This window comes from Halobacillus seohaensis (assembly GCF_042663045.1).
Lineage (GTDB): Bacteria > Bacillota > Bacilli > Bacillales > Halobacillaceae > Halobacillus_A > Halobacillus_A seohaensis.
This window is the reverse complement of the sequence record NZ_JBHSZV010000047.1, coordinates 115343-173013: the sequence shown is the minus strand read 5'-3', so window position 1 is coordinate 173013 and position 57671 is coordinate 115343. Positions and strand designations below refer to the sequence as shown.

47 protein-coding genes, 1 pseudogene and 5 riboswitches are annotated in these 57671 nt (G+C 37.1%); of the genes and pseudogenes, 36 read left to right on the top strand and 12 right to left on the bottom strand.

Annotation, left to right across the window (positions count from 1 at the left end; all coding sequences use genetic code 11):
• Window positions 1–410: 410 nt before the first annotated feature.
• The gene (locus ACFQIC_RS17065) at window positions 411–542 is read right to left on the bottom strand and encodes a YjcZ family sporulation protein (protein ID WP_204708616.1); all 132 of its coding nucleotides are present in this window, start codon (window positions 540–542) and stop codon (window positions 411–413) included.
• Window positions 543–887: 345 nt separating this feature from the next.
• Here ACFQIC_RS17065 and ACFQIC_RS17060 point away from each other — a divergent pair, with 345 nt between their 5' ends.
• The 4 genes from ACFQIC_RS17060 to ACFQIC_RS17045 all read left to right on the top strand — a co-directional run bounded on the left by ACFQIC_RS17060 (window position 888) and on the right by ACFQIC_RS17045 (window position 5749).
• Entirely contained in the window at window positions 888–2678 is a 1791-nt protein-coding gene (locus ACFQIC_RS17060; protein WP_390217492.1) for a LytS/YhcK type 5TM receptor domain-containing protein, read from the top strand.
• Window positions 2653–3381 (top strand): LytR/AlgR family response regulator transcription factor, encoded by a 729-nt coding sequence (locus tag ACFQIC_RS17055; protein ID WP_204708615.1) that lies wholly within the window; start codon window positions 2653–2655, stop codon window positions 3379–3381. Before ACFQIC_RS17060 ends, ACFQIC_RS17055 begins: the two co-directional genes overlap by 26 nt.
• Window positions 3382–3607: 226 nt before the next feature.
• Window positions 3608–5065 (top strand): carbon starvation CstA family protein, encoded by a 1458-nt coding sequence (locus ACFQIC_RS17050; protein WP_204708614.1) that lies wholly within the window; start codon window positions 3608–3610, stop codon window positions 5063–5065.
• A 390-nt stretch (window positions 5066–5455) separates the two neighbouring features.
• Window positions 5456–5749: a hypothetical protein gene (locus tag ACFQIC_RS17045; protein ID WP_204708613.1), complete on the top strand. Its 294-nt coding sequence runs from the start codon at window positions 5456–5458 to the stop codon at window positions 5747–5749.
• Window positions 5750–6026: 277 nt separating this feature from the next.
• Here ACFQIC_RS17045 and ACFQIC_RS17040 read toward each other — a convergent pair whose 3' ends face one another.
• Together ACFQIC_RS17040 and ACFQIC_RS21095 are read right to left on the bottom strand one after the other, a co-directional pair.
• Entirely contained in the window at window positions 6027–6464 is a 438-nt protein-coding gene (locus ACFQIC_RS17040; RefSeq protein WP_390217489.1) for a CHRD domain-containing protein, read from the bottom strand.
• Window positions 6465–7208: 744 nt separating this feature from the next.
• Complete coding sequence (locus ACFQIC_RS21095; RefSeq protein ID WP_465260874.1) at window positions 7209–7373, bottom strand: DUF2798 domain-containing protein; 165 nt, start codon at window positions 7371–7373, stop codon at window positions 7209–7211.
• A 497-nt stretch (window positions 7374–7870) separates the two neighbouring features.
• On the opposite strand from ACFQIC_RS21095, the gene ACFQIC_RS17035 reads away from it, so the two are divergent.
• The 6 genes from ACFQIC_RS17035 to ACFQIC_RS17010 all read left to right on the top strand — a co-directional run bounded on the left by ACFQIC_RS17035 (window position 7871) and on the right by ACFQIC_RS17010 (window position 12492).
• Window positions 7871–9121 carry a hypothetical protein gene (locus tag ACFQIC_RS17035; protein WP_204708612.1) on the top strand — a complete coding sequence of 417 codons (1251 nt, stop codon included), beginning with the start codon at window positions 7871–7873 and terminating at the stop codon, window positions 9119–9121.
• A gap of 202 nt (window positions 9122–9323) precedes the next feature.
• Complete coding sequence (gene xerA / locus ACFQIC_RS17030) at window positions 9324–10313, top strand: site-specific tyrosine recombinase/integron integrase (protein ID WP_204708611.1); 990 nt, start codon at window positions 9324–9326, stop codon at window positions 10311–10313.
• A 267-nt stretch (window positions 10314–10580) separates the two neighbouring features.
• Complete coding sequence (locus ACFQIC_RS17025; protein WP_204708610.1) at window positions 10581–11063, top strand: MarR family winged helix-turn-helix transcriptional regulator; 483 nt, start codon at window positions 10581–10583, stop codon at window positions 11061–11063.
• Window positions 11064–11108: 45 nt separating this feature from the next.
• Entirely contained in the window at window positions 11109–11594 is a 486-nt protein-coding gene (locus ACFQIC_RS17020) for a hypothetical protein (RefSeq protein ID WP_204708609.1), read from the top strand.
• On the top strand, window positions 11578–12063 hold the full coding sequence (locus ACFQIC_RS17015; RefSeq protein ID WP_204708608.1) for a hypothetical protein: 486 nt from the start codon (window positions 11578–11580) through the stop codon (window positions 12061–12063). Before ACFQIC_RS17020 ends, ACFQIC_RS17015 begins: the two co-directional genes overlap by 17 nt.
• 75 nt (window positions 12064–12138) lie before the next feature.
• The gene (locus tag ACFQIC_RS17010) at window positions 12139–12492 is read left to right on the top strand and encodes a hypothetical protein (RefSeq protein ID WP_204708607.1); all 354 of its coding nucleotides are present in this window, start codon (window positions 12139–12141) and stop codon (window positions 12490–12492) included.
• A gap of 513 nt (window positions 12493–13005) precedes the next feature.
• Here ACFQIC_RS17010 and ACFQIC_RS17005 read toward each other — a convergent pair.
• Window positions 13006–13353, bottom strand: coding sequence for a winged helix-turn-helix transcriptional regulator (locus ACFQIC_RS17005; protein ID WP_204708606.1), 348 nt, complete (start codon window positions 13351–13353; stop codon window positions 13006–13008).
• Window positions 13354–14395: 1042 nt separating this feature from the next.
• Between ACFQIC_RS17005 and ACFQIC_RS17000 the strand changes: the two genes are divergently transcribed.
• Together ACFQIC_RS17000 and ACFQIC_RS16995 are read left to right on the top strand one after the other, a co-directional pair.
• The gene (locus ACFQIC_RS17000) at window positions 14396–15454 is read left to right on the top strand and encodes an LLM class flavin-dependent oxidoreductase (protein WP_204708605.1); all 1059 of its coding nucleotides are present in this window, start codon (window positions 14396–14398) and stop codon (window positions 15452–15454) included.
• Window positions 15455–15466: 12 nt separating this feature from the next.
• A complete protein-coding gene (locus ACFQIC_RS16995) occupies window positions 15467–16033 on the top strand; it encodes an NADPH-dependent FMN reductase (protein ID WP_204708604.1) in 567 nt (188 codons plus the stop codon).
• Between the two features lie 265 nt (window positions 16034–16298).
• On the opposite strand, the gene ACFQIC_RS16990 is transcribed toward ACFQIC_RS16995, so the two are convergent.
• On the bottom strand, window positions 16299–18035 hold the full coding sequence (locus tag ACFQIC_RS16990; RefSeq protein WP_204708603.1) for a PAS domain S-box protein: 1737 nt from the start codon (window positions 18033–18035) through the stop codon (window positions 16299–16301).
• A 706-nt stretch (window positions 18036–18741) separates the two neighbouring features.
• Between ACFQIC_RS16990 and ACFQIC_RS16985 the strand changes: the two genes are divergently transcribed.
• Both ACFQIC_RS16985 and ACFQIC_RS16980 read left to right on the top strand, forming a co-directional pair.
• The gene (locus ACFQIC_RS16985) at window positions 18742–19005 is read left to right on the top strand and encodes a hypothetical protein (protein WP_204708602.1); all 264 of its coding nucleotides are present in this window, start codon (window positions 18742–18744) and stop codon (window positions 19003–19005) included.
• Between the two features lie 360 nt (window positions 19006–19365).
• On the top strand, window positions 19366–20538 hold the full coding sequence (locus tag ACFQIC_RS16980) for an MFS transporter (RefSeq protein WP_204708643.1): 1173 nt from the start codon (window positions 19366–19368) through the stop codon (window positions 20536–20538).
• 141 nt (window positions 20539–20679) lie between these two features.
• Here the strand turns inward: ACFQIC_RS16980 and metA are convergent, their stop codons facing one another.
• Window positions 20680–21588 carry a homoserine O-acetyltransferase MetA gene (metA, locus tag ACFQIC_RS16975; RefSeq protein WP_204708601.1) on the bottom strand — a complete coding sequence of 303 codons (909 nt, stop codon included), beginning with the start codon at window positions 21586–21588 and terminating at the stop codon, window positions 20680–20682.
• Between the two features lie 283 nt (window positions 21589–21871).
• A riboswitch (cobalamin riboswitch) is annotated at window positions 21872–22080 on the top strand.
• A gap of 198 nt (window positions 22081–22278) precedes the next feature.
• Between metA and ACFQIC_RS16970 the strand changes: the two genes are divergently transcribed.
• The 4 genes from ACFQIC_RS16970 (at window position 22279) to ACFQIC_RS16955 (ending at window position 25780) form a co-directional block, all read left to right on the top strand.
• Window positions 22279–22491: a hypothetical protein gene (locus ACFQIC_RS16970; protein ID WP_204708600.1), complete on the top strand. Its 213-nt coding sequence runs from the start codon at window positions 22279–22281 to the stop codon at window positions 22489–22491.
• A gap of 103 nt (window positions 22492–22594) precedes the next feature.
• A riboswitch (TPP riboswitch) is annotated at window positions 22595–22754 on the top strand.
• A gap of 147 nt (window positions 22755–22901) precedes the next feature.
• The gene (locus ACFQIC_RS16965; RefSeq protein WP_204708599.1) at window positions 22902–23480 is read left to right on the top strand and encodes an ECF transporter S component; all 579 of its coding nucleotides are present in this window, start codon (window positions 22902–22904) and stop codon (window positions 23478–23480) included.
• Window positions 23481–23497: 17 nt separating this feature from the next.
• On the top strand, window positions 23498–24964 hold the full coding sequence (locus ACFQIC_RS16960) for an ABC transporter ATP-binding protein (protein WP_204708598.1): 1467 nt from the start codon (window positions 23498–23500) through the stop codon (window positions 24962–24964).
• A 15-nt stretch (window positions 24965–24979) separates the two neighbouring features.
• Window positions 24980–25780, top strand: a complete 801-nt coding sequence (locus ACFQIC_RS16955) for an energy-coupling factor transporter transmembrane component T family protein (protein WP_204708597.1) — start codon at window positions 24980–24982, stop codon at window positions 25778–25780.
• Window positions 25781–26124: 344 nt separating this feature from the next.
• Here the strand turns inward: ACFQIC_RS16955 and ACFQIC_RS16950 are convergent, their stop codons facing one another.
• The gene (locus ACFQIC_RS16950) at window positions 26125–26508 is read right to left on the bottom strand and encodes a hypothetical protein (protein ID WP_390217483.1); all 384 of its coding nucleotides are present in this window, start codon (window positions 26506–26508) and stop codon (window positions 26125–26127) included.
• A gap of 232 nt (window positions 26509–26740) precedes the next feature.
• Window positions 26741–26859, top strand: a riboswitch (SAM riboswitch).
• A gap of 85 nt (window positions 26860–26944) precedes the next feature.
• Here ACFQIC_RS16950 and ACFQIC_RS16945 point away from each other — a divergent pair.
• From ACFQIC_RS16945 to ACFQIC_RS16925, 5 genes and pseudogenes are all read left to right on the top strand, one after another.
• The gene (locus ACFQIC_RS16945; protein WP_204708596.1) at window positions 26945–27973 is read left to right on the top strand and encodes a methionine ABC transporter ATP-binding protein; all 1029 of its coding nucleotides are present in this window, start codon (window positions 26945–26947) and stop codon (window positions 27971–27973) included.
• Entirely contained in the window at window positions 27963–28625 is a 663-nt protein-coding gene (locus tag ACFQIC_RS16940; RefSeq protein ID WP_204708595.1) for a methionine ABC transporter permease, read from the top strand. Before ACFQIC_RS16945 ends, ACFQIC_RS16940 begins: the two co-directional genes overlap by 11 nt.
• 16 nt (window positions 28626–28641) lie before the next feature.
• Window positions 28642–29475: a MetQ/NlpA family ABC transporter substrate-binding protein gene (locus ACFQIC_RS16935; RefSeq protein ID WP_204708594.1), complete on the top strand. Its 834-nt coding sequence runs from the start codon at window positions 28642–28644 to the stop codon at window positions 29473–29475.
• A 13-nt stretch (window positions 29476–29488) separates the two neighbouring features.
• A pseudogene (locus ACFQIC_RS16930) lies at window positions 29489–30677 on the top strand (M20 family metallopeptidase).
• A 193-nt stretch (window positions 30678–30870) separates the two neighbouring features.
• Window positions 30871–31035: a hypothetical protein gene (locus ACFQIC_RS16925; RefSeq protein WP_204708593.1), complete on the top strand. Its 165-nt coding sequence runs from the start codon at window positions 30871–30873 to the stop codon at window positions 31033–31035.
• Window positions 31036–32236: 1201 nt separating this feature from the next.
• Here the strand turns inward: ACFQIC_RS16925 and ACFQIC_RS16920 are convergent.
• Entirely contained in the window at window positions 32237–33100 is an 864-nt protein-coding gene (locus tag ACFQIC_RS16920) for an SDR family oxidoreductase (RefSeq protein ID WP_204708592.1), read from the bottom strand.
• A 219-nt stretch (window positions 33101–33319) separates the two neighbouring features.
• On the opposite strand from ACFQIC_RS16920, the gene ACFQIC_RS16915 reads away from it, so the two are divergent.
• The 9 genes from ACFQIC_RS16915 to ACFQIC_RS16875 all read left to right on the top strand — a co-directional run bounded on the left by ACFQIC_RS16915 (window position 33320) and on the right by ACFQIC_RS16875 (window position 45528).
• Entirely contained in the window at window positions 33320–34795 is a 1476-nt protein-coding gene (locus ACFQIC_RS16915; RefSeq protein WP_204708591.1) for a CoA-acylating methylmalonate-semialdehyde dehydrogenase, read from the top strand.
• Between the two features lie 472 nt (window positions 34796–35267).
• Window positions 35268–36158 (top strand): nitrilase-related carbon-nitrogen hydrolase, encoded by an 891-nt coding sequence (locus ACFQIC_RS16910; RefSeq protein ID WP_204708590.1) that lies wholly within the window; start codon window positions 35268–35270, stop codon window positions 36156–36158.
• 151 nt (window positions 36159–36309) lie between these two features.
• A complete protein-coding gene (locus tag ACFQIC_RS16905; protein WP_204708589.1) occupies window positions 36310–37683 on the top strand; it encodes an NAD(P)-dependent oxidoreductase in 1374 nt (457 codons plus the stop codon).
• 31 nt (window positions 37684–37714) lie between these two features.
• Window positions 37715–39001, top strand: coding sequence for an NAD-dependent dihydropyrimidine dehydrogenase subunit PreA (gene preA / locus ACFQIC_RS16900; RefSeq protein WP_204708588.1), 1287 nt, complete (start codon window positions 37715–37717; stop codon window positions 38999–39001).
• A gap of 25 nt (window positions 39002–39026) precedes the next feature.
• Window positions 39027–40445, top strand: a complete 1419-nt coding sequence (hydA, locus tag ACFQIC_RS16895) for a dihydropyrimidinase (RefSeq protein ID WP_204708587.1) — start codon at window positions 39027–39029, stop codon at window positions 40443–40445.
• Between the two features lie 115 nt (window positions 40446–40560).
• Window positions 40561–42054 carry an NCS1 family transporter gene (locus ACFQIC_RS16890; RefSeq protein ID WP_204708586.1) on the top strand — a complete coding sequence of 498 codons (1494 nt, stop codon included), beginning with the start codon at window positions 40561–40563 and terminating at the stop codon, window positions 42052–42054.
• Between the two features lie 23 nt (window positions 42055–42077).
• Window positions 42078–42314, top strand: a complete 237-nt coding sequence (locus ACFQIC_RS16885; protein WP_204708585.1) for a hypothetical protein — start codon at window positions 42078–42080, stop codon at window positions 42312–42314.
• A 354-nt stretch (window positions 42315–42668) separates the two neighbouring features.
• Window positions 42669–43871 carry an NAD(P)-dependent malic enzyme gene (locus ACFQIC_RS16880; protein ID WP_204708584.1) on the top strand — a complete coding sequence of 401 codons (1203 nt, stop codon included), beginning with the start codon at window positions 42669–42671 and terminating at the stop codon, window positions 43869–43871.
• 64 nt (window positions 43872–43935) lie between these two features.
• Window positions 43936–45528, top strand: coding sequence for a PucR family transcriptional regulator (locus ACFQIC_RS16875; protein ID WP_204708583.1), 1593 nt, complete (start codon window positions 43936–43938; stop codon window positions 45526–45528).
• Window positions 45529–45904: 376 nt separating this feature from the next.
• Here ACFQIC_RS16875 and metE read toward each other — a convergent pair whose 3' ends face one another.
• The 4 genes from metE to ACFQIC_RS16855 form a co-directional block, all read right to left on the bottom strand.
• Window positions 45905–48226 carry a 5-methyltetrahydropteroyltriglutamate--homocysteine S-methyltransferase gene (gene metE, locus ACFQIC_RS16870; protein WP_204708582.1) on the bottom strand — a complete coding sequence of 774 codons (2322 nt, stop codon included), beginning with the start codon at window positions 48224–48226 and terminating at the stop codon, window positions 45905–45907.
• Between the two features lie 144 nt (window positions 48227–48370).
• Window positions 48371–48572: riboswitch (cobalamin riboswitch) on the bottom strand.
• 62 nt (window positions 48573–48634) lie between these two features.
• Window positions 48635–48747: riboswitch (SAM riboswitch) on the bottom strand.
• A 142-nt stretch (window positions 48748–48889) separates the two neighbouring features.
• Window positions 48890–49780 (bottom strand): peptidylprolyl isomerase, encoded by an 891-nt coding sequence (locus tag ACFQIC_RS16865; protein ID WP_204708581.1) that lies wholly within the window; start codon window positions 49778–49780, stop codon window positions 48890–48892.
• 101 nt (window positions 49781–49881) lie between these two features.
• Window positions 49882–51102, bottom strand: coding sequence for a S1C family serine protease (locus ACFQIC_RS16860; RefSeq protein WP_204708580.1), 1221 nt, complete (start codon window positions 51100–51102; stop codon window positions 49882–49884).
• Between the two features lie 226 nt (window positions 51103–51328).
• Window positions 51329–53218 (bottom strand): LTA synthase family protein, encoded by a 1890-nt coding sequence (locus ACFQIC_RS16855; protein WP_204708579.1) that lies wholly within the window; start codon window positions 53216–53218, stop codon window positions 51329–51331.
• A gap of 326 nt (window positions 53219–53544) precedes the next feature.
• On the opposite strand from ACFQIC_RS16855, the gene ACFQIC_RS16850 reads away from it, so the two are divergent.
• The 4 genes from ACFQIC_RS16850 to ACFQIC_RS16835 all read left to right on the top strand — a co-directional run bounded on the left by ACFQIC_RS16850 (window position 53545) and on the right by ACFQIC_RS16835 (window position 57263).
• Window positions 53545–54225, top strand: coding sequence for a serine/threonine protein kinase (locus tag ACFQIC_RS16850; protein WP_204708578.1), 681 nt, complete (start codon window positions 53545–53547; stop codon window positions 54223–54225).
• A 356-nt stretch (window positions 54226–54581) separates the two neighbouring features.
• Window positions 54582–55631 carry a serine hydrolase domain-containing protein gene (locus ACFQIC_RS16845; RefSeq protein WP_204708577.1) on the top strand — a complete coding sequence of 350 codons (1050 nt, stop codon included), beginning with the start codon at window positions 54582–54584 and terminating at the stop codon, window positions 55629–55631.
• 42 nt (window positions 55632–55673) lie between these two features.
• On the top strand, window positions 55674–56213 hold the full coding sequence (locus tag ACFQIC_RS16840) for a 2'-5' RNA ligase family protein (RefSeq protein ID WP_204708576.1): 540 nt from the start codon (window positions 55674–55676) through the stop codon (window positions 56211–56213).
• A 132-nt stretch (window positions 56214–56345) separates the two neighbouring features.
• Complete coding sequence (locus ACFQIC_RS16835; RefSeq protein WP_204708575.1) at window positions 56346–57263, top strand: aldo/keto reductase; 918 nt, start codon at window positions 56346–56348, stop codon at window positions 57261–57263.
• The last annotated feature ends 408 nt before the right edge of the window (window positions 57264–57671 follow it).

The following is a 57671-nucleotide window of genomic DNA, read 5'->3' as shown; positions in this document are numbered from 1 at the left end:
AAGAAGAACCTTCACCGTATGAATCAGGACAATGATTAACAGATGTTTTGTTATTAGAGGCTGCAATTCACTATAAAATGGGGATGATAATTTCCAGTAAAGTGTGTCAGTTATTTTAGCAGAAACTGTTTCATTTTAAATGACGGTCACAATTTGATGATATTAATATGATAACAGTTGTTTGAGCTCTCATTTGGAGGACATTTTTTTATTTACCACAAATAAATTTTAAAAAGATGAAAGCAAACTCTCTAGTTGAGATGAATGAAATTTAGTTATGGTTTTCAGCAAGGACAGGGCCCTTTCATACATAAATACGAAAAATAACTATATATTCACAAAAAGCCAAGGTATCGACCTTGGCTTTTCTTGGTGAAAGCTATACGATTGGATATTGGCGATGGTAGTCTTTAGTATTTAACAAATGCTGTCCCCACAATGATCAAAAGAATAAACAATACGACGATTAAAGCAAAACCACCGCCGCCTTTATAGCCGCCATAGCCACCGTAACCGCCGTAGCCACCTAATCCATAACTCATAAACTCACCACCTTTTTCTCCTTAATGCTATAGCTTATTCTTAGAATGATGTAACGGAAAGGCGTGTACCTTGGTAACATAAAAAAACTGATTTCGTCGTAAAATTCCGAGGAGTCCCTACCTCTTTGTTGTCTCAAAAACCTCAAAACCACTATATTGCGGTATCATATGTTTTCAGTATGTTTTATTGGTATAGATATATGACGTTATATGTATTAAGAGATAAATTTAAAAGTGTGCTCAGACATATTAATATCGTGGAAAAGGATGCTGCGACAATTACAATAATTGATGATATGATGATAGCGTTAACAATTAGGACTAACTCGTAAAAGAGGTGAAAACTTGCTTATTCTAGCAATGATAGAGCGGTTGGGTGTTATTGTTATGGTTGCTTTTGTTCTAACACGCCTTCCTTTTTTCCGTCGTTTATTTGACCAGCAGCATTCTTCGATTAACCAACGCCAAAGAATGTTACTTGTTATCATATTTGGGTGCTTTGGTATTATTGGTACCTACACTGGAATTATTATCAATCCAATGGAGAATTCTATTGATCATTGGACTTTTGTGTTAAATGAAGACGAAGCGCTTGCAAATTCACGTGTGCTCGGAGTGGTAGTAGCAGGTCTTTTGGGCGGGTGGAGAATTGGTGTTGGAGCAGGGGTTATTGCAGGTGTCCATCGTTTTTTCCTTGGGGGATTTACCAGTATTGCTTGCGGTATTGCGGCGATTGTAGCTGGAGTTATATCTGGTATAGTGTCCTCCAAGTACAAAAAGAGCCGTATCGTAACTCCTAAAGTTGCACTTATTGTAGGAGGTTTGGCTGAAGCAGTACAAATGCTTATTATTTTAGGAGTAGCAAAACCGTTTGATCATGCACTTGCACTTGTGCAAAGCATTGGCATCCCTATGATCATCGCTAACGGAATTGGAACAGCTATTTTTGTATTGATTATTCGTAGTGTTATCCAAGAAGAAGAGCGTATAGGTGCTTTTCAATCACAAAAAGCACTTCGTATTGCTAACCTAACGCTAACTCATATGCGGAAAGGTTTGACGACTAGCTCTACAGCAGAGGTTTGTTCGATTTTGCATAAAGAAATTCCTTCATTAGCTGTTGCGATGACTAATCGAAATCAAATTCTTTCTCATATCGGGAACGGGAGCGACCACCATAGACATGGTTATGATATACGCACGGAAGCGACGCGACAGGTCATTGAAACTGGAGAAGGTATAAATGTTAATAAAGAGTCCATTCAGTGCAATCATCCGACATGTCGGTTTCAGGCTGCAATTATAGCTCCACTTAAGCAAAAAGATAAAACGATTGGAACTTTAAAGGTTTATTTTTCATCGGAAAAGATGATTTCACCAATCATGCTCGAACTTATTCAGGGATTATCTACGTTACTCAGCCATCAGCTTGAAATCGCAGAAGTAGAAAAACATCGTGCCATTGCACAAGAATCAGAAATAAAAGCACTTCAAGCGCAAGTCAGTCCTCATTTTCTTTTTAATGCCATGAATACCATTGTGTCGTTAATTCGAACGAACCCTGATCGAGCAAGAAAACTGTTAATTGCTCTTTCCTCTTTTTTTCGACAAAACCTTGCAGGTACAACGAAAAACTTTTCGACTTTGCAAGAGGAAGTTGACCATGTGAAAGCATATTTAGCTATTGAGGAAGCCAGATTTTTTGACCGATTAGATGTATCATATGATTTAGATGAAGAAGTTCTAAGTGCCAGAGTACCATCTATGACACTCCAACCACTTATCGAAAATGCGATCAAACACGGATTAAAGATTAAACAAGCGGACGGAAAAATAAGAATAGAAATCCGGAAAAACGGTGCAAGCGCTCGGGTGCGTATTGAAGATAATGGTGTAGGCATTCAAAGTGATCGGTTACTGCAACTTCTAAATGAATCTGTTACCTCAGAGAATGGAACGGGGATTGGACTTTATAATGTAAATGCAAGACTTATAAAAATGATAAGTGAACATTCAAATTTACTCATTGAGTCAACGATTGATAAAGGCACAATAATTACCTTTTCCGTTCCGATTAAAGAACAAGAAGTTGAAAGGAGTGATGTAAAGGATGGAGCTAAGAACTATTATAATTGATGATGAACCCTTTAGCAGGGAGGAATTACTGTATTTACTCAAAAATCATAAAGAAATAACGATAGTCGGTGAAGCAAGTTCTGCAGAGAAAGGCTTGGAAGTAATATTACGTGAAGAACCAAACGTGGTATTCCTTGATATTGAAATGACAGGGATGAATGGTGTTGAATTGGTTGAGACGTTACAAAAATTAAAACGTCCACCATCAGTGGTTTTTGCAACTGCCTATCCTGACTACGCAGTAAAAGCCTTTCGATTGGAAGAAGCAGTTGATTATTTGCTTAAACCTTTTGATGAATTGCAAGTATCTCAAGCCGTCAATCGGTTGTTACAAAAACATACTAAGTCAACTCAACAACCGATAACTGGTGGAACGGGAAAACTTGCGGTGCAACTTGAAGATCGAATTTCTTATCTTGATCCTAAAAAAGTTCTTTATATTTACAAAGAAGGAAGAGATACCTTTATTGTGGCTGAAAGTGGTACGTTTTCATCAAAAACAGCATTAAAAGAATTGGAAACAAAGCTAAAAGGCTTTTCTTTCTTTCGTGTGCATAAAGGATATTTAGTTAATATGGACAAAGTGGAAGAGTTAGTGTCCTGGAGTACTAGCGTTTTTCAATTAAAGTTGAAAAATAACAAAGATCATATTCCTGTAAGTAGAAACTATGTAAAGGAATTACGGGAAACACTAGAGCTTTGAAAAAGCTACACACCAAATGTGTAGCTTTTTTTGGTTATGTAGTAAATGTCGAAGAAAATTTGAGAGATCTTCTAAAGAAATCCCATAATCTTAGATATTTCAAACAAGAATTTCGACCTTTCCGCATGATATAGTACACGTTACCCACAAATATGTATAAGCTGTGATAAAAAACGTTATGATGTAAGCGGATTCATTAAGTATAAACCAAGAGGAGGAAAAATAAATGATTACCTTTCTCATAGCAATTGTTATTCTAATTATAGGGTATTTTACGTACGGTAAATTTGTTGAAAAAGTTTTCGGAGTGAAGGATGAACGAGTTACACCAGCTTATGCAAATACTGATGGTGTAGATTATATTCCGATGAATACAAAGCGGAATTCCTTAATTCAACTTTTAAATATAGCCGGTGTTGGTCCAATTTTCGGCCCAATTATGGGAGCGCTTTACGGACCAGTTGCGTTTATATGGATCGTATTTGGTTGTATATTTGCAGGTGCGGTTCATGATTATTTAACAGGTATGATTTCCATTCGAAATCGGGGAGCTCATTTACCAGAGTTAGCTGGAAAATTCTTAGGAAAAGCGTTTAAACATGTTGTAAATGCTTTCTCTATTCTCCTGTTATTGCTAGTAGGTACAGTGTTTGTGACAGCTCCTGCTGCACTTATTGCTGATTTAACACCTGCTTGGATTTCGATGAGTGTAATTATCGCAGCAATTTTCGTTTACTATATTGTAGCAACATTGCTGCCTATTGATAAAATTATTGGGCGTTTGTATCCAATTTTTGGGGCTATGTTACTAATTAGTGCAATAGGTATTGGAGGAGCATTAGTAATCCAAGGACATCCTATTCCAGAAATTACACTCCAAAACATGCACCCAGGTGGTTTAGCAATATTTCCGTTATTATTCTTAACAATATCTTGCGGAGCTTTATCAGGTTTCCATGCTACTCAAACACCGATGATTTCGCGAACAACGCAAAACGAGAATCAAGGTCGGAAGATCTTTTACGGTATGATGATACTTGAAGGAATTATTGCGATGATTTGGGCTGCGGCCGGAATGGCGTTATTTAGTGGACAAGGATTAAACGAAATCTTGGCTGCAGGTGGACCTGCAGCGATTGTAAGTGAAGTATCAATTGTCACGCTGGGAGCAATTGGTGGTACGCTTGCGATTATCGGAGTTATTGTTCTTCCCATTACATCAGGTGATACGGCATTTAGAAGTGCCCGTATGATCATTGCTGATTACATTAAAGTAGGACAAAAGAAAATCATGAGCCGTCTGTGGATTGCTCTTCCATTGTTTGTGGCATCTATCGCCCTTACTCAAATTGATTTTAATATTCTATGGCGTTATTTCTCATGGGCAAATCAATCTACAGCCATGATCGCTCTTTGGGTAGGTGCTATGTATCTTGCACTTCAACGTAAAAACTACTGGATTGCTATTATACCCGCAACCTTTATAACCATGGCAACCTTTACGTATATCTTAAATGCGGATATAGGTTTGAGAATGCCAATTGGAGTTGCATACTTTGGAGCCACTCTTGTGACTGTTGGTTCGGTTATTGCCTTTTTCTTAACTGTACGATCCCGTCTTGCAGCAAATGATTCAGGTATTCGTCCTATTAAAGTTGATGAAGAACTAGAAAAATCAGCTTAATTATGAATGAGAAAAATAAATCTATCTAGGTGCTTGTACTATTCAAATGTTCGATAAAAGAACTAGAAGAAAAGAAATACAGGAAAAGAACAAATTAGTAAGATGCAGATGCGAATTTGAGCAAAATATGTAATATTAACAAAAAAATAAATTTACAAAAGGAACCTCAGTCACAGTATACTGAGGTTCCTTTTAATGTCTTGCTCCTTATCCTATTCGTTAAGGTTGCTTTTGTTAATAGATCTGGAAAATAAATGTGGTTGATTATTAAAACGAAGATGTTTTATCATCTTTTTTTATCTATCACCTTGAAAATTATCGCATTCCATTTTCTTGTGTATGACTTTCTATTGAAGAGGGCATAACGGATTATAAAAGGAGTCGATGATAATGGATTTGTCAGATGGTGAAGAATACTTTTTCTTGCACTTGATGTATGCGCGTCGTGCAGCCGTTTTAGGGATCGTAGAAGCAAAGTATTATCACGAAGTTGCGGATCGAATGTATAGTGAAATGGTTTTGGTGAAGGAAGCGAAAAAGGGTGATAGGTTCCTGGAAATGATCCGTTTTATGAAAAATGAAGAAAAAAAAGCGGTACAAACCCTTGTGGAATTGAGAAAAGACCCAAAAAACAGGTTCCCTTATACAAAAGATTGGGATTTAAAATTATCTGAAGTGATCTAATTCGGTTTTATTAGGTGAAGGGGTAATGAACAACAGATGATTATAGGTATAATAATATCTGCTCATTCTAATATTAACATCTTTGCTAATTCAGGAAAGCGGCTTATATCTAGAACTTTACACGAATATACATAAATTGGAAAATCAGCAATTTTATTAAAGGAAACAAATGAAATTCTTAAATAGTAGATGTGCTAAACCTAAATAATAGTGCTAGATTATAAGGTTAATTATAATCTAGCAAATTTGTAGCGACTATAGGTGTCATAAGAAATGGCTAGTATTTTTTGTGAAGAGGGATGATTTGTCCCCTAATTTCTCCACCAGGGTTTTGCTCCGTGTGAGCATTCACATACGTAAGTTCTTTTCGCATATATTTTAGTAAGTCACTGACATCATCTACACCTACGTTATTATCGACGATGTCTTTATCTGTAATAATTCCAGTAATTACACCTCGACGTGTGCTTATTCCGTTTTGCTCCTCTAACGTCATTAGGTCAGCCCCAAAAAGGAAAGCAAGGACGGGACCATTTTCATCGCGGGAACCAAAATGAATATGCGCTTGAATGAAGTTTTTAATATCTTGGACTTCTAGATAAAACTTAATTTTTGTGCAATTTTTATTAGCGACGAATTCAGCGACTCCAAAAGCCTCTGTTTTTACTGGAGGTACTTCATTTTTACCTTTTAATTTCGCGGAAAATTTCTCCATAATTTTCACCTCCTATATAACTACTTTATTATATGTGAATCTATATAAATTTGAATGGGTGGTAGAATTAGAGAAAGAGTAGAAAGGGATTTGTTAATAAAATCAATGCAATTAGCAAAGGAATCGTCCCTCCTTTTAGACAACTTATTGTCATCAATTGAATTCTTGTGTTAAAACGAGTGCTAATATCATGGTTAAAATTCAGGTTTTAAGAAGGTATTGTGGATATCCTAACGGGCAGGATTGTTGAAAACTCAATTCCGAGATGATGGAGGTTCGTTACCGTATAAGGGATAGGGGTGGCTTTGAAACAACTAGCTGTGGCAAAAGCCTCCTCGGTCGTTGTCACTCCCTGTGGGGTCTTGCCTAGCTCCTTCTCCCGCGGGATTCTCGTCGTTTCAAAGCCACCCCATTCGATATGGAAATGAACGAACCCTCGTCATAGGAGATTGTGTCTTACCTCCTGCAAACGCCATCTTTGTAACGGAAATCACAGGAATGTCTTGAAGCTAAGTCTCCATAATCTAGGGCTTTAGTTTAATAAGAAAATATAAAACAAAACGCTTAGATATTTAATATCCAAGCGTTTTTGATTGCTCTTTTTACTGTTATGTGACGCGCTAAATTTGCTGTATTTTTGTATGAAAAATAATGCATATATATATTACATTCTCCGTAGTATCGGAAACTACTTACTATTTGGTAACTTGCTTATTTTTCACACGTTTACTTTTTGTTTTTGTGTCATGGTTTAATGTATTTAGTTAATAGTTCACGTGAGATTGGTCCGACAATTAGCAACTGCGATGTAAGTGCCACGATAAAGTTTAGACTAACTGTTTTAAGGTAAACTGTGAGAATCGAACCTCCTGTGGTTACGGCCGTTAAAATCAATCCGTATACTGACATAATAAAAACCATTAAAGGGGGACCATACATAAAGCAAGCGCTACAACAAAGTTTATTTCATTCGATTGATCATTAGTTAATGTTATACAAATTTGACTGATTTTCAATAAGATCAGTCTTCCGCAAACGGGACAAATTGTGGAGTAACTCGTATATTACGCAGTAGACAATTACTGCGCAATAAATTAACTTCTATTACTGATGACTTTGTGAAAGAATGTAATTAAATAACGGTCAATTTAGTAAGAAAAAATTATATTAGGTTTACAAAAGTAATTATAGAATCTTATTTCAAAAATAATATGAATACTGGGTTCCTGCCCTCGATGCGATAATCGTTAGCGCATTAGGGGTAGGATCCTTTTTTTTACTAAGCCATTAACAACGGTGCTTACGAATAATTCCAGAAAAAAGGTAAATACTAGTAAAAGTGATTTTGGTGGTTTTATAGGGCTGGCAATAACTTTACACAATCTGTTGAATAGGGGACGAAAGGAATGAATGAAACAACAGAAAATAAAAAACGTTATTTAAAAGGTGTTATTTCTCCAATAAACATTGGACTTATTACATTCAGAAACCCTTACATAGCAATGTGGTGGGCGGCAGCCTTTCCAGGATTACCTCACATTTCTATGTGTAAATATCTTACTGGATCGATATTAATTTTATGGGAATTCTTCGTAAATGTTAATGCGAATTTTAATTTAGCTATTGTATATTCTTTTATTGGGGAATTTGATAAGGCAGCAGAAATTTTGGATACACGGTGGATTCTTGTCTATATCCCTGTATATATTTATGGAATTTGGGATAGCAGGCGTTTAGTGCTTAGCACTAACAAATTTTCTATTTTAGCAGATAGTTATGGTTCAGTTGACCTAATGAGTCCTACAAACGTCGCATGGTTTGATCATAACTTGTTAGACAAAATGAGACCAGGGCTCGCAGCATTTTGGTCTTTTATTTTACCGGGACTTGGACATCTTTACATTCAAAGATTACCTACTGCCTTTTACGTAATGATCTGGATAGTGATAACTTTCTACTTTTCTAATATGCTTCCAGCAATACACTTTACGGTTTTAGGAAAATTTGAAGAAGCCACATCGGTTGTTAATCCTCAATGGCTCTTATTTTTTCCTTCCATGTATGGGTTCGCTATTTTTGATTCCTATTTGTTTTGTAAAAAGTCTAACGAACTATACAAAGAGCAGCAGTCCAGATATTTAGAGAAAAACTTTCAACCGAAGGGATCTAGAACAAGGTTATTATTGAAAAGAGTTGGTAATATGAATATTGTCGCTTCCTTTGCATCTTCCATTTATGTGGAATTAGCGATTAATGAGTTAATAGAAAATGGAATTTCACAAGATAATATTTATGCCATTCCTTTGAAGGATCAACCTAAGAAAAGGAATATTGATGCCATTTCTGGAGAAGGGTTTAATTTATTTGAAGTAACGATTTCAACGGCAACTGCTTTCACTGTATTGGGAACAATTTATGGATTTATATGGTATGGTGGTCCAGTTATTTGGGGGCTGATTGGTTTTTTTGCAGGTGCAGTAGTCGGCTTAATTATTGACATTATCATAGAAAGAAAAGAAGTAATTAAAAAGATAAAAAGAGGTGAAGGTGGAGAGGTGGTGCTGATGATCAATTGTACGGAAGAAAATGCAAAGATGGTGAAGGATATCTTATTTAATCACTTTACTCTTGGTGTATCAGAGACACTTAGAGAGTAATTACATATTATTTTCCCAAGCCAGAAACGATACTAGCTATGCACAGCCATTAAGATCCGATTACCCCAAAAGTAATCGGATCTTTCTTATACAAAGAATAAAATCAAAGACAAAAAGCAGACCATACTCACTCAGTTGGTATTCTTGTTCTATGTATAGGTAATCCTTAGTTACTAATAAGAGCTAAGGAGAGTTGATTATTATGAATCTAGGAGAGCAATTATTATCCGATTTAGTGGGTGCCTTAAAAGATTTGTATCCTACTATTGATGTAGAAAATACAAAAAATAAATTATCTACTGTTCTATCAGAGTATTATATTCAAAGAGTTGAGTTAGGTGAGGTACATCCTGACCTTGAGGATAAAATACAATTGTTCATCTCTGCAAAAAAACTAGAAGGTTTAAGTCCTTTTACTCTAGACAACTATCTCATGGAATTAAGTATGTTTGCTGATATCGTAAAAAGGAAGGCTGAGGACATAACTACAGCAGATGTCCGAATGTATTTAAGTCAAGATGGTACCATAAGAATGAGCACAATTAGAAAGAAATTATCTGTTTTAAAGAGTTTTTTTAGTTGGTTAGCCTCAGAAGAATATATTAAACGTGATCCAACCACCAATATAAAAGCTCCAAAAGATGAATACCGACTTCCTAAATCATTATCAATCGAAGAACTAGAATTGTTAAGAGAATCCTGCGGTACAGTCAGGCAGCGTGCTTTTCTAGAAATACTGTATGCAACGGGTTGTAGGTTGTCTGAAGTTCATGGATTAGATAAAGCGGATATTAATCTACAAAATATGAGCACATTAGTTATTGGTAAAGGTGATAAACAAAGAGAAGTCTATTTTTCGATTAGAGCAATGTATCATTTAGGTAAATATATGAAAGGAAGAAATGACAATTGTGAAGCCTTGATGGTTACAGAGAGAAAGCCTTATAGAAGATTATCTAAACGAGGAATACAAAGAGAAATAGAAATAATCGCTCGAAAAGCAGGTTTACAAGACAAAGTAAGTCCCCATGTTTTAAGACACACTTTTGCAACATTAACATTAAATAATGGAGCTGAACTCGTAGCTATTCAAGAATTATTAGGTCACAGTTCGCCAGATACCACACTTAGGTATGCAAAAATAACTTACGAAAGAAAACGCGAGCAGCATAAAAAGTTTTTGATTCAGTAAATTGCTGTCCATTTGACCTATACTGCGCAATAAGGGTCTTCTATTCAGCTTAATTTGTAAAAGTTTTACTAGCTAATGGAGATGATTAATTAGAATATTACACCTTATAGAAATAAATGGGGGAAATGTATTCTAAAGGTAGACCGTTTAAGTTGAGCGGTCTTTTTTGTGTTAAAAAATTATTGATTCACTGTATAAAACTAAATTTAAAGCTAAATAATGATATTAGTTGTATTTGCAATTGTATTTACAAGTGAGGTATGGAAAATGAATATTAAACTAAAGCAAAATTCCCTTCTTATGATAAGAGCATTGTATTTTAGTATGGAAGAGCAATGGAGTAATCTTGGGAGAATTCATGATATTACTCCAGCGCAGCAGCATATTTTATTTTTACTGATGACTAATCAAAAAACTTTAACCCCTAGTGAAATCAGTGAATTTGGCTGTTGGCATCCATCGACTGTTACAAGGCTACTTAAACCGATGCAAAACAAAGGTTATATAACGATATCACCAGATGAAGAACGACCAAAATTTAAAAAGGTGAGAGTTACGATCATGAGGGAGGATATGTTCCAAAAGTTAGTTGTATCTGTTGAAAAAACGGAAGATTTCCCATTGGATATGAGTAATTTGAAGGAGGAGGAAATATTACAATTTATAGAATATGGGGAAAGAATACTTGGAAATCATAAAGGCGACTTGTTCATGGAAAAAGTAATACACGGAAAGTTTAATCGAACCTAAGTATAAAACTAGGATATTTTCCATTAAGTAGGAGGGAAAGTAAGTATGGCATTACCACTTTCTATTACAATAACACTGTTAATTACGTACATAAGCTTTTTTATTAGGAAAAAATTATCATTTCTACACAATGCTATTGTATTCATGGTTATAACAATCATTACAACGAATTATATGACAATTATGTCTATGAACTTGAAATTACTTAAGCAAACTGAAGATCCCTTTTTAAATCTTTACTTAATAATGGATAGAGAAATAATTGTTCCTTTAGTAATTGTTATTTATATCAATTTAAATGTAAAAATGAAAACGTTGTTGAAAAAAATATATCTTTTTCTTACTATCTTAGGTTTTATACAACTACTGGTTTTCTTTCAAAAGTACTTTGGTGTAGTTGAATTTCTTAACTGGAATATGTATAGTTCATTACTCATGAATTCGATTATTATCCTAATTGGCTTAGGGATTAGTAAATTATTATCGGTTATTTCAGAATCGAAAGGACAGAAGTATGACAGTTATTTATGAAGAATCTTTTAATTGGAATGAGTTGTTTGTAATTGGGAGCCTTGTTCTTACGGTGATTGTTATTTGGATCACACCAAAGATATTTACGATCTTGGAAGGAATTGCTTATTTTATTTATGGTATTGTTTATGGAATGTTTTACGATCATACAATTAGTGTAAAACCATGGGACTTTTATGATGTCAATGATACGTCAGCATATCAAGTAATAGATTTCTTAAGCTATGTTATGTATGGGGGTTACAGTTATTTCTTTTTGTATTTTTATGAAAAAATAAAAATCAAAGGGCTTTGGCATATGATCTATGTGTTGATATGGAGTTGTGTTTCGCTGCTTTTCGAGTGGATAGGAGTAAAGGTTGGGGTGTTTCATTTTGATAAGGGCTATAAAATGTATTGGTCATTTCCTATATATATTATCGCTCAAAGTATGCTCATCATTTTTTATCAAATTACGAAAAGGAAATGAATGAATAGGACCTTCAAAGGAACATCTAATTTATAGATAATATCGGATTACTTTTCTTGAGGGAGGCTTACTAATTTGAAAAAAATATTAATGTTAAGTTTATTAGTCGGTTACATATTTATTTTACTTAGCGGTTGTGCACAGAATACAATCCAAAAACATTATTATGTTTTAGTTGTAGAAGGAGAAGAAGATTTAATTAAGGAATTTGATAAATATGCTAGCGTTAAAAATCCAGTCATTGAAATTGATTATTATAAAAATATGAAAGATGCTAAAAAGAAGTTTCCTAGCTATAGTATAGAGGACTCTCCTGTTGTTTTTATATTTTCTATCAGTAAAGAAAAAGATAAGAATTTGGAACTTAGAACCAACGACAATGATAAGTCGCTTAGAATGCTTAAGTCTATTAAAAATGATAAATCCTAGATCCAATAAGATTAAGGTTCTACTAATGTTTTTTCTGTTTATTCTAAATCAGTTAAAAAAGGCAATCATTTATTAAACCTTAGAGCTTAGGTGAAGAAGATATACGGTTGTAACTGATTACCTTTGTTGCGTAGTACAAATATACTATGCAATAGACAATGATGTTCAACAATCAAGGCGCGTTTATTGAACATCAATACCTAATTTCTCACTAAAGGTACTGAGGTATTAGGCTTTTTTATCTTTCAAAATCTTTAAGGTTGTAAATCCGTAACTTCTTGACGTTAACCGACTGGTAAACGTATTGGCAACCATTGGTAAAAAACATGTCAGAAGTGGTACATGTTTATCCCGTAATCACCTTTCGTTTAATTATATATGCCTAGATTTTTTTATAAGGTAGGTGCTTTTCTGAAACAAAAACCGCTACCCTTTAGTGTGAAAAGGATAGCGACCTCGAGAATTTATTATAGAAGAAAATTTTTAAAACTGCCCTCTTAGGCAGTTTTGTAACTATGAGCTCTTTTGATCCTGTTTTTCCTTTTTGCGCAATGTGTGCTTGGTTCCCCATTCATGCATGGCTTCTAAAATTGGTTCTAAACTTCGGCCATATTCTGTTATTGCATACTCCACTTTGGGAGGAACCTGTGGGTACACAACACGATCAACAATGTCTTCGTCCTCGAGTTCTCTTAATTGCTTAGTTAACATTTTCTGCGTGATCCCAGGCAGACTACGCTTTAACTCACTAAAACGTTTGGTACCTTCTTGTAACAAATGTAATAAAATTATCGGTTTCCATTTACCAACTAAGATACTTAACGCATCTTCTACACGGCAATTTTTCGGTGTCTTGTCCATTTTATCCCTCCTAAGTATCCTTTAAGATACTATGCCACTTTTAAGTGTGTACTTAAATTATATACTATTATAATCTATAATAACGTTGGTAAGAAAAAAATCAACTTTTCATAGTTAGAAGTAAATACAGGACTTTGTATTGTAAAGAACGTTGTAACCGTCATTTAAAATGAAACAGTTTCTGCTAAAATAACTGACACACTTTACTGGAAATTATCATCCCCATTTTATAGTGAATTGCAGCCTCTAATAACAAAACATTTGTTAATCATTGTCCTGATTTATACGGTGGTTTCCGTTACAGAGGATGGTGTTAGAAGGTCCGGGAAATCACTCGCTTTCCGTGGGCATGAGGTGAGCTTCCTCAGGCTACGCCTTGCGGGATCTCACCGATCATGTTCATCCCACAGGAGTCTCGCAATTTCCCGGACCTTCTTGCTTTCGTGAGGAGAACGGAAGCATCAGATGTGGTGCTTCAAGTGAAAAGCATTACGAGTGAGAATTGTGCTGGAAGGTGCCTTCTTGCCTATCGCTTAAAGCTTCGGATTATTCAATAAAAGAATCGTGGTTCCGTTGCTTTTCATCGGAGCATGGGGGATGGGTAGGCATACACAACAGGTAATCTCCTACCCTTCATATAAACACGCTATCACACCCGATTTTTAACTTATCTAATGGCTCAATCTGTGATGGCCATATCCCCTGATTTGTATCAGGCTTCAATTGGCGTTATAACAGATATCTCATGCTTCAACAGGGACGGTAGAACGGCACGATTTCGATAGAAACATACGGAAAGGGGCGACTCCCTTCCCCACCGCCCCTTTCTCCACACAATCATATTGTGAGCATCGATATTGATAAGAGTAACAATGGTTGTATGATTGTTAAGACGATCATACACACTCTTACAAATATAAGGGCAGTCCTTAACTGGAAAAAAGTGTTGTATTTTAATAAGCAAAAATTGTGTCAATTCTTTCAAGCGGTCACAAACGTAGAATTAGATTATTAATAATATGGAAAGAAAGGTGAAAAATAAGTGGAAAAGTATCGTATAGATCAAAGTAAAGGGTTGGAATTTGGTATTTATACTCTTGGTGACCATTTGCCGAATCCTATAACAGGAGAAAGAGTTTCCGCAGAAGAACGGATTCATGAATTTATTGATTATGCGAAGCTGGCTGATCAGGCAGGTATTGACTTTTTTAGTGTAGGAGAAAGTCATCAGGAATATTTTGCGACACAAGCGCATTCTGTTGTTCTCTCAGCGATCGCTCAGGCAACGGAAAACATAAAAATTGCAAGTTCTTCCACCATTATCAGCACATCAGATCCTGTCCGTGTCTATGAGGATTTTGCGACGCTGGATTTAATATCTAAGGGTCGTGCGGAAATTATTGCTGGGCGAGCATCAAGAGTAGGGCTGTTTGATTTGTTAGGCTATAATCTTCGTGATTATGAAGAGCTGTATGAAGAAAAATTTGATTTGTTAAGGAAGATTAATGAAGAAGAAGTTGTCAATTGGAGTGGAGAGTTTCGTGCACCATTAAAAAATGCGAGGATTCTTCCGCGTCCAAAAAATGGCTCCATACCAATTTGGCGTGCAGTTGGTGGGACACCTGCTAGTGCGATGCGGGCGGGAAATGCTGGTGTTCCGATGTTTATGGCGCATTTAGGTGGACCAGTTTCTGTATTTAAGCGTACAGTTGATGCTTATCGTGAGGCTGCTCAGAGTAGTGGCTTTGACCCAGCAGAATTACCAATTGCAACAGCTGGCTTTTTCTATGCCGCGGAAACATCCCAGCAGGCACTAAAAGACATGTACCCTCACATTAATGAAGGTATGAAAAAAACAAACGGACAAGGTTTTCCAAAACAACACTTTGCACAAGGTGTGGATCGACATAATGTTATGAATATAGGTAGTCCACAGGAAATTATTGAAAAAATTCTTTATCAGCATGAAGTGTTTGGTCATCAGCGTTATATTGCACAGATTGACTTCGGTGGCATGCCGTTTGAACGGTTAATGAAAAACATTGAATTAATTGGTACGGAAATTTTACCAGCAATCAAAAAATATACGGCAAAAAAATAGGAGGTTGAAAACATGAAGATTGTCGGGTTATCTGGTTCAAGAGTTGGGTCGAAAACAAAAACAGCTATGAATTATACAGTTAAAGCTCTTACGAAAAAATACCCAGATACGGAATTAACAATGATAGATTTAGCTGATTACGATGTTCAATTTAGTGATGGGCGAAATTATATGGAGTATGAAGGCGACACAGGATATGTAACACAAACAATCATGGAGGCAGATGCCATTATTATCGGCACACCTATTTTTCAGGCATCGATACCCGCTACATTGAAGAACATTTTTGACCTGCTTCCTGTTAATGCTTTCCGTGACAAGGTTGTTAGTATGATTGTAACAGCAGGTTCGGCAAAGCATTATTTAATTGCTGAGCAACAATTAAAACCTATTTTGGCTTATATGAAAGCACAAATGGTTCAGTCGTATGTGTTTATTGCTGAAGAAGACTTCTACCGAAAAGAAATTACCAGTGATGATGTATTATATCGTATTGATCGTTTGGTTGAAGATACAGTCACCCTAACGGAAACCTATGAGAAAATTCGTGAGGAAAAAGAAGCAGAGTATGATTTTTAGTAAATAAGCGGCTTCTATTTATAGAAGGAGCTCTGAATCATCTGGAAATATCGAAATAGCGCAGTTCCCATATAACATAGGGGAGGCTGCGTTATTTCTTTTATTTTAGTACTTGTTAATGAATTGTTGCCGATGATCCTTGGCTCACCTAGTTGTTTCATTAAGTCTGCCTAGCAATCTATGCAGTCAGATTTGTCCATTCATAGGGAGGTATTGTTAAATCATGAACCCTCCCCAATTAGTAATTAAATATTAAAAGCTATATTCATAGTTTGTTAAACAAGCGTTTAATCTTTGACCATTTCTTGGGTGTGGAATAGGGTGATTCTGCATACATACAAAATGTATTTTTACCAATGGTTTTTGCTTTATAAAGCGCCTCATCTGATTCTTTGAATAATTGTTCTAGGCTTTTGTCCTCTTTGTAGCTAGAGATACCGATACTGGTTGTTATCGAAAGGGTATGATGATCAACTTTAAATGGTTGCTCCATCACTTTTAATATTCTTTTGGCTATCGGGATTACATCATTCGTCTCGTCAAGGTTTGTTATAATAGCCTGGAATTCATCACCGCCCATTCGAGAGACCATATCGGTTTCCTTTAGGTTTCCATGAATTCTTTGACCGAAACCTTTAATAATCTCATCTCCAATATCATGACCATAATTGTCGTTAATGTGTTTAAAGTTATCACAGTCCATTGTCAACACAGTGAATTGTTTGTTCGTCCGTTTCACATTTTCTATTTCATTATGGAGTTGTTGGTATAGTAATCGTCTATTAGGTAGGCCTGTTAACTGATCATGCATGGCCATGGATCTTAATTCATCTTCTCGATGTTTGCGTGTGGAAACATCCCTAATAACAACCACAATCTGTTCAACATTGCCATCTGAACCTAATACAGGAGTTCCTTTTGTATTCCCCCATATGATGTCTCCATTTTTATGGAAAAGTCGATGTTCCGTTTCGAAAGATTCCCCTGTTTCGGCTATCTGTTTCCAAAATCTTTGTACTTTATCTATATCATCCTTATGTACGAAAGACGCTACAGATTTACCTATATAAAAATCCGACGGTAATCCTAGCAATGGCTCATGGGAAGGAGAAGCATATTGAATGATCCCATCTAAATCAATGACGCGAATTAAATCATTCGTATGATTTGCGATTAAACGATAACGCTCTTCACTTTCTCGAAGACGATCTTCCATACGCTTGATTTCCGTAATGTCCTTATACATAGCGACACCACCAACCAATTCATTTCCTTCCATAATAGGAGAGTAGGAAGCTAACACATCAATTGTTTTCCCTTTTTTTGTGACTCGTTTCGAATGGTGGTTTTGAATCACGTTTCCATTTCGTAACTGAGCGAGAATTTCCGGGAAGTCATTTTCCGTATTGGGGAGAATGCTGATGCTCGAATTATGAGTTAGCTCTTCTTCCTTCCAACCTAATAACTTAGAAAACCCCGGATTGACACTAGTATAATTCGCATGGTGATCAAACATAAATACAGCATCAGCCGCATTGTTAAACATTAAGTCCATTTGTTCCTTTACTTGTTTTAATTGGTTTTCATGTTCGATCCATGCGGTGACATCCCTTGTTACGGAGATAATATGTTCACATTCGCCTTTGCTATTAAAAATTGGGGTGACTTTAGACTCCAAAGAGGAATATCGTTTGTGTAAATCACGGTTGGATGTGGGGAGCTCCATTTGAGATTGATAGGTGATTGTTTCTTTGTTTTGTAATGCTTCTTGGTACTTTTGCGTAATAATTTCTGCTGATTGTGAAGGCATGAGGTCGAATATCTTCTTTCCTCTAAAATCACCGGGGAAATGGAGAGTATCGATCGCATTTTGATTGGCCGTTATATACCGAAATGATCCGTCTTCATCTGCAGATACTAAAAAGATCATATCTGAAATGTTATTAAAAATTAGTTCTGAGTACTGCATGTTTTTCATGTTAGAAATAAATGTTGTTAACATGTTCTCTACTCCTTTAAATTTTGTCGGAAAAAGGGACTAAGACATATTACATGTTAAATTTATAATAATTATACTTTAATATACTTATTTTTTGAATAGAAATTAGTGTTTTTGTGAAGTTTTGTCGAAAAATACGAGATAGATAAATTCATAGGGCACTTACAAGATGATTAAGTTGTTATAAGATGCATGATATCATATTTTCAGACTAGTGGAAGGTAAAGTTGAAAAATGTCGAATTTTATTATTAGTAGTATAATTTTTCTGGGTAATTCATCCTCTAAGGGCGATAACGATTCATAATACGGGAATCAAACCTGAACATTTAATGATTGAAGTAACGGAAACGATTATGATGAACAATATGGACAACACCATAGATGTTTAAAACTTTTAAAAAAATCAGATGTATAAATTGTTATGGATAAGAATTAGGTTATAGGCTTGGTATTAGAATAGTTGCTGAGTGGTTAGAACTTTATTAAAGAAATAATGTTAACCAACTATTGGCGCAGTTTCCTAAAAGGGGAGACTGCGCTTTTGCTTTAAAAAAACATAAAAATAACAGAGACGATCGCAATTTGTCGTTCGTTTATTTTAATTGTGGCAGGGAGATCAAAAGGCTAAATTCCTAAAAAAAGAGTAAAAAAATATAAAATGTATATATTAAAAATGTTTCGATCTAAATCTATATGGAGGTTAAGTAATGAAAAAGAAATTAATCATCTTACTTATGTCTGTCGCTTTCTCAACTAGTTTGTTATCTGCATGTAACGCAGATAACAATGAGATGAATGAACAACCTGAAGATGTTAACTATGATCCAACTCGCTATAAGGATGAAGATAACAGATTAGAGGAAGGGCCACCTACCGACCCTCGTGATGCAAAGTATATGAATGAACCAGACACGTCTTCTAATATGAATGAAAAAGAACTAGATCCGGATGTAGAAAGGCGCGTTGAATAAGAAAGCCGTGATTAGAAAGTGATTTATTATTATATGCTGTGGAATGAGCCTTCTTTAAGAAGGTGTCTATGTGGCACGGTTTCCTGATAAGAGGAAGCCGTGTCACCTTTTTGTTAAGGAATATCTGCTAATTGGTTCATCATACGAATGAGTTTCTTATCATCCCATTAAAGTTTGGAGGGCACAAGAATCCAACAGATTGGCGAATATTACATTTTCACAAATGTAATTTTGATGTAAGATAAACTCACATGTTTACTGACAGGAAAATTTAGATCATCTAAACTTATAGTAATAAATCTTAATAGGGGGCAGAACAAGTGAAGGTAAGTTGGTTTTTACAGTTTTAACCATTTTAGGATTCCTCCTACTTGGCTCGGCGGTCTTATTGCCTTTATTGCGTTAAGAATTTTATTAGGGCTTGGAGAAGGTGTTTTTTATTCGAATGACCGTTCCTACATCGCCTTTCATTCCCCGCCTGAAAAAGTTGGATTGGGCATGGGCATCGTTCTTACGGGAGTTTCAGTTGGACCGACGGCAGGTTTACTCGGAATTCCTTATCTGTTGACAGTTGCCGAATCTTTTATGGGTGAAAGTGCTTGGCGTTTTCCCTTCTTTGTAACAGGTGCGCTCACTTTGGTAATCGGAATTATCCTCTTCGTTTTTCTAAAGCCGAAGACCACTCCGCACGAATCTGTCGACTCACCAGGGATAAAAGCTGATTTTGGAAAAACGCTCCTCTATATGTCGAGCTACTCGGCTGTGTTTTTGCTGATTGTGATGGGGATCTATTTCGTTTCTGTTAAATTGAATTTATCTTCTATTGCAATTGCCTTTATTCTAGTGGCTCTTTGCCCGCTTTTAATTTTTTATTTATACAAAACGAAGAAGTCCGAAATCAAACCCTTGCTAGTCAATAAAAATTTGTTCTTACTCTATTTATTTTTTATCCCAGTTATGTGGCATCTTTGGTTTTATGGGTTCTGGTCTGTCTCGATCGTCCAAGAGTTTGGAGGAGGGGCACTGTTGGCAGCTGCATTGGTTGCATCCTTTAATGGGGTGGCAGGCATCATCGGTTTTCCGCTCGGAGGGAAGATTTCTGATTTAGTGGCACACCGTCCGAATGGCCGAAGGAATGTTCTAGTTGTGTTAACGGCGATTCTGACTGTACTTATCTTTATTTTTGCCGCTTACGTAATGACCGGCCACACCAGTCCAATTATCATGTCGATCATTCTGTTTGTATCAGGATTATTTTTCTTTGCCTTGCAGCCTGTTGCTCATGCATTGGCATCTGATCTAACTCCAGAAAAGAGTAGGGGGTCGATGTTCGGCATGCTAAATTTAATTGCAGAAATTGGAGCCGTTCTTTCACCCGTTGTCTCAGGAGTTATCAGGGATTACACGGGCAATTGGGGAGTTCCTTTATTACTTGACGGTATATTGATGGCAATGGGCTTAGGTCTTGTGTTGGCTGTTTCCGGTAAAGCGGTTCGTCAGACTACTTTGTCCTCTGTGAAAGTGGCCAATTGAAAAAAGGTGAGTTTTTATGAAAAAAGGCTTTTCCCCGTTAAAGTGAATCTGGGAAAAGCCTTTTTAGCTCGTTGTACTATAAAACTATTGAACTTGAATGAAGCTCGCGTGGTTCAGAACACCGATAAGTAAGTCTGTCTTTTACTTCCATGAAAAAGGTGTTTCCTGGTATACATAGTAATTGAGCCAATTAGAGAATACCAGATAAGCGTGTGAGCGCCAACGGTTCAAAGGTTTTTCGTTAGGATCATTGTCTGGGAAATAGTCGATCGGCATCTCTGGTTGTAGGCCGTTGTCCATGTCTCTGTGGTATTCAATGCCTAGCGTCGTTGCATCATATTCCAAGTGGCCGGTCACCATCACATGTTTCTTGTCTTTGGATAAAATGGTGAACGGTCCAGAATCCTTGGAGGTAGACACAAGTATCAAGTCATCATGTGCGAGAATTTCTTCCTCTGAGACATCCGTGAAACGGGAATGGGGTGCTAAGAATTCATCATCACATCCTCTGACAAGCTGCACATCTGAATTGACTAACTGATGCTGGAAAACGCCTGTCCGTTTTTCAGATAACTTAAATTTATCGATGCCATAATGGTAGTAGAGGGCTGCTTGGGCTCCCCAACAAATATGCATCACAGAGGTCACATGAGTTTTCGTCCATTCCATGATTTCCGTGAGTTCTTTCCAATAATAGACTTCTTCAAATTTTAACTGTTCTACAGGTGCTCCCGTAATGATCATTCCATCGTAGCGGTTGTTTTTGATTTGATTGAAGCTTTTATAAAACTGTTGTAAGTGTGATTGACTCACATTTTTGGACGCATAGCTGGCTGTATGTAGTAATTCTACATTTACTTGTAAGGGAGAGTTACTGAGCAGTCGTAGCAGCTGGGTTTCTGTCCGTTCTTTTTCGGGCATTAAATTCAAAACCAATATATTTAAAGGACGGATATCCTGGGTACTCGCTCGTTGCTCGTCCATAATGAAAATATTTTCGTTGGCTAGAATCTCACCTGCAGGTAAGTTCTTCGGAATGTTTATAGGCAATCAAGTTCCTCCTTTACTAAGGTACTATATTTATTATAGATACGTAGCTTTAATGGTGCAACTGGGTAAAGCGTTAATTATTCTGAAAGAAAGGCCTAATTCCATATAAAAGTTCATTTTACCCTTCTGCTGAATGTTTGGAAGGTTGACAATAAATAGTTAAATTGCTAGAGTCTTTCTCATAGAAAAAAGAATTTTATAAAAAACACCAAACTATCGGAGAAACAGAGAAACTGGTGCTATCATACCTGACAATCTGGTTATTCTCCATGATGGAAAATTTAATACATTTATTATTAAAGGTGTTGTCTAGGCGAAAAGGCTTATTCAACTTAAAAGGGAAGTTCGGTTAAAATCCGACACGGTCCCGCCACTGTAAATGTGAACTACCCACAAGAATGTCACTATTTCTTTTTAAAAGAAAGGTTATGGGAAGGCGTGGGTACGTGAAGATCATGAGTCAGGAGACCTGCCTGTTGGTAATACACTAAACCTACGAGGAATAGGGAGGTGTTATGATTGTAATAGTTAAGACTGTGATATCAGTCTGAATTTACATGCTGTCATGACGATCTCTCTTTAGAAAGAGAGATTTTTTTTATTGTCTAGATCACCTTGATAAGTGACAAGTCTATATCGGAAAATAGCATGATCGAATGATACTCAAATTATTGAAAGTAGGATAGTAAAATGAAGCGTTTTTTATTTGAATATGAAGTAATCTCTACAGGAACTAAGAGTGAATTTAGTATAACCGAATTGAATGAAGAACAAGCAAAAGATAAAATTGTGGAGCGAGTGGCTGATATGGAATTCACCGAAGAAGATGATATTAAAATTGGTGAAATGATAAAAATTTTGAATATAGAAGATAATTATTATGAGTGTGAGGGTTGCACATAAAATGCTATAGTTGTTAGCATAACCATTCAGTTAATTTTAATTGGGTAATTGACAATCTTGATTATGATGATAGTATGAATATTGAAAAAATTAAATAGTGAAGTTCTTCCACTAGGGGTACCTTCTTTAGTTGGATTAGCACTAGAAAGTTAGAATTCTATGCTATTCAACTACTGACAAAAGGTTGAGATTAAAGTAAGACTTTAAGACCCTTAGAACCTGATCTGGATCATACCAGCGTAGGGAAGTGGAGTTGCGAAATAAATAGGATTAATATTTAAATTTCCAATGCAACCACTTTTCTTACTATGGTAAGGGAAGTGGTTTTTTGTATGATTTCCTTTAGGAATTGTTGCAAAATCGATGGCTCTACTAATTAATAAAAAACATAGAATGGGAGATGAAGAAGAATGGGAAAAGGCTTAAAACTAACGGATATTTTAGTAACAATCATCATTGCGTTAATATTTGGTATGATCTATAAACTGTGGGGACCGTTGTATGGTGTGGTTTCAACATTCGGACTTCAATTAGAGCAATTAATTTATGGAATGTGGTTTATTGCTGCAATCGTTGCTTATTTAATTATACGAAAACCTGGTGTTGCTTTATTGGCAGAAGTTGCTGCTGCACAAGGTGAATTTATTTTTGGTGGTGAATGGGGCGTAGCTACACTGATATTTGGAATAGGACAAGGTCTTGCGGCTGAACTAATCTTCGCAGCTTTCCGATATAAGAGATTTGATATGTTCGTTGCATCTTTAGCAGGTGTTGCTTCTGCATTTGCTTCAATTGGCATTGACTACTATTACGGGTACATCGGAGACTTGGCACTTTGGAACTTGCTTATCATGTTTGGAGCCAGAATGATTGGAGCTATTCTTATTTCAGGTATCTTCGCTTATCTCATCGTTCAGGCTTTAGAAAAAACAGGAGTAACGAATCTTGTGCGCCCTGCTTCTAAGGAAGATTACAAGGCTTTAGGCTAGTATAGGAGTGGAGAATCATGACAAGTATCGCTAGTATGACAAACATGCGGTTGAAGTTTCCGGGAGTTGAATCCTTGTTATTCAAGGATTTCTCCATTTCTCTGAATAAGGGAGAAAAGGTATTAATACTGGGCCCGTCAGGTTCAGGAAAGTCTACTCTTTTACAAGTCTTGACGGGATTAATTCCTAATACTGTAGATGTACCCATGAAGGCGGAAGAATTGGTCATCCCAGATTCCTGGGGGTTTTTATTTCAGGATCCAGACTCCCAATTTTGCATGCCCTATGTAGACGAAGAAATCGCATTTGTCCTGGAAAACCTTCAAATTCCACGAGAAAAAATGGAAAAGTATATTGAGTATTATTTACAACAAGTTGGATTAGACATTGATGAGATCCATACGAAAATACAAATGTTATCAGGTGGTATGAAGCAACGGTTAGCTATCGCCTCCGTTCTAGCTCTAGAACCAGAGGTATTATTTTTAGATGAGCCAACAGCAATGTTAGATCCAGAAGGGACCAAGCGTGTTTGGGACACTATAAAAGATGTTGGCGAGGATAAAACAGTAGTGATAGTCGAACATAAAATCGAGCAAATTGTAGATTTTATTGACCGTGTCATTCTTCTCGGGGAGAACGGAGAAATAATTGCCGATGGATCGAAACAGGAGGTTTTTGATCAATATAAACAGGTTTTAATAGATCAAGGAATTTGGTATCCAAATGTTTGGGAAGATTACGTTGAAGGTAAACGTAGAGATATTCCAAAAATAGAAATTAACGAAGAAAAGTCATCTATTCACCTGTCACACTTTTCGGGATATAGAGGAAAAGAAAAAACAATCAATGTAAAACAAGCAGATGCTCACCCTGGAGAATGGATAACTGTACTTGGTGAGAATGGAGCAGGAAAAAGCACACTGTTACTTGCTTTGATGAATTTGATTAAAACTAAAGGCACTTATTACGTACTTGAGCAAAGTCATAAGAAGATTAAAAATATCGCTGACTATGTAACCTTTGTTTTTCAAAATCCAGAATTCCAATTTATTACCAACTCAGTATATGAGGAAGTAGCCTTCTCCCTTCAATTAGAAAAATGGGGAGAAGAAGAAATTTCAAAACGAGTAAATGAACTACTCCGTGTTTATCATCTAGAAGATCACCAGCAAAATCATCCCTATCAATTATCAATCGGACAGAAGCGGAGACTCAGTGTTGCTGCTTCTATAGTTAAGGAACAGTCGGTTTTACTTTTGGATGAACCTACCTTTGGACAAGATGCAAAAAATACTTTTGCCATTCTCGAACAACTTGAACAGTTGAGAGCAGAAGGAACAACGATAATTATGGTTACGCATGACTTAAATATAGTTAAACACTTTGCAACAACAGTCTGGAAAATAAACAATGGAGAACTCACAAAGGAATCTTCATCATCTGATTATACTGAACATCAAATACAGCCAGCTTTTAGTTAACAGGGGAGACAACATATGCAAATTGACTTTTCTTACAATGAAACATGGCTTCATAAAATTAATCCTAGCTTGAAACTAATCATCATTGTTCTGTTATTTATTCACCTTTTAACGATACACAATATAAACTTCCTGATTAATTATTTAATAGGAACTCTGATTCTGTATGTGTTCTGTACAGGCCATCCGTGGAAGCGTTTATTAATTATTTCAGCACCATTTATCCTGATATTCCTTACATCATCTACATCAATGATATTCTTTGGAAAAGGGGAAATTACTTGGGTTAAATGGGGACTGGTTCATATTACGGAAGAAAGTTTTTTTCGAGGCTTGCATTTAGGGTTTCGTGGGATTATTTTTGCAACTCTAGGTGTTATTTTTGCTTTAACAACTAGACCTGTGTTTTTATTCTATTCATTAATGCAACAGTTAAAGCTGAAACCGAAATACGCCTATAGCTTTATGGCTGCGATAAGGTTGATCCCTTTAATGTTAGAAGAGGCGCAAACTTTGCATTATGCATTAAAAGTTCGCGGTGTTCAAAGTGAGAAGGGAGTGAGAGGTTTTTATAAAAAACTTAAATCCTATTCCATCCCCCTTCTTTCCCAAAGTATTAGAAGAGCTTATCGGATTGCAGTGGCAATGGAAGCGAAGCGTTTTTCTAATACTGTAAATCGTACTTACTTCTATCGGTTGGGTTTTTCGAAGTTTGATGTGATTTTTCTGTTCTATCTAATGATCGTAATTTCTTCATCTTATTTTACAGCTATTAGTTACCCGTATTTTCCTATTATGGACGTCCGTTATAATTAAGGCACACCGGTAATATTTTATTGGGATAACCACAGAAAACCAACAAGGTCTTAGTACAACACTCTTAAACCACACTCTACATAGAGTGTGGTTTAAGAGATTCACATTTCGATGCTTGATGATATTTCAAATTCGGTCGTTTAACATAGCTTTAGTTTTAGGAGAGACATTCAGAATTTTAATCTTTATTACGTAACTTACGTAACCTATGTAGAGGACGTAAAAAAAGACGCGCTAGATTTCACAATTTTTTAGATAATCGTGGACCCTGAATACACGTCTCTGAAAACCATACCTTTTTTAAAAACTACTGTATCTGTAGAATCTTACCTTATGACTTAGACTTAAAACCAAGAATCCCATCCATCAAACAGATTTCGACGTCTAGTATTCTCTGCACCAGCAACTCTATCATCTCTTAAACAGCGGTTTACAGCACGGCAAAAATCTTCGCCATCAATATAAGATCTTACTGGAACTTTAAAGTTATTATCGGAAATACCAGCTACGTTGTTGCGATTCCGTCTGTTATTAGAAGTACCAGCAACGCTGTTGCAGTTCCCACTGTTATTAGAAATGCCCGCTATGCTGTTACTGTTTCCTTTGTTATTAGAGACCCCAGCTACGTTGTTACGGTTCCGTCTGTTATTAGAAACCCCAGCGACGCTATTACGGTTCCGTCTATTGTTAGAAATCCTGGCCACGTTGTTGTTTCGATTGCATCCCATATGAACTCAAACTCCTTCCTTATTAAAGTGGTGTTACACTATATCTTATGTAATCTTGATAAAGGTGTTAAGACAACCCCCTAGCTTTCGGGAAAAATGTGCTGATATATATAATGTTTATTTGATTTGTTGGTATGTCCTGGTTCTAATGTGAATTTTTAAAAAATAAATTGACATGAAGTGAATATCTATATTATGATTAATCACATCAAAAAAAACGAATAAGCTTATCTTCTTATCTAGAGAGGTGGAGGGACTGGCCCTTTGAAACCTCGGCAGCGGGACTAATGAATATGTTCATTAGAAACTGTGCCAACTCCAGCAGGTGCATGTGCACTTGAAAGATGAGGAGAGTTGGTTTTCTATTTAGATTCGAAAGCCCCTCTTCTTATTTTTCAAGAAGAGGGGCTTTTTTGTGTAGACAAGGGGGATTAAGATGATTCAGTTCGATGAAGTTTCGAAAATATATCAACATAATGGGAGTGATTTACGAGCAGTTGATCGTGTAAATCTAACCATTAACAAAGGCGAAATTTTTGGGGTGATTGGGTTTAGCGGAGCTGGGAAAAGTACACTCGTTCGACTGGTAAACCTTTTAGAAAGGCCTTCAGAAGGGAGTATATTAGTCGACGGCGAGGATCTGTCACAATTATCAAAGCCAGAACTTAGAAAAGTCCGCAAACGCATTGGGATGATCTTCCAACATTTCAATCTATTAGAGTCAAAAACAGTTCTACATAATGTTGCTTTTCCTCTGATTATTTCAGGAACTCCAAAGAAAAAGGTACAAGCAAGAGTTGATGAGATTTTAGAATTTGTAGGGCTTTCCGATAAAGCACACCAGTATCCTGATGAGTTATCAGGTGGCCAGAAACAAAGAGTGGGCATTGCTCGTGCATTGGCTACTTCACCAGATATATTACTATGTGATGAAGCAACATCGGCACTTGATCCAGAAACAACGAAGTCAATCCTCGAACTGCTAAAAAGAGTTCGTGATGAATATAACCTTACGATATTAATGATTACTCATGAAATGAATGCAGTTCGAGAAGTTTGTGATCGGATTGCTGTCATGGAAAGTGGTTGTGTCATCGAACAAGGATCTATTTTTGACTTGTTCTCTAACCCACAACACTCGACAACTAAAAACTTTGTTAGGTCAGTCATGGAAAATGAACTTCCTCCTTCTATACTTTCAGGAATAGAAGAACGTGGAGGCGGACGACATATTTACCGCCTCACTTTTGTAAAAGAAAAGGCTAGTCAGCCAATCTTTTCCCAAGTTTCTAAAAGGTATCAAGTAGAAGTGAATGTTCTATTTGGGCAAATTACTGAACTTCAAGGAATTCCATTTGGACAGCTAGTTGTTGAATTGCAAGGGGAAGAGAAAGAGATCTTCAGAGCACTAGAATATATTCAACGTTCAGTAACCGTACAGGAGGTGGAAGCAGATGCAGGTTGATCTAGCAGAATTTTGGCCGCGAATCTTACAAGCAACTAATGAAACATTAATTATGGTAGGTATTTCTTTATTCGCTGCGACATTAATAGGGGTTCCACTCGGAATTCTACTAGTCGTTACGCGAAAAGGTGGACTCGTTCAGAATAATGTGGTTTTTAAAGGGATAAGCACAATTATAAATTTTTTCCGTTCAATTCCCTTCATTATATTACTAGTAGCTATTTTGCCACTAACCAGATTTATAGTTGGGTCATCCATAGGGACAGCAGCTGCAGTAGTGCCGTTAGTATTATTTTCAGGTCCTTATATTGCAAGGCTAGTAGAGAGTAGTTTGTTGGAAGTAAAGTCAGGTGTTGTTGAAGCGGCAGAGGCTATGGGAGCTTCTCCGTGGCAAATTATTATACGCGTGTACTTGCCAGAAGCTTTAAGTTCAATCGTGTTAAATTTAACTATTGCAACGATTGGATTAGTCGGTGCATCAGCGATGGCAGGCTTTGTTGGAGGTGGGGGCCTAGGTGATTTAGCCATATCCTATGGTTACCAGCGTTTTGAAACAGATATTATGATCATTACTGTCATTTTACTTGTAATCATTGTACAAGGACTTCAAACACTCGGAAATTTATTATCAAGAAAAATACGAAGACAATAAACAGGGGGATTTTATTATGAAAAAGTTAATCGCAATACTAGGAATGATTATAGGAATTGGAACGATACTGGCTGCATGCAATCAAGAAAGTGGAGCCTCAGGTACTGACGAAGTTGTAAAAGTTGGTTTAAACGGATCGGGCGTCCCGATTTGGGAAAAGGTGAAAGAAAAAGCAGCAGAGGAAGGAATTGAAATTGAACTCGTTGAATTTGCTGACTACGTACGCCCTAATATGGCACTTGCTGACGGTGATATTGACTTAAATGCCTTTCAAACAGTTTCATATTTTGACTCCTTTATTGAAGAGCACGATCTAGACCTTGAGCCTATCGCTACAACAATTATAGCTCCTATGGGGATCTACTCAGAAAAATATGAGGACGTTAATAATATTCCAGATGGAAGTTCTATTGCTCTCCCAAAAGAGGCTACCAACATGGGGCGTGCATTGCTTCTATTAGAGAATGCAGGATTAATCGGACTACCTGAAGATTTTGACGGATATGGTTCGTTAGACAAAATCGATGAAAATCCTAAGAACTTAAAGTTTGAACCAATTGTAGCTGCTCAAACTCCTCGTGTACTTCCTGATGTAGCAGCTTCTATCATTAACAATGGGGTGGCGGTTGAAGCGGGATTTGTACCTGTAGAAGATGCTATTTCCATTGAAGATGATACGGCCCAGCCTTATATCAATATTATTGCTGCTCAGTCAGGTGAAGTAGACAAAGAAGTGTATCAAAAGATTGTTGACCTCTATCAAAAAGAAGATGTAGCCGAGCATATCCGTGAAGAATTTAATGATTCTCTAATTCCAACATTTGTTTCATTAGAGAAAATCGGTTGGTAAGGGAGCATTAGTAATGACTTTGACAACAGAACAACAAGATTTACAAGAGCAAATACTCGAGTCTATCGAAGGTGACAAAGAAACTTATTTAGAGACAAGCCATAAGATCCATGCTCATCCAGAAGTAGGTAATGAAGAATTTTTCGCGTCGGGTCTTTTAACAGCACTGCTTGAAAATGCAGGATTCAAGATTGATAGACAAATTCCGGAACATGAAACTGCCTTTTTTGCTAGAAAAAACTCATCTAAGCCGGGCGCTAAAATAGGGTGTTTAGCAGAATATGATGCACTTCCGGGATTAGGCCATGCATGTGGTCATAATATTATCGGTACAACATATTGCAGCTGCCATTGCTTTAGGGGAAGTGATTGAAGAAACTGGAGGCGAGGTCGTCGTGCTCGGAACACCAGCTGAGGAAGGAGGGCCTAATGGCAGTGCAAAAGGGACTTTTGTACGACACGGGCTCGTTCAAGACTTAGATGCATGTATGATGGTTCATCCCTTGGGAAGAACATCTGGGTCAGCTCCAACCCTAGCGGTCGATCCAGTAGATTTCGAATTCTTTGGACAATCAGCACATGCTGCAAGCAATCCAGAAGACGGAATTAACGCACTAGATGCTGTTATCCAGTTATTTAACGGCATTAATGCACTACGTCAGCATGTCATAGAAGACGTACGCATGCATGGTGTCATTTTAGATGGAGGTCAAGCACCTAATATTGTGCCGGATTATGCAAGAGCACGTTTTTTCTTAAGAGCAGCAACTCGAGAAACTTGTGATCAATTAACATCTAAAGTAGAGAAAGTAGCGGAGGGAGCGGCTGCGGCGACAGGAGCAACTCATAAGATGACTCGAATACAAAATGGAGTAGACAATTTCAAAGTAACAACAAGGTTCGATGATATATTCAAAGAAAAAATTGAAGGCCTTGGGGAAGATTACAATTTATTAAAGAAAGGGTTAGGTTCTACAGATGCAGGTAATATTAGTCAAGTAGTTCCAACTATTCACCCTTATATAAAAATAGGAAATGAGGATCTTATACCACATACCCATGAATTTAGGGACGCAGCTCGTTCAGAAAAAGGGGACGAAGCTCTATTAAAAGGAGCAAAGGCCCTAGCTTTAACAGGCTTGGATTTATTACAAAAACCAGAGTTATTGCAGGAAATTAAAAATGAATTTAATGATTTGTAATGTATTTCAATCTTAACTAACTGATTAGCCTAGTCATATAAGTGGTGCATGAAAAGAGTGTTAAGGTCAAGATAATCAACAAGTTAGAGACGACCAACTGTAACCACAAGTTGGTCGTCTTTTTTCTCCTAGAGATACATAAATCAGACTAATTTAGGAAAGTTTATCTTAATGTAGGAAAGGAGGATGAATTATGGACAAAAATCAAATCCAAGAATGTATTAGTGAGTGTGAAAGTGCCATAAGTCACTTGAAACTGGCTATGAACCACATGGATAATGGACAATCTAGAGACAAAATGCAACATGCGCAGCAAGATTTAGAGGCATGTATTTCTGAATGTCAAAGCATGCTTTAGAAGGAAAATCAATAGAAGCAAGGTGGTTAACTGCAAGAGGAAATTTTAATATTAGAAAAAGAGAAGATGCTAAATGTTAGTGAGTCGTTCCGATTCGGTGGAGAAACATACGAAATAGCATACTAATTAGAAGACCAAATCGCAAATGATTTGGTCTCTTATTTTTCCCTGATAATTCAAGTGTTATTATCCAATAACACTTGAATTATCATACAAAAATCGCAACCCAAATAGGAAATTGTAACTTTATGGTAAAATAATTGTGGAGTCTGTGAAGGATTATTCTTAAACTCCCTCAGTTAGATTCTATTTACTCTCAAATGCTAACAGAGAAGTATTGTTGAAGACTCAACGTCGAGATGATTGTGTGGAGAAAGGGGCGGTGGGGAAGGAGTCGCTTTCCGTGGGCGTGCGCTGAGCCTCCTCAGGCTGGCGCCTTCCGGGGTCTCATCTAACCCGCGTATTCCACAGGAGTCTCTCCCCCTTCCCCACCGCCCCTTGCCGTATGTTTCTGTCGAATCGTGCCGTTCTACCGTCCCTGTTAAAGAATGAGATATCTGATATAACGCCAATTGAAGCCTGATACAGACTAGGGAATATGGCCATCACAGATTGAGCCATTAGATAAGTTGAAAATCGGGTGTGATAGCGTGTTTATATGAAGAGTAGGGGCTTACCCGGTATGTACGCCTACCATCATCATCTCTCCTTGTGAAAACCGTTTCTGAATTTATAGTACAGATCAATAGTACAGGATCTATTAATGGCAGATGTGGATCAATTTCATGGCACAAGTAGATCATATCAATGGCAATATTCACACAGTACCCCAGATTTTCATAAAAAAGGTTCCGTTCCACTCTTCATAGTCATGGGGGATGGGAAACCATGAGACTCCTGCGGGAAAGGATAGACTGGCGAGACCCCGCAGAGCTTTAGCTCGAGGAGGCTTGCCGTCTTCCCCGCGGAAAGCGAGTGGTTTCCCATCCCCCATTCTCCGACAAAAAGCAACGGAACCGGGGATTTAGTGTAACAATAAAATATAAAAAAGAACGCTTGGGTATAAAAATCCAAGCGTTTTTGTTTGTACTGTTATTTTATGGTGCTAAACATAGTGTTTTAGTATGTTGTTTCACCCGTTATTTTAGATGTTCTCACACGGTATCGGAACTACTTAAAATGTTAGCGGCTTCTCTTTTTGTTATCCGTTGATAATGACGCCACCGTTAACATGAAGCATTTGACCTGAAACATAGCTTGAATCGGTACTTGCTAAATAGACATAGGCGGGAGCCACTTCTTTAGGCTGGCCTGGTCGTCCCATTGGGTTATCTGATCCAAATTCTGCAACTTTTTGTGCATCAAAACTTGCTGGAATAAGTGGTGTCCATATCGGTCCAGGTGCAACGCCATTCACCCGAATTCCCTTGCCGACTAAAGATTTAGAAAGGGCTCGTGTAAAGGATGTAATGGCCCCTTTGGTTGATGTATAGTCTATCAGTTGTTCGTTTCCTGCATAAGCAGTGATAGACGATGTGTTAATAATAGAACTTCCGTTTTTTAAGTGGGGAAGGACGGCTTTTGCCATATAAAAGTATGAAAAAAAGTTAACACGGAATGTTTGTTCCATTTGTTCGTTAGTAATGTTCATAAAGTCTTGTTGAGGGTACTGAACTGCGGCATTGTTAACTAATATGTCAATCCTGCCAAAATCATCTACTACTTGCTTTACTGCATCCTCACAAAACCCACCATTGCCGACATCTCCGCTAATCAATTTGCAAGTGCGTCCTTCTTTTTCGATAAATTCTTTTGTTGTTTTAGCATCTTCATGTTCATCTAAATAAATAATCGCTACATCTGCGCCTTCCTTAGCAAAATATAAGCTGACAGCTCTGCCTATACCGCTATCTCCCCCTGTAATCACCGCGACTTTTCCATCAAGCTTGCCACTGCCTGTGTAATTATTATCAACGTATTCCGGTAGTGGGTTCATTTCATTTTCAAAGCCAGGTTGCCTTTCTTGATGTTGTTTCGGTTGTATTTTTTTCTTGTTATTAGTCATGTTAAATCCTCCTATGTAAAAGTTAAGCTACATGTTATGTTGCCCAATCAAATCAGCATTCAATCAACTGTTTTTCATATAGAAAGAAGACGTGAATGTCATACTGTAAATTTATAGCTGTGATAATTTTACACTTCGTCCATTGATGTTAAAATATTCTGAATTTATAATGAATTTGTACAGAAAAACGGAAAATAATCTATTAATAGAGGTGAAAAGATGGAGACAACAACTTTCTCGAAGTCTAATCAAGTAATCATTCAGAATTTTATTAATGGAGAATGGGTTTCTTCTGAAGGAAATCAAATGGAGGAAGTGCCAAATCCTGCAACAGGAGAAATCATCGCAAGAGTCCCGATTTCATCAAAAGAAGATGTAGATAGAGCTGTAAGTTCAGCAAAGGAAGCTTTTAAGAGTTGGAGTAAAACACCTGTCACTAAACGAGCGAGAATTATGTTTAAATATCAGCAGCTATTGCAAGAAAACCACGAAGAATTGGCAACCATTTTGACACAAGAAAATGGTAAAACAAAAAAAGACGCGATGGGGGAAGTGCAACGGGGAATTGAGTGTGTGGAGTTTGCCGCAGGTGCTCCATCCCTAATGATGGGGGAAGTCCTACCAGATATTGCAGATGGGATTGATTCGGGAATGTACCGTTATCCTGTAGGTGTCGTTGGTGGAATTACTCCATTTAATTTTCCAATGATGGTGCCATTATGGATGTTCCCTCTTGCTATCGTGTGTGGTAATACGTTTGTGTTGAAGCCGTCTGAACGGACACCAATTCTTGCTAAATATTTGGTTGAATTAATGCACGAATCAGGCTTGCCAAAAGGAGTTTTAAATCTTGTGAACGGGGCACATGATGTCGTCAACGGTTTGCTAGAACATGATGATGTAGAGGCGATCTCCTTCGTAGGCTCCCAGCCAGTAGCAGAATATGTTTATAAAACGGCAGCCAATTATGGAAAGAGAGTGCAAGCATTAGCCGGTGCGAAGAATCACTCGATTGTTATGCCAGATAGCAATTTAGATAAATCAGTAGAAGGCATTATCAATGCTGCATTCGGTAGTGCTGGTGAACGGTGTATGGCATGTTCCGTAGTTGTCGCTGTTGGTGATATTGCTGATGAACTAGTAGCGAAAATTAAAGAGGCAGCTGATGAGTTGAATGTGGGTAATGGATTAGCTGAGAAGACGAGCTTAGGACCTTTAATTCGCGAGTCTCATAGAGAGCGTGTACTTGGTTACATTGAAGATGGCGAAAAAGATAACGCCAAATTGGTTAGAGATGGCAGAGTCGAATTACGGGAAAATGAATCCGGGTACTTTTTAGGTGCTACGATCTTTGATTATGTTACGGAAGATATGAAGATTTGGAAAGACGAAATTTTTGCTCCTGTACTTAGTATTGTTCGTGCAAATTCTTTGGATGAAGCAATCCAAGTAGCTAATAAATCGGAGTTCGCAAACGGGGCAGTCATCTATACATCAAGTGGTCAGGCGGTTAGGCAGTTTAGGGAGGAAATGGATGCTGGTATGCTTGGTGTTAATGTCAATGTTCCTGCACCTATGGCATTCTTTCCGTTCTCTGGAGCAAAAAAATCATTTTACGGAGACCTTCATGCTAATGGCAAAGATGGCGTGAACTTCTACACGAAGAAAAAAATGCTCACCCAACGTTGGTTTTAATAAACGCGATCCCTAACTTCATTATGTTATAAGTTGTACATTAAGTTTATTTAACATGAGGTGGTAGGACGCAATTTAAAAGCGGAAATCTCTCGTGAGGTTTCCGCTTCTTATTTTACTATTGTGCTTAAATACCTGATATCATCCACAATTATTCATTTCTAATAACCTCTACAGACCATTCAACTTTTAACGAACATCTCTACCTATTCAATGAAGTTTTATTCCAAAAGGTTTTTACAAAACGGAAAATAGTTTCATATAAACATTTAACGATGTGTATAGTGGAAAATATTTAAAATTAGTGTAAAGTATATATTAAGTTACAAAATATTCAGTAAATAAAGAAAATTGCAAAAAGGGAAGAGGTGAAATGATTAGTACGGTGAAAGATTACCAGTGAAACTTAAGATCTATTATAAAAACAAAATGGAAATGATTATAAAATCTTTTACATAAAGGAGGAATTTATGTGTCAGATAAAGTGCAAATTGGGTTAATTCAAGCTTCTCATGATGTTGATGGTAATGAGCCGGTTGAAGTTCACAAGCAGGAGTCCATTCGGAAACATATTAAACTTGTAAGAGATGCAGCAGCAAAAGGTGCTCAAATCATTTGTCTTCAGGAAATATTCTATGGTCCATATTTTTGCTCCGAGCAAAATGCAAAATGGTACGATGCGGCAGAAGAAATTCCTAATGGCCCAACTACGATTCAATTCCAAGAACTTGCTAAGGAATTGGAAGTCGTGATTGTGTTGCCAATCTATGAAAGAGAAGGAATTGCTACTTATTATAATACAGCAGCAGTGATTGATGCAGATGGATCCTATCTAGGGAAATATAGGAAGCATCACATCCCTCAGGTAGGAGTGGGAGATCAAGGGTATGGTTTCTGGGAGAAGTTCTACTTCAAGCCTGGTAACTGTGGTTATCCTGTATTTGATACGGCTTATGCAAAAGTGGGTGTTTATATTTGTTATGATCGCCACTTCCCTGAGGGTGCTAGAGTTCTAGGATTAAATGGAGCGGAAGTTGTTTTTAATCCTTCGGCAACCGTTGCAGGTCTTTCAGAATATCTTTGGAAGCTGGAACAACCGGCACATGCCGTGGCTAATGGATACTATTTAGGTGCGATAAACCGTGTAGGTTATGAGAGTCCGTGGAATATGGGTGAATTTTATGGTCAGTCTTATTTAGTGGATCCGCGTGGTAATTTTGTTGCTACAGCGAGTCGTGATCAAGATGAAGTGATTGTTGGTGAAATGGATAAGAAGTTTATTAGGGAAGTTCGTGATACGTGGCAATTTTATCGCGATCGAAGACCTGAAACCTATGAAAAAATGGGGCAACTTCTTCCTTAATAGAAGAAGAAACGAAGTGAAGGTTTTACATAGAGTAACGGAAAATACACACATTTTCTCTATGTAGAACCTTTTTTATTAAACAGTGGATTGATCGATCACTTTTACCCTGAATAGATTTGAAGTTATCTATATAAGGAGGTTCATCGCATTGACTCAGTTAAAAAGTAAAGGAATTTCTTTAGAAAATTTAAAAGAGAATTTCGAGGAAGTTCATTCAGGCTTAAACAGTGGAGAAGCTATGGAAGAGGCTAACCGATGTTTGTATTGTTATGACGCTCCCTGCATCAAAGCATGTCCCACAGATATTGATATCCCGACATTTATTAAAAAAATTGCTTCAGGAAACTTAAAAGGTTCTGCCACTACCATTATGTCTTCAAATCCAGTCGGTGCAAGTTGTGCGCGTGTGTGTCCAACGGAAGAGTTGTGTGAAGGAGCCTGTGTATTAAATCATTCGACAAAACCGATTGTCATTGGTGATTTGCAACGGTTTGCTACCGATTGGGCGATTAAGAACGAACAGTTGCTTTTCAAACCTGGTGAGAAGAACGGTAAAACGGTAGCTGTAATTGGCGGAGGGCCAGCCGGACTATCGGCTGCAAGAGAACTCGCGCGGTTCGGATATACGGTAACTATATTTGAAGCGGCTGAGGAAGCTGGCGGATTGGATACGTACGGAATTGTCTCTTTCCGATTGCCACAAGATATTTCTCGTTGGGAAGTAGACCAAGTTGAGAAATTAGATGTTGAAATTAGAACTAATACGAGAGTAGGTACAGATATTGCCTATGAGGAATTAATGGAAAACTACGATTCTATTGTTCTAGCTATTGGTATGGGAAGTGTTCCAATGCTTGGTATTGAAGGCGAAGACCTTGATGGAGTCCATGATGCGATAGATTTTGTGAAAAGCACGAAGTCTGGTGAGATCACGGAAGATCTACTTGGTAAAAAGGTGGTTGTCGTTGGGGCTGGTAATACAGCGATTGATGCAGCTACATGTTCCGCTCGTAAAGGGGCAGATAATGTAAAGATAGTTTATCGACGTACAGTAAAAGAAATGACGGCTTACGATTTTGAATATGAATTTGCAAAGCAAGATGACGTAGAGTTCAACTGGTTAACTCAACCAGTTCGTATTATAGGTGATGAGGATGGGAAAGTTTCACACCTCGAATGTGTGAAAATGGAACTAGGTGAACCTCATGCGGATGGTCGAAGAAAACCTGTACTTATTGAAGGTTCAGAATTCACGATTAAAGTAGATGCTGTTATTAAAGCAATTGGTCAATCCCGTTATTCAGATATGATCGAGAGCTTTGGTCTTGAACACAATGACGGCGTTGTCCAAGTTAACCCACAATCATTACAAACCTCTAATCCTAAAGTTTTTGCCGCAGGTGATGTGATTTTTGCTAAAGGACAAGGAGATGCAATGGTTGTAACGGCTGCCCAGCAAGGTAAGGAAGTCGCAATGGCGATTCATAAGCAGTTAGCACCAGCTCCTACTACAACAGTATAAAGAAAAATCATTATAAAGGAGGACTATTTTAATGGCTGATTTGAGTTTGAATCTTGCAGGAATAAAATCTCCTAATCCCTTTTGGCTTGCTTCTGCACCCCCAACAAATTCGGGGTATCAAGTACAGCGTGCATTTGAAGCAGGCTGGGGTGGTGCAGTATGGAAAACGTTAGGCGATCCAATTTTGAACGTTTCTTCCCGTTTTGCTGCTGTTAATTTTAACGGACAGAATATGGCTGGTTTTAATAATATAGAGTTGATTACTGATCGTCCGCTTGAGGTCAATTTAAAGGAAATTTATGAAACGAAAAAACGTTTCCCAAATCATGCAATCATTGCTTCCTTGATGGTGGAACCTAATCAAGAAAAGTGGCATGAAATTGTTAAACGAGTAGAAGATGTTGGTGTAGATGGGTTAGAACTGAACTTTGGCTGTCCACATGGCATGGCCGAACGTGGAATGGGGGCAGCTTCTGGGCAAGTACCTGAGCTTGTAGAGAAACAAACGATGTGGGCAAAAGAAGCGGCTGAAACACCAGTTATTGTGAAGCTGACTCCGAATATAACGGATATCACATTTACAGCAGAAGCGGCCGTTCAAGGTGGAGCAGATGCGGTCAGTATGATTAATACGATTAATAGTTTAGCAGGAGTGGATATCGATTCCTGGGATACAATCCCAAATGTCGCTGGCAAGGGAGCGCACGGGGGATATTGCGGACCAGCCGTTAAACCGATTGCGCTTAATATGGTAGCAGAGTGTGCGCGGCATCCGAAAATTAATGTGCCAATCTCTGGAATGGGTGGAGTTTCCAGTTGGCGAGAAGCTGTTGAATTCATGCTGATGGGGGCAACTGGAGTGCAAGTGTGTACAGCAGCCATGCATCATGGATTTAGTATCGTAGAAGACATGAACGATGGATTAAACAATTATTTGGATGAAAAAGGCATCGATTCTGTGATGGATCTCGTTGGTAAATCGGTTGAAAGGTATTCGGATTGGGGGAATTTAGATTTAAATCACCAGACCGTAGCTCAGATTAATAATGATGTATGTATTAACTGTAATAAGTGTCACATTGCCTGCGAGGACACGTCGCATCAATGCATTGAGATGCTGAAAGATGAAAATGGTAACGACATTTTAAAAGTGCGTGAAGAAGATTGTGTAGGTTGTAATTTATGTTCCATTGTATGTCCTGTCGATGGTGCGATTGATATGGTCGACTATGCCAATGGAAAACCACCAATGACATGGAATGAAAGACAGACCGCTATTGGTGCAACATCTTCTTGTGATGTAAATCTAGTAAAATAATTTTAATTTTTTCTGGAGGGGTATTATGAAAAGAATAATTAAAAACGGAATCATTGTTACAGCAGCAGATACTTATAAGGCTGATATTTTAGTGGAAAATGAGAAAATCGTTTTAATTGGACAGGATCTTTCTGACCCTACAGCAGAAGTAATTGATGCTGAAGGAAATTATGTTTTTCCAGGTGGAATTGATCCGCATACCCACTTAGAAATGCCTTTTGGCGGGACGGTTAGTAAAGACGACTTTGATACAGGAACGATTGCCGCGGCTCATGGGGGAACGACAACGGTTATCGATTTTTGCTTAACAAAACAAGGAGAACCTCTCCAAAATTCTATTGACCAATGGCATGCTAAATCGAGGGATAAGTCAGTTATAGACTATAGTTTTCACCTAATGATTAGTGAAATGAATGACAGTGTTTTAGAGCAGCTCCCTACTGTTATTGAAGATGAAGGGATCACATCTTTTAAAGTGTTTATGGCGTACAAAAATGTCTTCCAAGCTGATGACGAAACATTATTCCGTACACTTGAAGAAGCTAAAAGACTTGGTGTTTTAGTAATGGTTCATGCAGAAAATGGGGATGTTATCGATCACTTAGTGAAGAAAGCTCTAAAAGCTGGAAATACTGATCCGATTTATCATGCCTTGACACGTCCGCCTGAAGCAGAAGGAGAAGCAACCGGTCGTGCGGCTCAATTGACAGGTTTAGCAGATTCCCAACTCTATGTTGTTCATGTTTCTTGTGAAGAAGCAGTTACTAAGATCTCTGAAGCTAGGAGCAAAGGTTACCAAGTTATGGGAGAAACTTGTCCGCAATATTTAGTGCTCGATCAAAGTTATCTTGAAAAACCAAACTTTGAAGGTGCTAAATATGTATGGTCCCCACCTCTTCGTGAGAAAGAGAACCAGGAAGTGCTGTGGAATGCGTTGAAAAATGGTCAGTTGCAAACGTTAGGTTCTGATCAATGTTCTTTTGACTTTAACGGTCAAAAAGACTTAGGAAAGGGAGACTTCACAAAAATTCCGAATGGTGGACCGATTATAGAAGATCGTATCAGTATTCTCTTTTCTGAGGGAGTGAAAAAGGGAAGACTCACATTGAATCAGTTTGTCGATATTACTTCTACAAGAGTGGCTAAAACCTTTGGGTTATTCCCTCAAAAAGGCACGATTTCTGTTGGAGCGGATGCGGACCTTGTTATTTTTGACCCGAACATTGAACGCACAATTTCAGTGGAAACGAGTCATATGGCAGCAGACTATAATCCATTTGAAGGAATGAAAGTAACAGGGCAGCCGGTCAGTGTATTATCACGAGGAGAGTTTGTTATTCGGGATAAAGAATTTGTTGGTAACCAAGGGTCAGGTAAATATTTAAAACGTGCGCGATTCGGAGAACTAAAACAATCCTCTCAAGAAGAACTATACCTAAAATAATCTTTCTTAACAGATTCATTTATCCATTCCAAAGAAATGGTTGCTTGGCTTTGATTGTAAAAGGCCAAGCAACTAGATTATAAAAAATAGGTGTAATTAGGGAGGAGTCCTGTACATGGACAAAAAAGATCAGCATTTAAAGTCGCCAGATTTAATGCCAATTCCTCACCAAGAACGAAAGATTAGTACTCTAGGCTTTTCATTTATGTGGGTAGGTATGGCCGTTGTGTTAGCTGCCTTTGCCATTGGGGGGGCAGGTGTTCAATCCATTTCTCTTGTATGGGTTGTACTTGGAACTCTTTTAGGAACTATTTTAATTGGCATCGCTATAACTCTCACAGCGGATATAGGTATTGAGCATGGAATATCATTTCCTGTCTATATGAGAGCACCATTTGGAACGTTGGGAACACATTTCCCTTCTATTGTTAGAGGTCTGGCTGCATCTATGTGGTTTGGTATTAATACTTTTTTTGGATCAACGGCGATGAACGGGATATTAAATATCTTGTTCGGATTTGATAACTGGTTTGTGTGTTACATCATATTTGCTCTCTTTCAATTATTAAACACAGCTCTTGGGATTAAGGCTGTAGAAAAATTTGCTGATTTGGCAGCTCCCATCATTATTATCATCGGAGTTTGGATGTACTCCACGTTATCAAGTTCAGCTGTTGAACAAGGGAAAGATATTTGGGCGTGGGTTGAAAGCCCGGTTACTGGTGGTGCTGCATTTACAGCTTTCGTTGTTGTAGTTGTTAGTAATATGGGATTTTGGGCAACGTTAGCTGCTGATATTTCTTCTATCTCCCGATTTATTAAGGCTCCTAAACACGAAAGAAACTGGTTTAAACGAAATAAAGGAGCACTAGTGGGTAGTTTGATTGCTTTGCCGCTTACTCAAACGTTTATTGTGGTTCTTGGTGCTGTTTCCTATATTGTCGTCTCGAACTTCGATCCTGTAGTTGCCCTACAGGAATCAGCAAGTGGCTTGGTTTTAGGCATCCTGCTATTAATGATTGTTTTAGCTCAATGGTCAACGAACGTATCGGCTAATATTGTTCCGGCTGCTACGATTTTCTCTAATGTTGGAGGTCCAAAGTTTCCTTTCTGGGCAGGCGTTTTTCTTGCAGGTATTATCGGCACGGTGATTCAACCTTGGAGCATATTTAACTTACTTATACCTGTCCTATTAATTGCTGCTGCTGTTCTTTCAGTCATCGTTGGAATTATTTTTGCAGACTATTACTTGCTAAGAAAAAGAAGAATTAATGTTTATGATTTATATAAAAAAGAAGGACAGTTTGCCTATGATAATGGAATCAACTGGGCTGGCCTCATTTCATGGATAGTAGGTAGTGTAGCTGCCTATTCGTTTACAAACTATTCGTTCTTTGTAGGGTTTGGAGTTGGTGCTCTATCCTACTATTTATTAGCAAAACATTGGTATTTCAAAAAGTATCCCCAAGCTGAAATTGAAGACCCTGATGATGAACAATACCTTGGTATTACCGTAGGACGCGATTGGGTCCTTGAGGAAGGCTTTGTAGAAGAAAAACTGGGTAGGAAAACAGGTACAGACGATCCCCCGAAGAAAATTGACGCGTAAATTAACAAGTGAGGAGGAGAAGAATGTCATCTTTTCATGAATTTGAGGCAGAACGAGAGAAAATTGATTTCCTGCTTGAACAAGGCTATATTATTACAGGTGTTACAGAAAACTTGAGTGGTTCGTTTCTAGAGTTTGATTATCAAGGTACCGATCTTGAAAAAGAGAAGAAAGAAAGACTCCATGTCTTACATCCAGATTCAAGAAAATACTTTGCTACGATTCTCTTTCAACAACAGAAAAAGCAAGGTATTCAATAGTTAGTAAGCAAATAGTTTGGTAAAAGGGATTGGATGTTACCAATCCCTTTTTACACCTATTTTTAAAATTGATAGGCCGTCCATTTGGGGTGGCAAAGTTTATTCGACAATCGAGCTTTGTTTTCTGAATCTAGTTTCATCGTTAGAAACAGAGAAAAGGATTAAAACACATCACGAATTACAGTAGTGATGGATCTTTAATATACGCTATTAGTACAAAGATAAAACGCCGATTATTAGCACTTATATTGTTTGATCTTTATCCAATCAACAACCATCCCTAGAGGGGAAAACCGATATTGAAAAGTTTATAAAGATTCAGTGAGAACCTAATTTAAAGAAGGAGGGTTTCGTGTGAGAGATTATCGTGAAGAAGCACTTGAACTTCATAAAAGATATCAAGGTAAATTAGAGACTACTTCAAAAATTCCTGTAGAAAGTGTAGAAGATTTGAGTTTAGTTTATTCGCCTGGAGTAGCAGAGCCCTGTAAAGAGATCCATGAAGATGAACAAAGAATGTATGACTACACGATGAAGGGAAATACCGTAGCAGTTATCACGAATGGTTCGGCTGTATTAGGTTTAGGAGATATCGGAGCAAAAGCTTCGCTTCCCGTCATGGAAGGAAAATGTATGCTTTTTAAATCGTTTGCGAATGTAAATGCCTTTCCGTTATGCATCGAAGCAAACGATACGAATAATTTTGTTGATATTGTAAAAAGTGTTCAGGCGCCATTTGGAGGAATAAATTTAGAGGATATAAAGGCTCCGGAATGTTTTGAGATAGAAGAAAAATTGAAAAAGGAATTAGATATACCTGTTTTCCATGATGATCAACATGGGACTGCGATTGTAACCGTTGCCGGATTAATGAATGCCTTAAAGCTTTTAAATAAGTCATTTTCTACTATAAAAGTGGTAATCAATGGGGCGGGATCGGCTGGAGTGGCCATTGTGGATTTGCTATTAGAATTTAAAGTGAATAACATCATTGTTTGCGATTCTAAGGGAGCTATTTATGAAGGTAGAGAAGAAAGGATGAATGAAGCTAAGAAAAGGGTGGCTAGTATAACAAATGGCCAAAGGGAAACAGGGATTTTAGACGATGTAATTAATAATGCGGACGTTTTCATCGGTGTATCAGCGGCTGGTGCATTAAAGGTTAACATGATTAAGAAGATGAACACAGATCCAATTGTTTTTGCAATGGCTAATCCGTTACCTGAAATCATGCCCGAAGAAGCAAAGGACGCAGGCGTGGCAGTGATTGGAACGGGTCGTTCGGACTTTCCTAATCAAGTAAATAATGTGTTAGCTTTTCCTGGAATCTTTAAAGGTGCACTAGCAGTCCATGCAAAAGAAATAAATAAAGAAATGAAAAAGGCCGCCGTTTATGCGATAGCTTCCTTGATAGAAGATGATGAATTAAGAGCCGATTATGTGATTCCGTCTCCCTTTGATAAAAGAGTTGCTCAGTCCGTAGCGGATGTTGTTTCTGAGGCAGCAGTGAAATCATACGCTACAGAGAAAATAGTAAATCTTTCCTCTATTAAATAGCAATTCACTCACCTCAATTAGATTTTTCTGATAATTTGTAGTATCTTTTATAGAGGGGTATTCTATGAAGTATCACTTTTCTATTAAAAATATTTTGGAAAGAAAACATTTTAAAAATGCAAAAGTTGTGGCAGGAAAAGCTGGGATCGAAGGGTTAGTTAAATGGGTTCACGTGTTTGAAGTTATAGAGGTAAGAGGAAATCTAAAGGGCGGTGAGTTAGTTTTATCAACTGGTTTTGGTTGGAAAGAAGATGAAGGTTTGTTTCTTTCTTTATTAGAACAGTTAATCAAAAGAAAAGTCGCTGGCCTGTGTATTGAACTCGGAAGCTTTATTAACAAAATCCCAAAGGAAGCCATAGAAATAGCAGATAAACATAACTTTCCTATTATTATATTTGAAGAAGAAGTTTCATTCGTAGAAATTACTCAAGACATTCATGCGGATTTAATTAATCAGCAATATGAGTTGATTTCAAATCTGGAAGATTACTCTCAACGCTTGAATAAAAAGTTGTTGTCGATCGATAACTACTTTGAAATTCTTAAAAATTTGCAGCAATATGTTAATTGTCAGCTCATCTATGTAGCAAAGGATCATAAAGTAGTGACCATTCCTAAGGTTAGAGAAACAGAAAGAGAGAAACTGTTGTCAACTGTAAATCACCTTAGCAAGAAACAATCCAAAGGGTTATTAAAACAGCCTGTTCAAGTGTTTGAAAGAGAGTTTGCCAATATATATTTAATTTCGAATCTCAAAGAATTTGGGGAATTTGAATCTTTATTATTAGATCGAACTGCAACTGCTCTAGCGCAATATCTCTTACGTGAACTTTATACGGAAGAAAAGAAAAAAGCAGAGGAGACCGAATGGCTGCTGGAATGGCTACAAGGTGAACACAGTTTCGAAGAAATAAAAGAGCACTTGGCTGTTTATAAAATAAATAGCACAGTGACAGGAGCTGTTGTTCTAATCGTAAAATTAAAAATGGATGGAAATAAGCATTTAAATACGGATATTACTTACTTGAATATGCTTATTCAAAATATTTTTGATCAAAACGGTTATTTTGTTTTCCCTGTAGAAAAGCGTCACCTGTTAACATTCATTTTGCTGAATAAAAAAGGGGAAGAAGATTGGAAAAGCAGAATTACAAAAGGGATTGAACGATTAGAAAAAATAAGTATTTTAAATGACTCAAATATTTCTTCTTTTCAAGTAGCTGGAGGAAAATTTGTGAAACAGTTGGATCAATTGCATGAAAGCTTTAACACAGCTCAAGAAACTTTATCTATACAAGGAAGACTTCCTCCCGGTCATCTTAAATATTTCTATGATGATATGCACATGTATCGGCTGATCTCACTTGTACATAAACACAGCAACTTAAATAGTCTGATTAAGGAATATCTGGATCCGATTATTGAGTATGATCAAAAGCACAATACTAATTTAATGGAAACTTTAAGGGTTTATTTGTCGTGTAATGGTTCTAAAAAAGAAACGGCAAAAAAAGTATTTGTTGTTAGGCAAACGTTGTATCACCGCCTTGAAAAACTTGAAAATCTATTGGGTAAAGATTTCATGGAATCAGAAAAAAGGCAAGTCATTGAGTTTTCTATTCTAGCTCATGAATATCAGCAAATGATTAATCATTGATAATTAAATAGTTAAAAAGAGTTTTGAAGCGCTTGGGTGTATTGTTATAGGTTCGGTGTAAGGTGTAAATTCATAGGAAATTGTAACGCTAATTGCAATTAATCCACATAGGAAATCGTCGGTATCTAGGAAGTTATTCAACAAACGGGCAGCATTGTTGAATACTCGATTTTGAGATCATGGGGTTTCGTTACCGTATAAGGGATAGGGGGAGATTTGAAACAACTTGAGTTGCTTTTCTGCTTGTTGAATCTTATTCAAAAGACAGATAAACGCTAACATATCAACAAAAAAGAGCATCAAATTGCATAGCAATTTGATGCTCAATTCATCTTACATTTTTAATGTTTGTCCCTCAAAACTGAACTACTCAATATTAGATGTGTGTGGTCCTTTTAGGATTAGGAAGATCTTGATATACTCCGTTCAAATTTCGAACTTGTCGAGTTGCTTCCACCATATTTGTTAGTGCTGCCGTTGTTTCACTAATCCCACGGGTTTTCAAACCGCAATCCGGATTGACCCAGAATTGACGAGGGTGAAGAACCTTCAAGGCACGGCTTATATTGTTTACCATTTCATCTACACTTGGAACACGTGGGCTATGAATGTCGTATACGCCCAGTCCGATCTCTTTTTCGTAAGAGATTTCCTCAAAATTAGCAATCAGTTCTCCGTGGCTTCGAGCCGTTTCAATCGAAATGACATCGGCATCCAATTGATCAATCGTGTTCATAATTTCACCGAATTCCGAATAACACATATGAGTGTGTATTTGCGTCTCACTTTTTACAGCCGATGTTGCAAGCTTAAATGCGTAGACGGCCTCATCTAAATATTCTTTTTGTTTTTCAGTTTTTAGTGGCAATCCTTCTCTCAAGGCGGGTTCATCTACCTGGATCATATGAATGTCATTGTTTTCTAAAAACTTTATTTCTTTCTGGAGGGCTAAGGCAATTTGTTTTGTAACATCAAAATTACTGATATCTTCTCGGACAAAAGACCAATTTAAAATCGTTATTGGTCCTGTCAACATTCCTTTAACGACCTTTTCTGTTAGCGATTGCGCGTATGTGATTTCTTTTACGGTCATTGGTTCAGTCAATGCTACATCTCCATAAATGATTGGTGGTTTTACGCAGCGAGAGCCGTAAGATTGAACCCAGGCATACCTCGTAAAAGCAAATCCTTCAAGTTTTTCACCAAAAAACTCCACCATATCATTGCGTTCAAATTCTCCATGAATTAGTACATCAAGTCCGATTTCCTCTTGTCGTTGGATCCATTCTCTAATATTTTTTTCAATAAAGGCATCGTATTGCTGATCTAACCAATCACCTTTTCTCCACTTTAATCGTGCTTGACGAATTTCAGGTGTTTGTGGAAGACTTCCAATCGTGGTAGTTGGCAACAATGGAAGTTGGAAAAACTCATGTTGTATCTTCTGACGAGTAGGGTAGTGCTGATCTCGCTTCGGTTCAACATCTTTCCAAGATTCCACTTCACTTTGAACCTCGTGATTATTTCTACTAGCTGATTTCCATAGTTCTTCTCGACTCTGAGCCTGCTCTTTTAATTTTGCTTCAACTGTATCTCTTCCATTATTTAAGCTATCGGTTAAAATCTTAATTTCATCAAGCTTTTGATCGGCAAAGGCCAAGGCATTCTTTAGATGAGGTTGTAATTCGGTTTCAGTAGTCACAGTGACAGGCACATGTAATAAGCTGCATGAAGGTTGAACGATCAGACGTTTTTTTTCAACTTTTGATATGATTGTTTCAAGCTGGGACAATTTAATATCTAAATTTTCTCTCCAAATGTTACGACCATTGATTACACCGGCAGCGAGGGTTTTATCCTCTGGAAAACCATATTTTTTTAGATTGTCCAGATTTGCTCCTTCATCATGAACAAAATCAAGGCCGATACCGTCGACTGGCAGGGAAACGATCTCCTCGTAATGATCGACTGCTTCAAAATAGGTTTGGAGAAGAGTTTTTATGCTGGATAACTCTTGTTGGATGGATTGATATACATCTTTGACTAATGTGATATCTTCTTCAGTCAGTGTAGTAGCTAGGATCGGTTCATCAATTTGCACCCACTCAGCACCAGCGTTCTCAAGTTCTTGAAGCACTTGTATGTAGAGGGGAACAAGTTTTTTAAGCAGTTTGTTAAAATCTTTTTTCTCAAAACCCTTAGACAATTTTAAAAATGTAACAGGGCCGAGGATCACGGGTTTACCGTTGATTGCTAGCTTTTCTTTTGCCTCTTGAAAGTAATGTAGCAATCGGTTTTCTACTAGTGTAGGTTCAGCATCAGCTTCAATTTCTGGAACAATGTAATGGTAATTGGTATTGAACCATTTCGTCATTTCTGAGGCCACTGCTTTATCATTACCACGAGCAATATCAAAATACGTCTGTAGTGCTTTCTCATCTTGGTGCTTAAATCGATCAGGGATTAAGCCAAACATCACAGCCGTATCGAGGACTTGATCATACATACTGAAATCGCCAACTGGAATCAGGTCGATACCGATGTCTTTTTGTTTTTTTAGATCATTGATCCTTAGACTTTTCATCTCTGTTAAAAGTTCTGTTTCAGTTATGTTCTCTTTCCAGAATTGCTCCAAGGCTTTCTTCCATTCTCGTTTTTCTCCGATTCTCGGATAACCGATCGTTGAGCTTTTTGTCATATCTATTCCTCCCATATCTTTTCTAGCCAAAACAATCTCTCTTTTGCAAGAAAGAGAGATTGTTATGACAGTATTATTAAATAAGCCTGTTAAGACAGACTGATTCTGTTAAAGTGCCTAACACCTCCCTAATCCTCGTAGGTTCTAGTGTGTAATCAACAGGTAGGTCTCCTGACTCAAGATCTTCACATACTTGCGTCTTCCCATTTTTAAAAATATAGTGACATGTTTGCAAGTTGCTCCCTATAACAGTGGCGGGACCGTGTCGGATTTTCACCGACTTCCCTTTTAAGTTGAAATAAGCTAGTTTAAGAACTTAGACAACACCTGAGTGATATACGATATTTAGTTGTGTATTGATGTTGTACGAAAAAAAACCTCTCGTTGAGAGAGGTTTTAGACGCACCTCTCTTATTTTTCAAAGCGATCGCTTTGCTGGAATTAGCACCACAATCAACGTTAGTACGCTGATAGGTTGCCGGGTTTCAACGGGCCAGTCCCTCCACCTCTCTGAATAAGAGATTCTATTTAATTGATTAAAAACATAGTAGCACGATAGGAATTTACTGTCAACGTTCGGTTCACAAGCAAAAAGTGTTTGGTACTAATAAAAAGGGGGGGACATCAAAAAGACGTTTTCCTTCGAGAACATCGTGCTTAAATCTATTTACTTGCACTTGATTTTGGTTCAAAAGATATTTGGTCTTTAAGTTCCTCTATTTTAATTTCTACGCCTGCATTTTTCATGATTTCTGTTATATTATCAGGATTAGCTTGTCGATTTAGCAATTCTTGACGTAATTGGTCTTTCATATCTTTGAACTTACCAATAGAAGATGTATCCTCTTTATCACGTTTATCGGTGACTTTGATGACATGATAACCATGTTTGGTTTTTACAGGGTCACTTACTTCGCCCACTTTCAAATTATAAGCAGCTTTTTCAAATGGTAGAACCATTTTTCCAGTAGATGTGTATCCTCCAAGTTTCCCACCATTATTAGCGGATTTCTTATCTGTGGAATACTCTTTGGCTAGTTTAGCAAATTCTTCACCATTTTCTAGTTTTTTCAATACTTCATCTGCTGTTTTTTTATCTTTTACTAAAATATGACTAGCCTTGAATTCTTTTTTCATGTTTTCATAGTACTGTTTTATTTCTTCATCTTTTACGCTAACTCCTTGGGTGGCGGCTTTCTGTTTCAACATTGATGAGCGAATTACCTCTTTAAATTGAGCTTCATCAGCAAAACCATTTTGTTTTAATACAGATTGGAATTTATCCCCATATTGCTCTTTCATTTTATCTAGTTTTGTTTGGACTTTTTTATCCGAAACAGAAAATTTTTCTGATAACACTTCTTCATAAACCATATCCTTTAGCACTTTATCTCCGTGCTCACTTACCAATTTATTATAAAATTCTTCTTTATTTACCTCTCCATTTTTCGTAGAAGCTACCACTTTGGAATTTGATGATGCACTGCTATTATTACAAGCAGCTAATGTTAACATAGCGATAATAGAAACTAACACTGGTATTACTTTTCTCATAATATATCCTCCTTGCTTTTTTAAAAAGGGAAATTTTGTTTTATATTGAATAAGTTAAAGAACATAAATTTATGTCTTATTTACTGGTCAATTTTTTATAGTTATTTGCCCAATGTTAACGGCGTTGTTTGTTTTTCTCCTTCACGATAATACGTTAACTTCATTTTTTCTCCAACTTCTTTTTTCTCATAAATGTATTTTCTCAGATCTACAAGAGAAGAAATTTTATTACCATCAGCCTGAACGAGAACATCATATTTTTGTAAACCTGCTTGATCTGCAGGAGAATCTCCTTGCGTTTTTGCTATAACGACACCAGATTCCACATCTTCAGGGAGGTTTAACTGTTCTTGTTGAAGACGTGTTGAAATGGAAGATAAATCTCTAGTTTGAATTCCCATGAATGGACGTGTAACTTCTCCATTTTCTTCTAGGTCCTTAATTATAGGCTTCACAGTTGAAGTTGGAATGGCAAATCCGATACCTTCTACTTTTTGTTTTGCAATTTTCATGGAGTTAATCCCTATGACTTTACTATTTAGGTTTATTAATGCGCCTCCACTATTACCTGGGTTAATAGCAGCATCTGTTTGTAAAACATCTGTCTTCCAATCTAACTTTCCATCTTTATTTAAGTCTACTGGCATCGTACGGTCTAAACCACTTATGATGCCTTTTGTTACAGAACCGGCAAATTTCATACCTAATGGATTCCCAATTGCAATAGCCGTTTCCCCAACGTGCAAGTCTTTAGATGAGCCAAATTCAGCTACACTATTTACGTTAGAACCATCAACTTTCAATACAGCTAAGTCTGTAAAAGGATCGCTACCCACGACCTCTGCTTGTACTTTTTTTCCGCCACTTAGAATCACATCAATAGATTCTGATCCCTCAATCACATGTTGATTCGTCACCACATAAGCAGAACCGTTTTCTTTTTTGTAAATAACACCTGACCCTGTCCCAGCTTTACTTTCTTCAAGCAGCTGTGATGATTGCCTATACTTAACAATGCCGACGATAGCGTCTGAAGTTTTTTTTACCGCTTCAACAACTGATGCGTCTTCTTCTGAGTTATTTGTTGATAGTTGCTTAGTATTTATTTCTTCATTTTCAGTTGTATTTTCATTACTTGCGCTCGTAGAAGTAGAATTAAATGAAAAAATATTCGCGTTAAATAGTGCAAAAGCTCCAAGACCGACAACTACGGTTACGATTAATAATTTGGTCTTTGACTGAACTAGCTGATTGAAAAAACTATTCTTCTTTGTGTTATTTGGTGTTTGGTTCAGTTCGTTTTCATCTTCATCTTCATCCATATAATCTTACCTTTCTTTGTGGATTCAGTTATCTTGTGAAAATACTGTAACTTCATTCTAGTAATATGAATTGGCAATTTTTTAGCATAAATATGTAAAAAGTATGTGATCGACTTAGATGGTTCGCTAAAACAGAGTAGGATGGAACTTTTATGAGGGAGGGGATAATAAAAACACCCCCCCCAAATATTTAAAATGATTAGGAGGTGTGTTTTTATTTGAATAGTTATTTGTTTTCCTTTTGTTCACTTTCCTTATAACGGATTAAATCGCCATAAACGACTTTGTCTGAGTAATTTAATTCTTTTTCTGCTTTTTGTTTTAAAGGGATACATGTTTTTATATTAATTTTCTCTTTCGTTGATTTGTCATAGCACTTATTGGCTTCAGCAGCATAAACATACTGATCTGTTATTACACTACCGTCTCGGAGAATGGTCAAATCTTTACGGGTTTTAGCAAATAAGTCGGTACCAAACTGGACATCATTTTTTTGTTCAATCCCAAGTAAGTTTAAGATAGTAGGTTTTAAATCAATTTGTCCACCTACTGTCTCCATTTTCTCACCTTCCATACCAGGAACATGGATAATTAAAGGGACTTTTTGCAGTTGAATATGCTCGAACGGACGAATTTCTTTATCTAGAACTTCACTCATAGCAGGTTTATGATTTTCAGATATGCCATAGTGATCCCCATATAATACAAATATAGTGTCCTCATATTCGTTTTGTTGCTTCATAAGATTGAAGAATTTTTTAATTGATTCGTCCATATAGCGAACGGTTTGGAAATAACGATCTACTGATCCATCTCCAGTATGAGCCGGTTCGATCATATTCATATTTTGGTTATTTAATATATACGGATAGTGGTTCGTCATAGTTATAAACTTTGCATAGTATGGTTTCTCCAATTTTTTTACCTTGGGCATGGATTGTTTAAAGAAAGGTATATCTTTTAAACCATAATTTACAGAGTTCTCTTCCGTCACTTTATACTCTTCTTTTGAATAAAAGTAGTCATAGCCAAGTGTTTTATACATCACATCTCGGTTCCAAAAGCTATCATTATTCCCATGAAAGCTTACGGATGTGTAGTTATGTTCTTTTAGTATTTCAGGAGTTGCGTTGTATTCGTTACTTTCATTCGTGGTAAATACAGCTCCACGTGGTAATCCATACAAAGAATTATCAATAATAAATTCAGAGTCTGAAGTTTTCCCTTGTCCTGTATTATGATAGAAATTATTAAAGTAAAAACTTTTTTTAACCAAGTCATTTAAGAACGGAGTAATTTCTTGACCATGTAACTTTCTATTAATTACAAAATTCTGCGTTGATTCTAAGGAAACTAAAACAACGTTTTTCCCTTTTGCTTTTCCAAAGTATTTCCCTTTTGCTCCCATTTTTCCTTGCTGTGAGTTGACATAGTTTAATACTTCGGTTAATTCATTACTATCAGCAAACGCACGACTTGTTGAAGATTTGGCCGTCATGACACTGTCGTAAATGTGATAATTATAGATTCCTAGAAGTTTGACAAGCTTTGCACGATCAAACGTTCTCACAAGAAGCTGTGGACGTTCCACCTCTGCTAAACTTAAGTTAACAGCACCAAATCCAAGGACGGCAGCGAAAATCATGACCACTGTACGTTTGCGAAACTCCATGGTGGGTTTAGTTTTTTTTCGAATACTCCAAGCTATAAGAATAACCACATCGATCCAATATAGTATATCCGTTAGATGAAGCAAAGATTTGGTACTTCCTCCAAGATCCAGGAAGTTTTTATATTGCATAAGAACGGGAAGTGTAATGAAATCATTAAAAAATCGAAAATACACTACGTTTGCAAAAAGTACAAAGGACATGATGAAATATATCACTATAAAAGCTTTATTACGTCGTTTAGGTGAGAAGAAGAGCGATAGTCCTAGAAAAAATAAAATGGGACCTATGGGAGTGATCACTAAAATAAATTGTTGAATACTATTCTCAATATCTAATGCAAAAGCAGTTTGAAAGGCGTAGTAGGATTTGATCCACAATAAGAGAACAGCTATTGTAAAGAATACCCACCCTTTATTGAAAAGCCCTCTATAATTTTCATTCATGGTTAACCTCCTGACTCTCTGTTCTTGATTAAGAGTATAATTTAACAAAATGATAAATAGGAGTAAACAAAATGGAGCGTTCATTTATGAAACTTTTGTTACATACATCTATTTAACCCTTCTTCGGCCCCCGTAGCTATTTAAAGATTCCCTGTTAAATGAATGGATACCCAATAAGTATTCCAATTCAATAAATATGTTTTTACATATTTATGCCTAAGATATGCCATATCTTAATGATAGAATGGAATTGATATACTCATTAAGGGATCAGTTTAGACATAGAATCTTATGAAGTAAAAGAGAATAGAGAGGAGAATTTTAACATGGGCGATCAATGGGAAGTGGCGATTCATTCTCTATCTCAAGTCATCGTTTCTTCTAATCCAAACAATGAACCTGTAACTATATATGGTGATTCTGATGGGCTGAAATGCATTGGAGTAGGGACAGATGCCGCAGTTTTTCAATCTCTTTACGCTCCAAAATATGCGTTTAAAATATATGCGGAGTATAAAGCATCTAAAATAAAAGTAGAAGAAAAGGTTTACAATATGTTAGGAGATTCACCATTTTTTTCAACTTGCTTTGCTTCTTACGATAAATATCTCGTATTAAGTTATGAGGAAGGGAAAACGCTCTATGATTGCTTATTACAAGGTATTCATATTCCAGAGCAGGTTGTAAAAGATGTAGAGGATGCAAGGGAATATGTACGTGAAAAGGGGTTAAACCCGCGTGATATCCATTTAAAAAATATTTTATTACAAAACGGAAGAGCAAAAATACTTGATGTCTCGGAATATGTACATCCTGGAAACGATTTTCGGTGGGAACACTTAAAAAATGGCTATCAAGAGCATTATCATATCATTGATGGAAAGTCGATTCCGTTCTGGTTAATAGAAACTGTTCGAAAATGGTATAATCAGAGGAATAGACGATTTTCCTCATACGAAGAGTTTATGAGAATGGTTGTTAAATTTGCAACGTTTAAAAAAGACTAGATTCAGTGTGAGTACATGGTAAAGAGAGATAATATCGACGTGGGTTTCCTGCTTGTCCTTCACTGCGGGACCTTGCCACCCCGTTTTTTCGTAGAAATCTCGGAGGTTCCCATTCAATCAATGCCATTAGAGAAGGTTAAACATAGAAGGGATTATATTCGGCATTTTATCTATATTATTGAAATCCAATGGGAAACAAAAACAACTACATTTAGACTCAACTTACTATCTTGATTTAAAGTTTGGGGTTCCTTGCCACAATCATTGTATACGTAAAAGTCCCTTTCATTTCAAGGATGAATAGGAATGGCTAGGGGCTAATCATTAGGTCCAATCCCAATTCTGGAGGAAAAACTATGAATATAGAGTTATCAAGGATCATTTCAGATATTCAAAATAAGAGTGATTTTTCAGGGGCAATATTGGTGCAAGATCGTGAGAAAGTATTAGTAGATACACACGGCGGTTACGCTAATCGTTCGGCAAAACTAGAAAATAATTCAGAGACTCGTTTTGGAATAGCATCTGGATGCAAACTCTTCACGGCAATAGCTATTTGTCAGCTTGTTGAAGAGGGTAAAGTGTCTTTAGATTCTAAATTGAGCGATTGTCTTTCTATTAACTTTAAACATTTTGACGAAGGGATAACTGTCCACCATTTGTTGACACATACTTCGGGCATACCAGATTACTTTGATGAGGAAGTTATGAAGGATTTTGAGGAATTATGGGTTAAAAGACCAATGTATCATGTTAGAATGGCGAGCGATTTCCTTCCATTATTCCAACACGAGCCTATGAAATCCCAAGTGGGAGAAAGGTTTCATTACAATAATGCTGGATATATTTTGTTGGGATTAATAATCGAACAGGTAAGTGGACTTGAGTTCTCTGACTACATACAAAAATACATTTTCACAAAGGCTAATATAACGAACTCTGGGTACTTTTCATTTGACTCACTGCCGTCAAATACATCATTAGGATATATAGACAATCCTGATGGTACTTGGAAAACAAATATTTATTCGTTGCCGGCAAAGGGTGGCCCGGACGGGGGAGCTTATGTAACAGTTAGTGACATGGTGAAGTTGTGGGAGGCACTTTTTAATAATCAACTTTTAAGTGAAACATATACTAACAAGGTTTTAACAGCTCATGTACAAGTCAATGAAACTGGGTTCTATGGGTATGGTGTATGGATTAAGAAATCAGAAGACAGTGTTCTTAAATATCACATCATGGGATATGATCCTGGAGTTAGCTTTCACTCTGCCTATTATCCTGGGTTATCTATGAAAGTCGCGATCTGTTCAAATAAGTCTGAGGGAGCTTTTGACATTCTGAAAGGTATTGAAGAAAAGGTTATGAATGGACCTAGAGATTTTCGAAGATCAACGGAATAAAGTCAATGTAGAGGATGTTATTGTTGAGTGGGAGGAAGTGAAATGGATAGTTTTACTAACGATACATACATAGTTTTGGATTTACCAAAGAAAATCTCAGAGAAGATAAAAAGAATAAGGAAGGATTATCATTACCCAGATGTTTTGCCTGTAGAAATAACGTTAACTGGTTCTAGTGGAATAGGCGTCTTCCAACCTGGACAAAAACCAAATGACGTATTTGAAGAAGTAAATAAGATAGCAGATCAGATCCCAGCAGTTATGGTTTCTTTTTCTCATGTAATGAATTTTCCAGGTACCAATATATTCTTTTTCACACTAAAAAACGAAGAACCACTGAGAGACATTCATCAAGAATTTAAAAACTCTCGAATAAAATTCAAAGATAGTCCATTTCCATATAAGCCTCATTGTACATTGTGTAACCTGACTACAATCTCTGAGAAAGAAAAGCAAGAACTACTTAACTTAGACTTTCCAGAAGAGTTTACATTAGATACGTTATCCGTCTATTCACTTCAAGATAGAATAAATGAGGATGTAAAGGTAAATGTACTTCATAGAGTAAATTTATCAGGATGAACAGGAATTAATAGATTTCTTAGTTAAGAATAGTACGATTCCTGCACAATACATATATTGCAAGCGTTAACAATTACTATTCTTCTCACGAGGTGTTACGATAGAAACATCAGATGAAAAGAGGTGCTTTTTGTGAAAAAGATCAATTTAGGTAACAGTGAATTAGAAGTTGGCGAAATTTCATTGGGTTGTATGCGCATGAATAAACTCAGTAAAAAAGATGCAGCCTACACGATCGAAAATGCTTTGGAGGTTGGCGTTGATTTATTTGACCATGCAGATATCTACGGAGCCGGAAAATCAGAAGAAGTGTTTGCAGAAGCGATCGACATGAATGATGACGTTCGTGAAAAAATGAAACTTCAGACGAAATGTGGGATTCGAGAGGATTACTTTGATTTTTCCAAAGAACATATCCTAGAATCTGTAGAAGGAAGTCTGCGTCGATTAAAAACTGACTATATTGATTGTTTACTACTTCATCGCCCAGATGCATTATTTGAGCCGGAAGAAGTGGCAGAAGCTTTCACAACATTAAAGGAGAGCGGAAAAGTTCGGCACTTTGGTGTCAGTAACCAGAATCCGATGCAAGTTGAACTGTTAAAAAAGCATCTGAAAGAAGACTTAATCATAAACCAGTTGCAATTAAGTATCGTACATACGCCAATGATTGACGCAGGTTTCAATGTAAACATGCAGCATGATGCGGCGACCGTCCGGGATGGTAACGTTCTCGAATACTGTCGCTTGAATGACATAACCATCCAAGCATGGTCACCGTTCCAACACGGTATGATTGAAGGACCGTTTATTGGTAATAAAGCGTTCCCTGAAGTTAATGCGAAACTACAGGAACTTGCTGAGAAAAAAAGCGTAACTGATTCAGCTATCGCAACGGCATGGATTTTACGTCATCCTGCGAAAATCCAGCCGGTTGTTGGGACGATGAATCCGGAACGTTTAAAAGATATTGCGAAGGCTTCGGAGATTGAACTAACGAGAAAAGAATGGTACGAACTTTATCTTGCGGCAGGAAATGAACTGCCTTAGGATGTTGAGAAGTATATTATAAAAGTAAGAACGATCAAAAAAAACCTGGTGCGGCCTAATATGTTCCGATCTCTATCGCAAAATGAGGAATTACACTTTAAAATGTACCTAGATTTGTGATTTAAAAAATCTTAATGAACTAAATGCCCAGGATTGTGGAAGACTCAGCTTTGAGACATTCCGGTGGTTTCCGTTACCAAGGATGGCGTTAGAAGGTCCGGGAAATCACTCGCTTTCCGTGGGCATGTAGTGAGCTTCCTCAGGCTGCGCCTTACGGGATCTCACCGATCATGTTCATCCCACAGGAGTCTCGCAATTTCCCGGACCTTCTTGCTTTTGTGAGGAGAACGGAAGCATCGGTTAAGCTACTTCACGTGAGCAGAACGCCTTATGCGTGAGAATCGTGGA

Excerpts from the sequence above, each read along its gene's own strand:
- ACFQIC_RS16965 (WP_204708599.1), top strand. The coding sequence starts at position 22,902 with ATGGGAAAAGGCTTAAAACTAACGGATATTTTAGTAACAATCATCATT.
- ACFQIC_RS17035 (WP_204708612.1), top strand. The coding sequence starts at position 7,871 with ATGAATGAAACAACAGAAAATAAAAAACGTTATTTAAAAGGTGTTATT.
- ACFQIC_RS17025 (WP_204708610.1), top strand. The coding sequence starts at position 10,581 with ATGAATATTAAACTAAAGCAAAATTCCCTTCTTATGATAAGAGCATTG.
- ACFQIC_RS17065 (WP_204708616.1), bottom strand. The coding sequence starts at position 542 with ATGAGTTATGGATTAGGTGGCTACGGCGGTTACGGTGGCTATGGCGGC.
- ACFQIC_RS16950 (WP_390217483.1), bottom strand. The coding sequence starts at position 26,508 with ATGGGATGCAATCGAAACAACAACGTGGCCAGGATTTCTAACAATAGA.
- ACFQIC_RS16850 (WP_204708578.1), top strand. The coding sequence starts at position 53,545 with ATGGGCGATCAATGGGAAGTGGCGATTCATTCTCTATCTCAAGTCATC.
- ACFQIC_RS16855 (WP_204708579.1), bottom strand. The coding sequence starts at position 53,218 with ATGAATGAAAATTATAGAGGGCTTTTCAATAAAGGGTGGGTATTCTTT.
- ACFQIC_RS17045 (WP_204708613.1), top strand. The coding sequence starts at position 5,456 with ATGGATTTGTCAGATGGTGAAGAATACTTTTTCTTGCACTTGATGTAT.
- ACFQIC_RS16890 (WP_204708586.1), top strand. The coding sequence starts at position 40,561 with ATGGACAAAAAAGATCAGCATTTAAAGTCGCCAGATTTAATGCCAATT.
- ACFQIC_RS16920 (WP_204708592.1), bottom strand. The coding sequence starts at position 33,100 with ATGACTAATAACAAGAAAAAAATACAACCGAAACAACATCAAGAAAGG.
- ACFQIC_RS17050 (WP_204708614.1), top strand. The coding sequence starts at position 3,608 with ATGATTACCTTTCTCATAGCAATTGTTATTCTAATTATAGGGTATTTT.
- ACFQIC_RS16995 (WP_204708604.1), top strand. The coding sequence starts at position 15,467 with ATGAAGATTGTCGGGTTATCTGGTTCAAGAGTTGGGTCGAAAACAAAA.
- ACFQIC_RS21095 (WP_465260874.1), bottom strand. The coding sequence starts at position 7,373 with ATGTCAGTATACGGATTGATTTTAACGGCCGTAACCACAGGAGGTTCG.
- ACFQIC_RS17005 (WP_204708606.1), bottom strand. The coding sequence starts at position 13,353 with ATGGACAAGACACCGAAAAATTGCCGTGTAGAAGATGCGTTAAGTATC.
- ACFQIC_RS16945 (WP_204708596.1), top strand. The coding sequence starts at position 26,945 with ATGATTCAGTTCGATGAAGTTTCGAAAATATATCAACATAATGGGAGT.
- metE (WP_204708582.1), bottom strand. The coding sequence starts at position 48,226 with ATGACAAAAAGCTCAACGATCGGTTATCCGAGAATCGGAGAAAAACGA.
- preA (WP_204708588.1), top strand. The coding sequence starts at position 37,715 with ATGGCTGATTTGAGTTTGAATCTTGCAGGAATAAAATCTCCTAATCCC.
- ACFQIC_RS16925 (WP_204708593.1), top strand. The coding sequence starts at position 30,871 with ATGGACAAAAATCAAATCCAAGAATGTATTAGTGAGTGTGAAAGTGCC.
- ACFQIC_RS16845 (WP_204708577.1), top strand. The coding sequence starts at position 54,582 with ATGAATATAGAGTTATCAAGGATCATTTCAGATATTCAAAATAAGAGT.
- xerA (WP_204708611.1), top strand. The coding sequence starts at position 9,324 with ATGAATCTAGGAGAGCAATTATTATCCGATTTAGTGGGTGCCTTAAAA.
- ACFQIC_RS16860 (WP_204708580.1), bottom strand. The coding sequence starts at position 51,102 with ATGGATGAAGATGAAGATGAAAACGAACTGAACCAAACACCAAATAAC.
- ACFQIC_RS16840 (WP_204708576.1), top strand. The coding sequence starts at position 55,674 with ATGGATAGTTTTACTAACGATACATACATAGTTTTGGATTTACCAAAG.
- ACFQIC_RS16955 (WP_204708597.1), top strand. The coding sequence starts at position 24,980 with ATGCAAATTGACTTTTCTTACAATGAAACATGGCTTCATAAAATTAAT.
- hydA (WP_204708587.1), top strand. The coding sequence starts at position 39,027 with ATGAAAAGAATAATTAAAAACGGAATCATTGTTACAGCAGCAGATACT.
- ACFQIC_RS16915 (WP_204708591.1), top strand. The coding sequence starts at position 33,320 with ATGGAGACAACAACTTTCTCGAAGTCTAATCAAGTAATCATTCAGAAT.
- ACFQIC_RS17015 (WP_204708608.1), top strand. The coding sequence starts at position 11,578 with ATGACAGTTATTTATGAAGAATCTTTTAATTGGAATGAGTTGTTTGTA.
- ACFQIC_RS16885 (WP_204708585.1), top strand. The coding sequence starts at position 42,078 with ATGTCATCTTTTCATGAATTTGAGGCAGAACGAGAGAAAATTGATTTC.
- ACFQIC_RS16940 (WP_204708595.1), top strand. The coding sequence starts at position 27,963 with ATGCAGGTTGATCTAGCAGAATTTTGGCCGCGAATCTTACAAGCAACT.
- ACFQIC_RS16935 (WP_204708594.1), top strand. The coding sequence starts at position 28,642 with ATGAAAAAGTTAATCGCAATACTAGGAATGATTATAGGAATTGGAACG.
- ACFQIC_RS16875 (WP_204708583.1), top strand. The coding sequence starts at position 43,936 with ATGAAGTATCACTTTTCTATTAAAAATATTTTGGAAAGAAAACATTTT.
- ACFQIC_RS17040 (WP_390217489.1), bottom strand. The coding sequence starts at position 6,464 with ATGGAGAAATTTTCCGCGAAATTAAAAGGTAAAAATGAAGTACCTCCA.
- ACFQIC_RS16985 (WP_204708602.1), top strand. The coding sequence starts at position 18,742 with ATGAAAAAGAAATTAATCATCTTACTTATGTCTGTCGCTTTCTCAACT.
- ACFQIC_RS17020 (WP_204708609.1), top strand. The coding sequence starts at position 11,109 with ATGGCATTACCACTTTCTATTACAATAACACTGTTAATTACGTACATA.
- ACFQIC_RS16970 (WP_204708600.1), top strand. The coding sequence starts at position 22,279 with ATGAAGCGTTTTTTATTTGAATATGAAGTAATCTCTACAGGAACTAAG.
- ACFQIC_RS17055 (WP_204708615.1), top strand. The coding sequence starts at position 2,653 with ATGGAGCTAAGAACTATTATAATTGATGATGAACCCTTTAGCAGGGAG.
- ACFQIC_RS16960 (WP_204708598.1), top strand. The coding sequence starts at position 23,498 with ATGACAAGTATCGCTAGTATGACAAACATGCGGTTGAAGTTTCCGGGA.
- ACFQIC_RS16990 (WP_204708603.1), bottom strand. The coding sequence starts at position 18,035 with ATGTTAACAACATTTATTTCTAACATGAAAAACATGCAGTACTCAGAA.
- ACFQIC_RS16865 (WP_204708581.1), bottom strand. The coding sequence starts at position 49,780 with ATGAGAAAAGTAATACCAGTGTTAGTTTCTATTATCGCTATGTTAACA.